We start from the raw sequence: 54630 nt of genomic DNA, 5'->3' as shown, positions 1-54630 counted from the left end.
AGAGGGGATCCTCAAGGACAGGTTTCGAACGGATACGACTTGGGAGCAGGTCATATCGAACCTGAATTCATGTCTTCCGGGATCAGGCGCTTTTAAACTGAACTCATCCGCCTATTCCTTTCACAGGGGAAACATCACCCTGGCAAGGTTGGGGGAGATGCTCGGTGGCATTGGGGTTGCGCTCCACCCCAGGAGAGTGGTTAACACTCTGAGCTACTCGGCGTACCTGGAGCAGCTCTTTCCGGAAAGAGATATCAGCGGACTGAGCGATCACGAGCTTGGACCACTAATCGATTCGTTGGATGATTTGGTAGAGCGCAGGAACTCCGTATCTCACGGCGTCTTGCAAGTCGACTCGATTGAGTCGGTTGACCTGCTCAGGGAACGGTGCAAATTCCTTACGGCATTTGGTCAATCTCTTTATGAGATCATGACAGACGAGTTGCTTCGTTACGAAGTGGAGCGCGGAGCCGCTGTGCGACTTGGCCGGCCCATAGCTGTTTTCAGCAGTGGAGCAATGGGCATACGGCTCACCGGTAGCATTTCAATTGGAGATAGGGTGTTTGCGCTCGGGAAGGGGGGCTTTGATGCGCCTGCTTTCGGCAAAATCCTAAGCTTGCAGATCCAGGGGAATCCCCTCGAGCATGTCGACGCGGACACCCCAATCGATGTGGGAGTTATGACTGATTTCAAGCCCTTTCGAGGAAGGGTTTACTATCGATCGTCCTCTGAGGTGTGGTAGGCAGCAGCACGATTCCTTTGTATGGAGAGCCGTGCTTATGCTTCCTTTCATTTAAAGCCACTGCCACGCCGTCCTCGCGGATCTTGACCCGCAGCGCGTCGAAGAACACCACCGGGTACATCGGCTTCAACGGCCGGGACTGCCACGCCGTCACCTCGGCCATGACCGCATCGGTGACCTTGCTGATGAACTCCGGAGACACCTCGACGGCGTACATGTCCGCCAGATGGTCTTGGATCTCGCGTGCGGTCATGCCGCGGGCGTACATCGACACGATCTCCTCTTCGAAGCCGTTGCAGCGCCGCTCGTGCTTGGGGATCAACTGCGGCTCGAAGGTCCCGGCGCGCTACACCATGCGCCCGACGATCTGGTGCATTGCGCCAAACCCACCAAAACGCTCGCTACGCGGTTCCGTGTCGGGAGCTCTACCCCACAGCTCTCGATACACCGGAGCCGCACCGGCAGCGATTCAGTCAGCCACAGCAACATCTAATATTGCGATCGAAGTCCCTCCCCCTAGATGCGTCATGCACTGGCAGTGATATAAGCCGGAACCCCTGCTATTGCTCCATATCGGGTCGCTACAGGTGCATCACCGAGTCGCCCACACATCGACCTGTACTATACGGTCATCCCCCATGCGTGTGCCGATATGACCAGCCTAGCCAACTTGCTCAAGAGCGAAATCACCCGACTTGCCCGCAAGGAAATCCGCACCCAAGTCGAACCACTGCGCAAAGCCAACGCCAAGCACCGACACGAGATCGCAGCATTGCGTCGTCAGATCACCGAGCAACAGAGTTTGATCGGCACGTTGCGACGCAGCACCGGCAAGGCTCCGGTGCGATCCGACGCCACCGAACCCAGCACTGCACGATTCAGCGCCAAGGGGTTGAAGTCCCTGCGGGCCAAGTTAGGACTGTCTGCTGCGGACTTTGGGCACCTTGCCGGCGTGTCTGGGCAGTCGATCTATCACTGGGAATCCGGCAAGACCGTGCCGCGTGCAGGTCAACTGACGAAGCTAGTCGGGCTGCGTTCGTTGGGCAAGCGTGCTGCCCAAGCCCAACTGGAAGCGATGTCGACGCCCGCCACTAAACGCACCAAGCACAAGTAACTCCATATTGCGCTTTGCTGGGCTGCGGACCCGCGTTTCACATGCGGTTGGCATGCGGTTTGGGCATCAGCCCGCACAGGTCGTCATACCGGTGGCGCACTGCGACCCGCGTGTCCGGCACAGACTACATGCCACACATGCGGTTTCGCCAGGCATCGGCCCCGACCCCGTGTGTCACCAGACCCAGCCAAACGCGCCCTGGGCGCATCCTGCGACGCGCAGCTACCCGTGTAACCCGCACTGCTGCGCGACGACCACGATGCGATTGGTGACGTTTGGCTGGGTGTTGCAGTGCGAGACGACGGGGTTTGCTGCCCACATTGCGGAATGACCGGACGCGCCGAGGGCGCAATGGGTCGGAACCACAGGCTGGGGGTATCCGGAACGCTTCACGGGTCCGTGACGTTGGAAGCCGACGATTGTCAGCCCGGGACAGGGTGTCACGTTTTCCTTTCTTTAAAAGCTATAACCCTTATAGCTCTACTCTCTATGTAGTAATTAAAGAAAGGAAAACGTGACACCTTATCCACGGGCTCACAAGCCCCGCTTCACCCTTGTGGTTGCGGCTCAAGTTCCGGTTGCGATTCCGATTTCGTCCCACCATGTTCCGGCGCCGGAACTTCCTGTTTTTTAGCCTTCTTCCCATCCCGGCGCTCTTTCGCCTTCAATCGCTTCTGCTTGAGCTTCGGATTCCCCAGCTCGCGCAATACCCGCCTCTCTTCCTGCAACGTCATCGTCATCCCGGCACGCTTGCGATCCCGTTCGCGCTGCTTGCGCTTGCGGTCGCCCTCGCGGTTGCGCAGCCCCCGGATGTCCAGGGTGCCGTAGCGTTCCAACAACACTCGATCTACTACGGCGCTACGTTCGATGCAGGCGGTGACGACCGGACAGCTACCACACATTGTGTTAGGCGTGGAACGGTAATACCCAAAGCACCCAGGTCGTGTTGCCACACCTTCGTCCAGCGGTTGATCCGGTCGTACCGGGTTGGACAAGCGCTCACCCAGTGCTGCATCAACCAAGTCATCGCCCAACCTGCAACGGGCCTCGTCTTCGCTGATCAGACGTGATTCGCGCATGTATCGCGCCAACCTCGCCGCTTGGTTAACCTTACCGGTCTTGCGGATATCCGCTTCGATGGCGTCCAATGCGCCCCGCTGCACGGGATCACCCGTGTAGTTCTCGGAAAAGAACCGGGGGTTACAGTCCCTAGGCAACAGCGGGATCGTGCCGGATTTGAACAACCCGGCAAGTTGCTTGCTGACGTGGGCCACGACATCGTCACTGTAGAGCTGGTTAGGTGCTGGCAACTCACTCGTGCCGTCGTCGCTTGCCTTGTTCATGGCCGCGATGATGTAACGGCCATATGGCACGCCCAGTGCGTCAGCATGCTGTCGGGCGCGCCAGAACATGGTAATCCGCGCATCGGGCCACGCTGACAGGTGCGCTCGCTGCACCCTGCGCCCCACGCGGCCCCGACTGTCGCGCTGCTTGATTGCATACCACTTCTGGTACGCCAGCATAAATGCCTCGGTACGCTCGTAGGGCGTCATGTAGCGATAGTCCAAATACGCGAGCGTGGCGAGGTCGGCTTCCAGGTCGAAGTCTTCCGGCTCGAGAATTTCCCGAGCGAAGCACATTTCCTCAATTCGCCCTTGTTCCGGATCGGCACGCTTGACGGCCAGCAGGCGCATGGTTCGCATATGGCGATAGGTGCTGCTTGTAGTCATGGCATGTAGTCCTGTGATGTGTGTCGTGCATGCATAGCCCGGGCTACGCTGGCTTCATGCAAAGGCGTACCCGAGCCAGTGGCGTGCACTGGCTTGATAGGATTGGGTGGGTTTGTGCATCTGCTGATGAACGCGAGGGCTATGTCGTCGGGGGCGATAGGCGCCTTATCGCCCCTGAGTCCTACCTCGCCTTAGTCTTGCTTGCGCCCCAGTCAATTGATGCGCACGGAACGCACGGCGCTCAACTGGTTGTTCTGATGAGCGTATGCCGCGACGGCCAAAGCGGTCTTGCCGTGCAGCTCACGCGGCAAGGACGGACGGTTCCAGCCACGAGCCAACTGACCCGTCAGCACTGCATGGATATAGCTGTCGTACTCGAGGCCCAGCAGGTCGGCATGCTGCCGTGCATGCCAGACATCCCGGATCGTCGCCAAAGGGGCGTTGACAAAGCCGTTCTCCAAGCCGGTGCGCATACGTTCTCCCCACCTGTAGGGGCCGTCTTCGACCAGGAGGAGGTAACGCTCCGCGAACAGATTGGTAGCCTCAAGCGGGTCGAGGTGCTGGTAGTCCGCGTTCCGCATCTCCACGGCCGCCTTTTCGAAACCAATGATCTTGTCCGTGAGGTACGACTGCATCACGTGGATGGTCAGCATTTCCCCGCGACGCGGGTCAACTTCCGACAGGGCCCTGCGCAAGTCATTGCAGCGCTTGATATGAGAACGAACAGCATTAGAGCCGGAATTCGGCTGGTTCTGGGTAGTCATCTTCTGTTTCCTCGGTGAATGAACGCGAGCCGTTCTGCTCGCCCGGGGAACATAGGAATTCCGAACATGGGGCGATCCTCGGTACCATGTATCGGCCCGATAACTTTCCAAGACCCATGTTCCGACCCCATCAAGACGCCATTGACGGCGTGTTCGAACTGCACCGCCGACTTCGGCAACGCATGGATCGTCAGCTCAGAGCCGAGGCTGGCCTGACCTACTCCAAGTACGTTCTGCTCAAGTGCATTCAGACGCAGCAGCCTCGATGTACCCGCGCCACATTGGCTGCGGCTTCTGGGTTCGTATCGGCCTCCCTAACCGACGCAGTGCGCGGACTGCTCAAGAACGGGCTGATCGTTGAGGTGCGGGAAGTGTGGGACGAACGCAGAGTGTGGCTGCGAGTATCCGAGGCAGGTCAGAGTGCTATCCATGCCGCGTCAGAGGTGTGGGACGACGAACTGATAAGGCTGTTGGATGTTCCTCCGGCGGATGAGGCAAGAGGCTTCATGAAGGCGTTAGAAATGATGATTGAGTCGTCAGGTGATTAGGGTGTTGCCTGTATGGAGTGGCCTGGCAGCGCACTCCACTTCGGCAGCGTCGGATCATGCGTTCCACGTACCACCTAGGACTTCCACCCGTCCGATGGCATTCCGCGGGACCTCGTCATGCAGCGCGCGCTGCACACCCAATGGGACGCAACCAGCGCACCCCTGGCTGGCTCGGCGTCGATCAGATAGGGGTGTAGCTCACGGCGCCCCGGACGCAGGCAGGGAGCGATTGCCTTGGTCTGGTACGCATCCGGAAACGCGAGCGTCGCTGTTCGATCAAGCAGCGAGTTTCGCCACGGCTGCGGCAAGCGTTCCGGGGCAAAGGTGGGCGTAGCGAAGCGTCATGGCGATGTCTGCATGCCCCAACAGTTCGCGCACCGTATTGAGGTCCACCCCCGCCCGCACCAGCTTGCTCGCGAAGTGATGACGTAGGTCGTGGAAGCGGAAGCCGTCAATGCGGGCGCTGGTTAGTATCCCGGTCCACGCCTTCTTGACGCTGGCAACATCAAACACGCGCCCCGTTGCGTGCGTCTGGCTGGCCCACTGCGCCAGCACGGCATGGGCTTCGGCATTGAGTGGTACGTGACGCTGGCGCCCGCTTTTGGCGTTTTCGGCGCGGACAGTGAGCATGCGGGCATCCAAATCGACATCCGCCCACGTCAGGGACAGCAATTCGCCCCGACGTAGCCCAGTGTTCATCGCCAGCAACACGACCGGGGTCAGATGGTCGCCGTAGCTGCCCGCAGGAATCTCGGGCTTGAGCGCGATATTTCGATCCGCCCGCCAGCGATTGCCCGACACGCGGGCGGTCGCATGCTGTTGGTCGCGGGTGGTCAGGGCGGTGCGCAATCGGGTTTCCTCGTCCGGGGACAGGAACCGGACGATCTTGCGGGGTTCGACAGACTTCTGGCGAAGTCCCAGCAACGGGTTGCGTTCCAGGAGCTTCCATTCGACTGCCTTGGAGATGGCAGAGCGCAGGCAGGCCAAGTCCCGGGCTGCGGTCGCCTTGGCTACAGGACGCTCCCCAGCGACGCGATTACGCCACCAGCGATCAATTGCCGCCTCGTCGATTTCCGAAAGCTGACGGTTCAGCAGGCTGGGGAAGTGGGTCTGGATGCGCTCGACGTAATGCTGCCCGCCCCGGAGCTCGATCTTCGCCCACGGCGCGTAATGATCGTCAAGGAACGCAGCCAGCGTGCACCTGGGCCGCTCCGGCCTTGCGATGCTGGGCAACCCCTGCTGGATGACCTCGGCCATCGCCTGGGACGCATAGGCGCGCGCTTGATCGAGCGTTAGAAGGGTGGCTGACCCAAGCGTCCGTCGCTTCCCGTGCGCCCACGTAACGATCCACGCTTTGTGTCCCGAGGGCTGCACCCGCAGCAGTAGGCCGCGCGCCTGCGTGTCCCTGAGCTCGTATGGACGCTCCCGGGGCTGCGAGGTAGCCACGATTCGTTTGGTGAGGGCGATCCTCATCGGAGCTCTATCCGTAAGTGTCTGGTAGGCCAGACGCTATCGGAGCCCGTGTTGCAGTGTTTGGATGAGGACCATCCACATTGGGGGCATTCGCCCTCCGAGCCTGAACGCGGTCTTTATGGTTCAATGGCGCTCGGGGATAGCAGGGAAGGGGACTCCTGGGTGCAACAACAGCGCTCTGGCCGTGTATACGCCGTGCTCGGCGTTGTTCAGAACGTCAGTCTTTGGCTTAGCGGCTTTGTTGCTGTGATGCTGAAGGCAAAGCCTGAAGAATTTGCTGACAAGTTTCCTTCAGTTTCCAACGCCGTCCTGTTTGTCCAGACTTGGGCTTGGCTGCTCGTGCCCGCCCTTCTCGTTCTTTCAGGATTTCTGAAATGGCTGCGAAAGTACCTCGGCGACCCCGCGGTCTGGCAGGAGCTTCACGCCCTCATAACGCGCTATCGCGATGAAGTGTTCTCGGACGCAGGCGCCGGCCTTCAGCAGCATCGGCGCGTGACGCTGTTTAAGCACCATTCCTGGTGCATGTGCTTCAGGCGTTGGCCCTGGGACGCATGGCTGACGCCGGTTGTACGCTCGGGGCATACAAGTCAAATCAGCGATACAGCTTTTCGTATCCCAAGAGGAGAAGATTCAGGCGCACAGGGAGTGGCTGGCAAGGCGTGGATCAGTGAAGGTAGCGTCTATGTTGAGAATCTTCCTGACGTGCAACACGCGAGTCGTTCAGACGAAGACTGCTCAACTTACGCCATAGCAACAGGTATTGATGTAAAGCGGGTCAAGGAAAAGAAGCCTCAAGGGCGCTCGTTCTATGCGTTCCGAGTAGAGGTTAAAGGCAAGCCATGGGGCGTAATGGTGATCGATTCCAGGGACACGACCATTCGCAAAAAGCGAGCAAAGGATAAGTTCGACCGAGCCACCGAAAGTTTTCTCTCGCTCCTCCTTCAACGGATATAGCCATGAACCCTGAAGCCGAGTGGATCGAAGTCGACGAGGATCGATACGACAAAGACTATGAGGAGCGTCGGGACGTTCGCAGCGTTGTCATTCATGTGAGCGCTTCACCCTACGACATCCCGCATCAAGTTAAGGGCGAGTTTGCGCCCGATTCGCATCGGCTTGTGATTACTTTCCGTTACTTGGCCGACGAGCCCACTCATCAAGTACATCTTGCGAAACATGCGATCGCTGCCGTCGGCAAGAAGAGCGGACGCGTGTATTCAATTGAGATTGACGTCGACTCTCTGAATGTCGAAGAGGTCAAGCTGAAGCTACAGATCGATGATGCGATCAGCAATTTAGCTGAGATCAAGCACAAGCGAGAGCGCAACTATGACTTGGCGCGGAAGGTTGTCGGAGACTACTGGTCCTCTATCTCGCAAATGCTGGCCAAGGATCAGCCGAAGCTCCACGCTGCAATCTAGTTCGCGTTACGACTGCCCTTAGCAGGCGAACCAAGCGCGCACCCCCTGTGCTCGACTAGGAGTAGCTGCGCACCCATTGGGCGCCTCCCCATGGGGCAATAGGCGCGGGCATCTTTCCGTAAGTGGCTGGTAAGCCAGCTGGAAGGCGTGTCCATGATCTCTGGATGAGGATCACCCGCGTCGGGCCACGTTCCCCACGGAAGTCCTTGAATGCAAAAGGCCCCGCTTTTCAGCAGGGCCTCTTATCTCTCGCGGTGGTGGCTATGGGTGGACTCGAACCACCGACCCCAGCATTATGAGTGCTGTGCTCTAACCGGCTGAGCTACATAGCCCCGCGGAGAACCGCGAATTATTCATGCCGAAGGGGTTGTCGTCAATCGCCTCGCGCCGGGTTGTCGTTGCGGGCGAGGGCGTGGCAGAGTCGGGGGCAGTGAATTCAGGAGTCCGCATCGTGATCGATCCGGACGGCTACCGACCCAATGTCGGCATCGTCCTGATGCACCCGGACGGACGCGTGTTCTGGGCGCGCCGCGTGCATCGGGATGGCTGGCAGTTCCCGCAGGGCGGGATGAACAGCGACGAGACGCCGCTGGAGGCCATGTATCGCGAGCTTCGCGAGGAAACCGGCCTGCTGCCCGAGCATGTCGAGGTCCTCGGCGCGACCCCGGGCTGGCTGCGATACCGCCTGCCGCAGCGGGCGATCCGCCGGAATGACCGGCTGGTGTGCATCGGGCAGAAGCAGGTCTGGTTCTTGTTGCGCCTGACCGGCCAGGAGTCCGACCTGCGCCTGGACCTCACCGACAAACCTGAATTCGACCACTGGCGGTGGGTGGACTTCTGGTACCCGGTGGAACACGTCGTGATCTTCAAACGGGGCGTCTACGATCGGGCGCTGCGCCATCTGGCGCCGGCCGCGCGGCAGGTGGCGGGGGTGCAGGCGGTGCCGACGCCCGGTCCGGAGTTCCGCGGCCAGGACCGTTCAGGCCGCATCCGGCGGCCGCGCTGGCGCGATGCCAAGCCGGTGCGCGGTCAGGATCCGGTTAATTGACAATCATTCTCATTCATGGCGAAATGGCCCTGCAGCCGATCCGGCTGCTTTGTCCGATACCGCCGCCGTGTACGTCTGCATCTGCAATGGGGTCACCGATCACGACATCCGCGCCGCCGCCGACGCGGGCTGCCGCAGCGTGACCGAACTGACCATGCGCACCGGCGCTGGCGCCAATTGCGGCAGCTGCCTCGACATGGCCTCCTCGCTGCTCGACGCCCATCACGCCGTGCGCGAGCTGCCCTTCGCGGTGCTGCAGGAAGCCGCCTGAGCTTCTTTCCCAATCGAGACTGATTCTCGGACGCGAGCGCACCCGATTCGCGTTCCGTCATCGTCCGCCTGAACGGGCTAGAGTGCCGCCATCCCACGTTTACGGAGGCCGGCCATGAAGGGCGACGCCAAGGTCATCGAATTCCTCAACAAGGCGCTCTACAACGAGCTGACCGCCATCAACCAGTACTTCCTGCACGCCAAGATGCTGAAGAACTGGGGCCTGAAGGAACTCGCCGAGCACGAGTACAAGGAATCCATCGACGAGATGAAGCACGCCGACAAGCTGTCGGAGCGCATCCTCTTCCTCGAAGGCCTTCCGAACTTCCAGGCGCTGGGCAAGCTGCGCATCGGCGAGAATCCGCGCGAGCTGCTCGCCTGCGATCTCGCTCTGGAGCTTGAAGGCCTGCCGGTGCTGCGCGAGGCCATCAAGTACTGCGAATCGGTGAACGACTACGTCAGTCGCAAGCTGTTCGCCGACATCCTCGATTCCGAGGAAGAACACATCGACTGGATCGAGACCCAGCTGTCGCTGATCGAGCGCCTGGGCGAGCAGAACTACCTGCTGACCAAGATCGAGGAGTAAGCACGCCCGCGGCTTCATTCCCGCGCGTGCGATGAAGTAATAAAACGCCGCCGTTTCCGGCGGCGTTCTCGTGTCGGTGCAATGCTCGTTTCAGACCGGTCCGGGCCGTGGCGCGCGCCGGAACAGCATCCGCCAGACCCACCACAGCAGCAGCGCCAGTGTCACGCTGATCAGCACGACGATGGACAGCGCGATCCACGGATGCGCGAACACCAGCGCCAACCCGCCGACGGTGGCGACGTCCTCGGTGATGGATGCCGTCCAGTTGCTCACCGGCTCGGGCGAGGTGTTGAGCAACGCCCGCGAGCCGGACTTGAGCACATGGCTGGTCAGCGCTACGCCCGCGCCGGCCGCCAATGCGCCGGCGCCGAGGTGCCCGTCAGGCGACAACGTGGCCGCGGCCAGGAAGGCGCCGGCCGGAATGCGAAGCAGCGTGTGCAGCAGGTCCCAGCCGGAGTCCACGCCCGGGATCTTGTCGGCGAAAAATTCGCCGGCGGCGAGGACGCCCGAAACACCCAAGACCCACGGCGACGCCGTAACCTGCAGCGCCTGCGGCAGGTCCAGCCAGCCGAAGTAGCCCGCCAGGCCCACGCCGAACACGGTCAGGTACACCCGGATGCCCGCCAACCAGGCCAGGACTACCCCAATTGCGAACAGGTGCGCATCCGACATGTCGCTCCCTCGCTAGACTGTCCATCGAAGTATAGGGGCTGGGGAAACCGGCGACCGCATCGCCGGAAACAAGCGTATGAACAAGCCGCCGCGCAGGGCGCCGCCACCGCGCTTCACGATCGTCCAGCAGCGTCCGGACCGCCGGCCGCTGATCATCGCCGTGCTCGCGGTGGTCTGGATCGCCTCGCTGGTGGGCGTGTGGATCGGCGCCGAGCGCCATGCCGCGCCCAGGCTTCCGGCGGTCACCGCCGAGCTCGACGCGGCCAACGACGAACTCCACCGCTGGCGCGCCCAGGCCGAACAGCTGGCACAGCGCGAGGCCACGCTCGCCCGCTCCGACCAGATCAGCCGCGCCGCCAACAAGGAAGTGCAGGGCGAACTGGCGGAAAGGGAGGAGGAGATCTCCGACCTGCGCGCCAACCTCGCCTTCTACGAGCGCCTGGTCGGCGCGACCGGACAGCCCAAGGGGCTGAGCGTGCACTCGGCACGTTTCGACGCCGAAACCGGCGGCACCTGGCGGTACCAGATCGTGCTGACCCAGAGCCTCAACAAGGGCGCCATCAGCCGCGGCCGCCTGCGCTTCACCGTGGAAGGCGTGCGCAACGGCAAGCTCGCCATCGTGAGCTGGGACGAGCTGCACCAGCGCGCAGGCGTCCCGGCACAGGATTATTCCTTCCGCTACTTCCAGCAGCTGGGCGGCAGCGTCATGCTGCCGGCCGGCTTCACTCCGCAGCGCGTCCGCGTCTCGCTGGACGGCGGCGACGTCGCCATCGAGCAGACGCTGGGCTGGCAGAGCGGTACCGCCACTTAATCGTTGAAATCCCATCCGCCGGAACGCCCGGCGGCGCAACCGGAAGTACCCCGATGTTCAAGAGCAAACCCGCCCAGATCGACGGCCAGGTCGACACCCTCATCGGCGCGCAGGTTGTCATCCACGGCGACCTGGTCTTCAGCGGCGGCCTGTACGTGGAAGGACGCATCGTCGGCAAGGTCATCGCCGAGGAAGGGCAGCGCGCGACCCTCACCCTGGCCGAGCAGGGCAGCATCGAAGGCGAGGTGCGCGCGCCGGTGGTCATCCTCAACGGACGCCTCGACGGCAATGTCTACGCCAGCGAGCGCGTGGAATTGGCCGCCAAGGCCCGGGTGCAGGGCAACGTGCATTACCAGGTGGTCGAGATGCTGGCCGGTTCGGTCCTCACGGGCCGCCTGATCCACGCCGGCGCCCACGAGGCCCACTCCCTGTCTGAAGCGCATCTGGACGCGGCCGCCGCTCTGCGCTGACCGTTCCCCCCGCACGCGGTAGGCTGGGCGCCGGCTTCCCACGGCGACCGGCATGACCCCGAGCGACCCCGAGCAGTCCGCGCCCATCCCGGCGTCCATGGGAGAGGCCCCCGGCCACCCGGTCGAGGCCGTCGCCGCACCGTCGTCGGTGCGCGACGGGCTGATCGGACGGCGTGGGCCGCTGATGCTCGCTCTGGTCGCGGTGTCGATGCTGTTCGGCCTGTGGGGCGCGTGGCGCGTGTTCGCGCCGGCCCCGGACAGCCCCGCTGCGAAGCTGGAAGACAGCCAGCGCGAAAGCCGCGGCCAGCAGCGCCAGATCGAACAGCTGCAGCAGCGCGTGGCAACGCTCAGTCGCTCCGACCAGATCAGCCGCGACGCCAACCGCGACCTGCAAAGCACCTTGGCCGAACGCGACGAGGAAGTCGCCGGCCTGCGCGCCGACGTCGCCTTTTACGAACGCCTGGTCGGCAGCACCGCGCAGCGCCGCGGCCTGGCCGTGCACTCGCTGCGCCTGCAGCCGCAGAACGACACCGCCTGGCACTTCACCGGCACGCTGACCCAGAACCTCAACCGCGGCGCCGTCAGCTCCGGCCAGCTCACGCTGTCGATCGAAGGCACCCGCGCCGGCAAGCTGGAAAAGCTCTCCTGGCCGCTCCTGCGCCAGCAGCCCAACGCCCCGGGCGTCGCGTACTCGTTCAAGTATTTCCAGCAGGTCGAAGGCGACGTCTTCCTGCCGCCGGACTTCTCCCCGGTGCGCGTGGCCGTGCGGCTGGTGCCGCGCTCGGGCGCGGCGATCGAGCAATCCTTCACCTGGGCCGACGCCACGCGCGACGTCGCGCCCGCCACCGCGTCCCCCTGAGCAGCCCCTCGCGGCGTCCGCAGGACGCAGCAACCCGTCGCGCGGCTTGAACAACGCGCCCGCGCGCCCCATCCTTTTTGGCATGGAACTGCCCACTATCGACGCCGCGCCGGACTACCAGTCCCTCGACCGCCCCCTGCAGTTCTCCGTCGCCGCCGCCCACAAGGTGCGCGAGCTGATCGCGGAGGAGGGCAACGACGCCCTCAAGTTGCGGGTCTACATCCAGGGCGGCGGCTGCTCCGGCTTCCAGTACGGCTTCGAGTTCGACGAACAGCAGGGCGAGGACGACCTGTCCATCCAGACCGACGGCGTCACCCTGCTGGTCGACCCGCTGAGCCTGCAGTACCTGATGGGCGCGGAAGTCGACTACACCGAAAGCCTGCACGGCGCGCAGTTCGTGATCCGCAATCCGAACGCGAAGACCACCTGCGGCTGCGGCTCGTCCTTCGCGGTGTGAGCGACACCCCGGCACCCTTCGCCTTCGTCGAGGCCGGCGCGGACGCCGCTTGCCGCGGTGCACTCGACCGTGCCGATCGCCTGCGCGACGACCCGGACGCGATCAAGGCGCTGTGGCCCCGCGCCCGCGTCGTCCTTCTCGACGAGAAGGGCAACGCCTACGCCGACGACGACGGCAACCTGCGCGCGCCGTTGGGCGATGAAATCAGTGAGGGCCCGGGCGGCGTGGGCGCTGCGGTGTTCCTCGGCCTGGATGCGCAAGGCGGCGGCTGGTTCGCGCTCGAAGGCGCGCTGACGGCGTTCGATGCGCCGAACCGTGTCGACCTGCGTCGCGCCGCCGCACTGTGGCCCGCGTTCGACGCCAGCGTGTTCGCACAGGCGCGCGCGCTGCAGCATTGGCGCAGCCGCCATCGCTTCTGCGGCGTGTGCGGCGGCGAAGTCGCGCTGTCGCGTGCGGGCTGGCAGGGCAAGTGCACCAAGTGCGGCACCGAACATTACCCGCGCACCGATCCGGCCGTAATCGTCGCCGTCAGCGACGGCACCCGCCTGCTGCTGGGCCGCCAGGCCACGTGGCCGGCGCGTCGCTATTCGGTGATCGCCGGCTTCGTGGAACCGGGCGAATCGCTGGAGCAGACCGTTGCGCGCGAAGTGCTCGAGGAAGCCGGCGTGCGCGTGCGTCGATGCCGTTACCAGGCCTCGCAGCCGTGGCCGTTCCCCGGTTCGCTGATGATCGGCTTCGCTGCAGAAGCCGACGCCGATGACCCGCAAGTCGGCGACGAACTGGAAGACGCGCGCTGGTTCACTGCCGAGGAAGTGCGTCGTGCGCGCACGCGTGGAGAGTGGGGCAGCACGCAGGATGACGGCGAAGGCCCGGTGCTGTCGCCGAGCATTTCGATCTCGCGCTGGCTGATCGAACAGTGGCTGGCGGAGCAGACGTCGGAGCGGCCGGGCGGCTAAGCGCGGCCGCGCGATGACGTGCGCATCGAGGTGTGCATCGAGGTGTGCATCGAGGTGTGCATCGAGGTGTGCATCGAGGTGCGCGGACGCACGCCACCCCATCCGTCCTCCCGGCAAAGGCCGGGGCCCGTCCCCGCAACGTACGCACGGGGCCCCGCAACGCACGGGCACTCCTCTCCGGCAAGCCATCCCACCGTCATTCCCGCCTTCGCGGGAATGACGGTGAAGTGGCTCACCCTGGACAGAGTGCCCGAACGCAGCGGACCCGGTCCCGACCTTCCCCATGATGAGGTGGGTCGAGCCGCCGCTGTTGCCCTATCACCCGCCGCATGACGCCGCCATCGCCGCGTTTCACGCACGGCACGCCCGCACCGACCCGCCGCACCCGCGCAGCACCGCCACGTGACCCCGTGCCGCCGCCAGCGAGACCCACCCGACACAACCTCCCACCAACGCCTTCACGCCGTCACCGCCAAGCTAGAATCGGCCCAGCCCCTCGCGAGCCGGAGCCGACCGCGCAATGTCCGCCACTCTGATCGCCGTCGTTGTCGCGCTGGTGCTGGGGCACATGGCCCCGACGCTGGCGTCGTCGGTGCGCCACTTCGGCTGGTACCGCGACTGGCTGCGCTGGCTGGATTCGCGCTTTCCCGAAGGCAGCTTCTGGCGCGGCCGCTGGGGCCTCGCCATCGCGCTCGTGCCGCCGCTGCTGCTGGTCTCGCTGTTCCAGCTGGCCCTGCACGATGCGCTGTTCGGACTGGCGAGCCTGATCTTCGGCGTGGCCGTGCTTTTCTACGCATGGGGCCCGCGCGATCTGGACCTCGACGTGGAGGCCGTCGCCAACGCACCCGATCCCGTCGCCCGCCGCGCCGTCGCGCAACGCCTGTGGCCCGAAGGCGGCATGCCGGCCGTGCTCGACGGCGGCAGCCTGGTGGAAGCCGTCTTCCGCAACGCACAGCATCGCTGGTTCGGTGTGCTGTTCTGGTTCCTCCTGCTCGGCCCCGCGGGCGCGCTGCTGTACCGCCTCGTCGCGCAGTCGGCGGAAGGCGAAGCATCCACGGCATTGCCGGGCGAGACGAACGAAGGCGCACGCTACTTCTTCGCCATCCTCGATTGGCCCGTCGCCCAGCTGATGACGCTGGCGCTCGCGCTGGTGGGCAACTTCGACACCGTGCTGGGTGCATGGCGCGATGCCGGCGGCGCGTCGTTCGATGTGCGCCGTCCGTTCCTCGGCGCCGTGGCGCGCGCCAGCGTGACCTGCGAACTGGCCGACGAGGCCGCCGACTACGCCGACGACAACCTCGGCGCCGATGCCGGCGAAGCCGGCCTGGCGCCGCCGCCGATTCCCGCGCCCGTGCTGACCGGCGAAGTACCGGAACTGCGCGACGCCATGAGCCTGGTCTGGCGCAGCCTGCTGGTGTGGCTGGCGGTGCTGGCGTTGTTCGTCATCGCCGGCTGGGTGGCCTGACGGCGGAACGCCGCCCTGCGTAGCCCGGGTAAGCGAAGCGCACCCGGGGAACCGATCGCTACTGCCACCCGGGTGCACTTCGCTTACCCGGGCTACGCGAATGTCAGCCCGGCGCCATCCACGCGAACGGCGCATAAGGCAGATTGCGCAGCACGCCGAACACCACCAGCGTCGCGATCCACCACCGCCCGTCATGCGCGCGCCGGCTCAACCACGCCGGCATCAGCGGCCGCGAAACCCACCACTGCGCCAGCATCATCGCCAGCAACGGCAGCGCGATCATCGCCAGCGGATTCATCGCCCATGCGCGCGCGATGTCGCCATGCACCAACGCATGCAACGCACGCGTGAGCCCGCAGCCGGGGCAGTGCAGCCCCGTGATGGCATGGAACGCGCACGGCCACAAACCGCCCGCGTTCGGATCCAGCGCCCGCAGCACCGCCACACCGCCCAACGCCGACACCGCCGTGGCCGCGGCCACGACGGTGCGCGGGGTCAGCAAGCGCGATGCGAAGGCGGGCGCGACGCTCACGACTGCACGCGCTGCGCCTGTTCCAGTTCCTGCAGCATCTGCTGGTACTGCGACATGCCGCCGGACGTGAAGAAGTAGATCGTCCAGCACAGGCCGAGGATGGTCAGGCCCGTGGTGATCCAGCACCACAGCTTGGCGCGGCCCGAGGCCACCCATGCGCCGGCCTCATCGCCCGCGGCCAGCTTGCTGTTGACCTGCGCCGCGAACACGATCGCGACGATGCCCGGAATGGTGCCGATGATGCAGCAGAACAGAACGGAGGCGATCGTGATGAGGATCGCCCAGATCAGGTAGTTCGGAACACGCGGCGCCAACGAAGGCGACGGCGGGACGGGTGGCGGCACGTTCATGGCGGTCCTTCGGAGTGTGCCGCCGGAACAGCGGCACGGTCGATCCTAGCAGCGCGCCATGCAGGCCGTCATCGCAGGATCAGGGGGCGTCCCCGCGCAATTGCCTCACCCGGGTTTCCAGCATCGCAGCGTCCACACCCGCGCCATCGACGGGCGCATCGGCCACCACCTCCACCGGCGCGCGGAAGCGACGCGGCACGCGCATGCGGCCCATGCGGTCGTCGCGCCGGCTCCACATGCTCGTCCACATGTTGCGCAACGCCATCGGCACCACCGGCACCGGATGGCCGTTCGCTCTCGCGCGCTGCAGAACGTGCTCCACGCCCGACTTGAACGGCGCGATCTCCCCGTCCTTCGTCAACGCACCTTCCGGGAAGATGCCGACCAGCTCGCCCTCGGCCAGCGCCGCGTCGATCTGCTCGAATGCACGACGCATCAGCTCCGGATCCTCCTTCGCCCCCGCGATGGGAATCGCACCCGCGGTGCGGAAGATCCAGCTCATCACCGGGATGTTGAAGATCTTGTAGTACATGACGAAGCGCACCGGCCGCGGAATGCTCGCCGCCAGGATCAACGCGTCCATGTAGCTCACGTGGTTGCACACGATCAGCGCCGCGCCCTCATCGGGCACGTGCTTCTCGATGCCGTGCAGGCGCAGCCGGTACAGCGTGCGCACCAGCACCCAGCTCAGGAACCGCATCATGAACTCGGGCACCAGCGTGAAGATGTAGATCGCCACGATCACGTTGGCGATGGCCAGCGCCAGGAACACCTGCGGAATCGACCACCCCAGAAAGCGCTGCACCACGATGCCCAGCACCGCCGCCAGCACGATGAAGCCGGCGTTCTGGATGTTCATCCCCGCGATCACGCGCGAGATCTCGTTGCGCGGCGTGCGGCTCTGGATCAGCGCGAACAGCGGCACCACGAAAAAGCCCGCGAACAGGCCGATGCCGGTGAGGTCCAGCGCGATGCGCCAGCAGCCCGGCTGCTGCAGGAACGTCGCCACCGACAGGTTCGTCGCCGTCGCCGCACCGCTGCGCGCGAAGTACAGGTCGATCATGAAGGCGCTCATGCCGAACGCACCCAGCGGCACCAGGCCGATCTCCACCGTGCGCGCCGAGAGCTTCTCGCACAGCATCGAGCCCACGCCGGTGCCGATGGAGAACAGCGCCAGCGCGAAGATGTACAGCGTGTTGCTGCCGCCCAGGTTCACCTGCGCGTAGGTGGGCAGCTGCGAGGTCAGCACCGTGCCGATGAACCAGAACCACGACACGCCCAGCACCGAATTGCGCACCGCCACCTGCCGCTTCGCCAGGCGCAACACGGCGAGCGATTCGGGAATCGGATTCCAGTTGATCTTCAGCTCCGGCGCGCCCGCATCGGCGCGCGGAATGAAGCGGCTGATGAGGTTGCCCGTCACCGCCAGCGCGATGATCGCCGTGGCCGCCACCACCGGCCCGTGCGCGCCGGCGACCACGAAGATGAGCCCGCCGAAGATCATGCCCACCAGGATCGAGATGGACGTGCCCATCTCCACCAGCCCGTTGCCGCCGGTTAGTTCCTCCGGCTTTAGCACCGAGGGCAGGATCGAATACTTCACCGGCCCGAACAGCGTGGACTGCACCCCCGTGCAGAACAGCGCGACCAGCAGCACCACCATGCTCTGCGTGACGAAGCCGATCGCCGCCAGCGACATGATCACGATTTCCATCGTGGTGGTGATGCGGATGAGCTTGGACTTCTCCAGCTTCTCCGCGATCTGCCCCGCCGTGGCCGAGAACAGGAAGTACGGCAGGATGAACAACGCCGGCGCGAGGTTGGTGTAGAGCGTGCGCTCCTCCGCGGTGACGCCCAGCCAGAACAGCAGGCCGATGATCGCCTGCCGATACACGTTGTCGTTGAACGCCCCCAGGCACTGGGTCACGAAGAACGGCAGAAAGCGGCGCTGCTTGAGCAGGTCGAACTGACTGTGTGCCATGCACTCACGGGGGTCTGACTGACTCGCGGGAGACTAGCAAATGCCGGTGGCGTTGAATCCCTCCCGTCATCCCGACCTTCCACCGTCGTCCTCACCTTCCACCGCCATCCCGGCGAAGGCCGGGACCCAGGCCCGCAGCCTCCGGGCACTTCCGCACGGGAAGGGCAGCCCCACCGTCACCGCGGCCTCCTCAATCCAGCGAAAGCTGGCGGATCCGGAGAGCGTGGTATAGGACACGCCCGGTGCCCTTCTTTGCGATCCTAGGTGCCGACAATCTTCCCCATAAACATCCTCGTACAGATTCGACAGCTCTCCATCTAGCGCCCGTTGCGCATCCCGTTGTGTCATGCCAACGCGGATGTCTCCGTACGCGGCGATTGTGACGCGTGTAGAAAGTGTTGGGGGCTTTGCGAACGAGAGTCAGGAGATGCAAGCGGCTACGATCGCGGCCAAGCATGCTGGCAATGCGGCGCGGCGCCTGTCAGTCATTAGCCAACGGATGGCGGTGGTTGGATGGCGTATATGGACTAGTAGCTTTCTTTCGCCATTGTTGATGTTTCTCAGCGTGCCGAACCAATGCGGATTGAAATCAAGCGTCGGCCCGCTATGGAACACTGGCCTGTGGAAATATCTCAACGACATTGCAATGTTCTTTAGTAAGCGCGGTTGCCTTGCCTGGCCTTAAGGGCTTCCCTGTTCTCTCGTCGTAGAGGAATGCGGTCTTCTCCCGCTCGCAAACTTTTGCTGCTCTTCCTTGAAGTTGCGCGCGCTTGATTCGAGCATATTCTTCGTAGCCCATATCCTGCGACAGAATCTTGGATTTGACGGGGTTCCCCGCCTTCGCGGGGACGACGTTAGGAGGGCGGCGGTCTTTGTGCGGTTGCGCACATCACGGCGACAGCACGATCCGCGCAGGCTTGCCGATCCGGGCGGCGAAGGTCACTAGCATGTCCAGGCTGAAGTTCTCGGCCTTTCCGCGAACCAGATCGGACACACGCGACTGGCTCACGCCCAGAATCTTTGCAGCGGCGGTTTGCGTCAGCCCTTGGGCCTTGAGCTGCTTCTCCAGCTCGATCATCAGATCGGCGCGCATGGCGAGCACCTGCGCTTCGGCGCTGTCGAAACCCAGATCGGCGAAGACGTTTCCGCTGGAGGCGACGATGTGGGGACCCTTCTTGGGATGCTTGGTGGCCATGGTTGCCTCCTTCATTCGATGAGTTGATATCGGGCCTTGCCCTTGTCGATGTCCTTCTGTTCCGTCTTCTGTGACTTCTTCTGGAAGGCGTGCAGAACATAGACCGCGTCGAGTCGCTCGATGACGTAGAACACCCGAAAAGCGCCCGAGGAATCTGCGATCCGGATTTCGCGGACGCCGGCGCCTACGGTCTTCATCGGTTTCCAGTTGCGCGGATCGAGCCCCGATTGGATGCGTCGCAGGTCATACCGGCTTCGCGGCGGGCGTCCTCGGGGAAGCGTTTCAGATCGTCGAGAGTGCTGCCTAGCCAGTACAGGGTCTTCACGGGCGGACCATATAGGTATTTAGATAAATATGCAAATACTTAGATGGTTGTGCCGGGGCTGTAGGCTCGCAGCGCCGTGCGGGTAGGTAGGGCGGCCTTGTCGCTTCGTTGGCCCTCACCCCAACCCCTCTCCCGCGAGCGGGAGAGGAGCTTTAAGGCGATCTGCGCGGAGTGGTGATCAGGACGCGGTGGCCTTCGCCGCTTCGTCGATCAACGCCGCCACTGCGTCCGCTTGCGAGGCCAGCGATGCGTGACTCGCGTCCAGCGTGATCACCTTCTTGGCATTCATGCGGGCCGACATGCGCTTCTGGTTGTCGGGGTGGATCATGTGGTCCTGCGTGGAGATCTGGTACCAGCAGGGTTTGTCCTTCCATGCGGGCGCGGTGATGGTGTCGCCGAATGTGCCGCCCACCGGCGCCTTCTGCGTCACCGCCATCACCAATGCTTCGTCGGCGCTGAGGTCCTGGCAGAAGCCTTCGTGGAACTTGGACGGGACGATCCACAGGTAGCCGTCACTGTCGGGGGCGATGTTGGCCACCGCGGCGGGCGGTTGCTGTTGCGTGATGCCGCCGGGGCTTTCGCCGGCGTCGGGGGCGAAGGCGGCGATGTAGACCAGTGCTTTGATGTTGGGTTGGTGGCCCATCTGCGTGATCACCGCGCCGCCGTAGGAATGACCGACGAGGACGACGGGGCCGGTCACCTGCGCGACCATCTTGCGCGTGCGTTCGGCATCGTCGGCGAGCGAGGTCAGCGGGTTTTCGACGGCGCGGATGTCGGTGTAGCCCAAGCGCGACAAGGCGACGATCACCTTCGACCAGTGCGCGGCGCCGCCCCAGAATCCGTGGACCAGCACGACGGTGGGCTTGCTCATGGCGTCATCTCCGAGGAAGGGGGGCATGCAGTCCAACGCAAGCGCGGCGACGAATCGGGCAGCCAGTAGCCCGGGTAAGCGGAGCGCACCCGGGGTTCAACGTGGAGGGCGTCCCGGGTGCGCTTCGCTTACCCGGGCTACGTCGTGTGCGCACGTTTCTTTCACGCCGTCTCCACGCAAACGCCGCGATTTCACCTGCGAGCCAGCTTCGGCTTCGTAGGCTGCCGGTACACGTCCGGAAGGAGGTCGCCATGACGGCCGATACCAAGTCGCCGCTGGAGCATGTCAACGACACGGTGTTGCAGCTCAAGGAAATGCGGCATTACTCGAAGAACAACGTGGAGCTGCTGACGACGCAGTGGCTGATGTTCGACGGTGAGTTGTCGAAGTTGAAGAAGGCGTCGGTGATCGAGGATCTGATGACCAAGCAGTCGCAGTTCTACGATGCGGTCGAAACCGCAATCGCGGATCTGGAGGCGGTGGCGGTGGAATTGACGCCGGCGCCGGAGGAGGGGACGGCGTAAGGCGCGTCGTAGTAGCCCGGGTAAGCGAAGCGCACCCGGGGGTGTCACCGTTCGATCCCGGGTGCGCTTCGCTTACCCGGGCTACAAAGACACGAGTGCTGTTCGGATGAGGGGGGGCGCCGGATTGGCTTCGTTGAGCCCTCACCCCAACCCCTCTCCCGCGGGCGGGAGAGGGGCTCAAAACACAGGGACTTGAAACTCGCGCTTATGCGGGCTCTTCAGTCCGCTCGCGCTCGATCGCGCGCCAGCCGATGTCGTGGCGGTGGAACTCGCCGTGCCAGCTGATGCCGGCGACGGCTTCGTACGCCTTGTGCTGCGCGTCGGCGACGCTGTCGCCCAGGGCGCACACGCACAGCACGCGGCCGCCGGAGGTGACGACGTGTTCGCCTTCCACCTTCGTGCCGGCGTGGAAGACCTTCACGTCGTCCACTTCGGGCGCGTCCCAGCTGTTGATGACGTCACCGGCGCGCGGCGTGCCGGGGTAACCCTCGGCGGCCATCACCACGCCCAGCGACGGGCGCGAATCCCACTGCGCGCTCACCTTGTCCAGGCGCTCGTCGATGGCCGCTTCCACCAGTTCCAGCAGGTCCGAACGCAGGCGCAGCATCACCGGCTGCGTTTCCGGGTCGCCGAAGCGCACGTTGTATTCGATGACCTTCGGCGCGCCGCTCTTGTCGATCATCAAACCGGCGTAGAGGAAACCGGTGAAGGGAATGCCGTCGGCGATCATGCCGCGCACGGTGGGTTCGACCACTTCGCGCATGATGCGCGCGTGCACGTCCGGCGTGACCACCGGCGCGGGCGAATACGCGCCCATGCCGCCGGTGTTGGGGCCGGTGTCGCGGTCGCCCACGCGCTTGTGGTCCTGGCTGGTCGCCATCGGCAATGCGGTCCTGCCGTCCACCATGGAGATGAAGCTGGCTTCCTCGCCTTCCAGGAACTCTTCGATCACCACGCGCGCGCCGGCGGCGCCGAAGGCGTAGTCGGCGAGCATGTCGGTGATGGCCGCTTCGGCTTCGGCCAGCGTCATCGCGACGATCACGCCCTTGCCCGCGGCCAGGCCGTCGGCCTTGATGACGATGGGGGCGCCCTTTTCCTGCACGTAGTCGATGGCGGCATCGACTTCGGTGAACACGGCGTAGTGCGCGGTGGGAATGCCGTGGCGCGCGAGGAAGTTCTTCGCGTAGGCCTTGCTGCCTTCCAACTGCGCGGCGGCCTGGGTGGGGCCGAAGATGCGGTGCTGCTTCTCGCGGAAGCGGTCGACGACGCCGTTGACCAGCGGGACTTCCGGGCCGACGACGGTGACGCTGACGCCTTCGCGTTCCACCAGCGCGATCAGGCCGTCGATGTCGGAGGCGGACACGTCCACGTTGCGGCAACCGGCTTCGGTCGCGGTGCCGGCGTTGCCCGGCGCGACCAGCACCTCGCTCACGCGCGGTGATTGCGCCAGTTTCCAGGCCAGGGCGTGCTCGCGACCGCCGGAACCGATGACGAGGACTTTCATGTGCGCTCCTGCGTGTCGCGACGTGGGACCGCGGATTTTACGGAAGCAGCCGCGATGCCGCGACTTTCGCGTCCGGGCGCGTCGTCTTTCATGGGGTTGAACGCGTCCGCGCGGCGGTATCGGCCTCGCGCGCGTTCATCCGTGTCGCTCAGGCGTCGGAGAACGAGCGGTGGTAGCGCACGGCGCCCTTCGCCGTCGCGTCGCCGAAGGCGAGGGACTGGAAGTACTGCGGCGGGGCGTCGGCGTAGTGCAGTTCGCCGTCGTTGAGGAAGCCGAAGCGGGCGTAGTACGCGGGTTCGCCCAGCACGACGCAGCCGGCGGCGCCCTGTTCGGCCAGTTCGGCCAGGCCGGCGCGGATCAGCGCGGTGCCGACGCCGTGGCCCTGGTCGCGCGGCGCGACGGCGACGGGGCCCAGGCCGTACCAGGACTTCGCGCCTTCGATCGCCACCGGCGAGAACACCGCGACGCCGGCGAGGCGACCGTCGATGTCGGCCACCAGGCACAGGCTCAGTTCGCCGTCCTCGCGCAGGGTGTCGACGATGCGCTGCTCGACGCGGCCGTTGCCGGGGACTTCGGCGAAGGCGGTGCCCAGGAGGTCGCGGATGGCGGCGTGGTCGTCCTGGGTTTCGGTGCGGATCCACATAAGGCCTCCGGGCGTGTGGGCGGAGTTTGCGCGGGGGGCGGTTATGGCGGTGTCGGCGGGGGCGTCGAGGCCCTCATGAGCGCGGGCTATGCTCATGCCGTCATTCCCGCGTAGGCGGGAATCCAAGGACGTAACGCATCACGCGCTCCGGAGGACGTGAGGGTGTGGACAGTTGGATCCCCGCCTTCGCGGGGATGACGGCATGGGGCTGCGAGGCTGTCGGCCTGGGTCCCGGCCTTCGCCGGGATGACGGCTTCGGAAACGCTTTCCCGATTCCCGATTCCCGATTCCCGGCGGATCAGTGGCGGAAGTGACGCACGCCCGTGAACACCATCGCCAGGCCGTGTTCGTCTGCGGCGGCGATGACTTCGCTGTCGCGCATCGAGCCGCCCGGCTGGATCACGGCCTTGATGCCCGCTTCGGCCGCGGCGTCGATGCCGTCGCGGAACGGGAAGAAGGCGTCGGACGCCATCACCGAGCCCGGCACCACCAAGCCCGCGTCGGTCGCCTTGATGCCGGCGATGCGCGCCGAGTACACACGGCTCATCTGGCCCGCGCCGACGCCGATGGTGCGATGGTCCTTCGCGTAGACGATCGCGTTGGACTTCACGAACTTCGCCACGCGCCAGGCGAACAGCAGATCGTCCATCTGCTCCTTCGTCGGCGCGATCTTCGTCACGACCTTGAGTTCCTCGCGCGTGACTTCGCGGATGTCGCTGGTCTGCATCAGCAGGCCCGAGCCGACGCGCTTGATGTCCACGTTGTTGCGGCCTTCACCATGCGGAATGCGCAGCACGCGCACGTTGGCTTTCTTCTTCGCGTAGTCGAGCGCGCCTTCCTCGTAGTCCGGTGCGATCAGCACTTCGACGAACTGGCGGTCGAGGATGGCCTTGGCGGTGGCGGCGTCCAGCGTCTTGTTGAACGCGATGATGCCGCCGAAGGCGGAGGTGGGGTCGGTGGCGTAGGCCAGCTCATACGCATCGCCGCAGGCCACGCCTTCGGCCACGCCGCAGGGATTGGCGTGCTTGACGATCACGCAGGCCGGGCGCTCGAACTGGCGCACGCATTCCCACGCGGCGTCGGCGTCGGCGAGGTTGTTGAAGCTCAGTTCCTTGCCCTGCAACTGCGTGAACGTAGCCAGCGTGCCCGGCACCGGCCACAGGTCGCGGTAGAACGCACCCTGCTGGTGCGGGTTCTCGCCGTAGCGCAGGTCCATCACCTTCACGAAGTTGCTGTTCTGCTGCGCGGGGAAGCGCGCGCGCTGGCCGTCGTCGACGTTGATCGAGGACAGGTAGTCGCTGATGCACGCGTCGTACTGCGCGACGCGGTTGAACGCGGCCACCGACAGTGCGAAACGCGTCGTGCCCGACAGCGCACCGTGGTTGTGCTTGAGTTCGTCCAGGATGCTTTCGTACTGCGCCGGATCGGTGGCCACGGCCACGCGCGCGAAGTTCTTCGCCGCCGAACGCAGCATCGCCGGACCGCCGATGTCGATGTTCTCGACGATGTCGTCCAGCGAGCTGTCGGGGTTGGCCGAAACCTTCTCGAACGGATACAGGTTCAGCACCAGCAGGTCGATCGCGCCGATGCCGTGCTGCGCCATCACCGCGTCATCCAGCCCGGCGCGGCCGAGCAGGCCGCCGTGCACGAGCGGGTGCAGCGTCTTGACGCGGCCGTCCATCATCTCGGGGAAGCCGGTGACGTCGCTGACGTCCTTCACCGGCAGGCCGGCGTCGCGGATGGCCTTGGCGGTGCCGCCGGTGGAGAGCAGTTCGACGTTGTGCGCGTGCAGCGCCTGGGCGAGCGCGATCAGGCCGGTCTTGTCGGATACGGACAGCAGGGCGCGGCGGACGACGACCGGCGGGCCGGACAGGAGTTCGGAGGTCATGGGTGTGCGGGGACGGCGGCGGGGAGCTGGGAATTATACGGCCCCGCGCGTTGCGGGCCTTCCGTCGCACGGAGTTTCAGCCGTCATTCCCGCGAAGGCGGGAATCCAACTGTCCGGTTCGATTCCGGCCTTCGAAAGGCGTGACGCACGCAAGCCTGGATCCCCGCCTTCGCGGGGATGACAGCAGGAAAAATCAGTCCAGCCCGTACTCGCGCAGCTTCTTGCGCAGCGTCGCGCGGTGGATGCCGAGCATCGACGCGGCGCGGCTCTGGTTGCCGTCGCAGTGCTGCAGCACTTCCACGAACAGCGGGATCTCCAGCTCGCGCAGCGCGATCTCGTAGAGGTTCTCGGTGTCGCTGCCGTCCAGGTCGCCCAGGTAGCGGCGGATCGACGTGGCGACATGGTCGCGCAGCGGCACGCGTGGAGCGGGGCGTGCGGTGTCGGTTCGGTCGGTGGCAGCGTTCAACGTGATCCCCAGTCCTTCGCGCGACCTCACCCCGGTGCGGGGTCGGCGGGAGGGCGAGTCTATCGTGGGCCTGTCGCAGGCGCCAATGAATCGCGAGGGCTCAGCGGAAATCGAAGGTGAACGCCACGATGCGTGGCGCCGGTTCCACGACATCCATTGTCACGGTCGCGCTCTGCCCGGGCAGGAGGCGGTCCGCGGCGCTGTGCGTCCGGCGGTACTCGTTGGGGGTGAACGCACGCACGCCGACCGGCCGGCCGTCCACGTCGGACAGACTCAGCAGCAACGTCGGCCAGGGCTGCGGCCATTGCGCGTCGTTGCGGAAGCTGGCCTCGACGGCAAGCACGCCTGCCGCGCCCGCCTTGGGTCGCACGCTGCGCTGGAGCATGGTGAACGCGGCCGGTTCGTGCCACGCCGGCACTTCGCAGCGCAGCACGCTGCATGCGCCGGCGACCAGCGGTCGCCAGCGCGGATCGGCGGCGAGTTCGAAACGCTGCGCCAGCAGCAACTGCAATGCGAGCAGCAGCGTCAGTCCGGCGATGCCGGCATACCAGCCCCAATGCACGCGTGCCGGTGCGGTCGGTGCGGAGTGGCGGGCGAAACTCGGCGCGCCTTTGCGACGCGGACGTGCGGCGCGTTTGCTCCGACGCGCGGGCGTGCCCACCGTCACCGCGGCGATGGCGTCCTCGTAACTGGGAAGCGCGTCCGATGTCGGTTCGCTGTCGGTGGCGTCGTCCGTCGCCTCGGCGGTGGTTGCGACTTCGTCGGTCGCACTCGTTTCAGGCGTAACGGTCGGCGACGCTTCGGGCGATGCGTCCGCCGTTTCGTGCACGGGTTCGTCGGCCGGTGCGTCGACGGGTTCTTCCACGGGCGTCGTGTCCGTGCCGATGGGTTCCACGAGTTGCTCGCAACGCGGGCAACGCTGCGGCGCACCGTCCGGGCGGACGATGAGCGCAACCAGGAAACCGCAGTGCGGGCACGGGACGAACATGGCGGCTATTCAAACATGCCGGCCCGCGGCGTTGTCATCGGCGGCGCACGCCTGTGACGCGCATCCAGTCTTCCTGGCGTTGCGCATGCAGCTGTTCGAAGCCGGCGGCGTAGCGCTCGATGACCTCGTCTTCCTGGCCGGCGAGGATGCCCGACATCGCGATGCGCCCGCCCGGCGCGACGCGCGCGGTGAGCGTGTCGGCCAGCGCCACCAGCGCCGAGGCCAGGATGTTGGCGACCACGACCGGGTACGTCTGCGCGGGTTCGTCGTCCGGCGCGTAGGCCAGCAGGCGATCGTCCACGCCGTTGCGCTGTGCGTTGTCGGCGGTGGCGATCAACGCCTGCGGGTCGTTGTCCACGCCGATCGCCTGCGCGGCGCCGAGCTTCAGCGCGGCCAGCGCAAGGATGCCCGAGCCGCAGCCGAAATCGAGCACGCGCTGACCGTGCAGCGCGCCTTCGTCGGCCAGCGTGTCGAGCCATTCCAGGCACAGCGCCGTGGTGGGATGCGTGCCGGAGCCGAAGGCCAGGCCGGGGTCGAGGCGAACCACGGCCGCGTCGGCCGCGTCGGCGCCTTCGGGCAGGTCGTGGTTCCACGGCACGATCCAGGTGCGACGGCCGAACTTGAGCGGCTCGTACTGATCCATCCAGGCCCGTTCCCAGTCCTGGTCCTCGACCTCGCGGAAGGCCGCGCGCGACCAGTCCAGGCCTTCGTCGGCCGCGCTCAGTGCGTACAGCAGCAGGTCCTGCGAGGTGCCGCCTTCGAACAGCGCGGTCAGCACCAGCTCGTTCCACAGCGGCTGTTCGCCGACGCCGGGCTCGAAGATCGCCTGTTCGTCGGGCGCGTCGGCATGCGCATCGGCGAGCGTGACGGCCAGCGCGCCGACGCTTTCCAGCGCGCGCTCGTAGCGCGGCTGCTGGACTTCGGTGCAGGGCAGGGTGAGTTCGAGGAACGGCATGGCGGTCGGAAGGCGACGACGGGCGGCCATGGTGGGCCGTGCGGCAGACGGCGTAAAGCGGGTCCACGGTCACAGGGCAGGGCCACTTGCCCGCATTCAGCCCGAAACCTTGCCGGTTGCGGCGGCGGCTTGGCCTTAGAATGGCCCGACGCCGTCTCCCCCCGCCATGGCCAACACCCTTCAAACCGGGCTGAAAGCACGATCGCCTTCGTGGCCGAGCACGCGCATGCTCGCCGGGGCGACGCTGGTGGTGCTCGGCATCGCGTCGGTGGCGGCGTGGGTGCAGAGCGGTGACCGGAGCAGTGTCGAACGCGTCGCCATCGCCACGGCGGTAAACGCCGAGCTGCCCGATCGGGAGAGCGCGTCGGTCGACCATCCGCGACCGGACACCATCGGCCGCACGGTGCAGGTGCCCGCACGCTCGGCCCTGCGCGAGCAGTTCGACACGGCGAGCGATCTGTACGCGTACGCGCAGTCGCTGGAACCGGCCGCGCGCGAACGCGACGCCGATGCGATCTGGATGATCAGCCGCGTGTACGACTACTGCTCCGGCTTCGCCGCGGCACCGGCGGCGTTCGAGCGCGACACGCGCGTGATCGGCGAGATGGAGATGCGCGGTTCGGCGGCGATGGTCGCCGCACGCGAGCGCATCCGCCAGCGGTGCGCGCGCTTCGTGCCGCAGGACGAGCTGACGCCGCGCATGATCGTGCTCAAGCGCGTGGAAGCGGCGGAAGCCGGGAGCGTCGCGGCGGAGGCTTCGCTGCTCGCTTCGGGCGAACCGCTCAAGGACACGCCCGAATACAAGCGCGATCTGGTCGAGCGCGTGAAGGAATCGGGCGACCCGGAAGCGTATTCGGCGCTGTCGCCGGCGATGGGCGTCGCCGCCAGCGGCAAGATCGAGCTGGCCGATCAGGTCGCCGGCACTCAGTTCTCGGAACTGGCCTGGCAACTGGCCGCGTGCCGGCAGGGCCTGGACTGCTCGTCCGACAGCGCACTGATGACGTCGTACTGCGCCAACGGCGGCATCTGTTCACGCGTGCCCGGGCAGGATTTCGAACGCTTCGTATTCGACGCCGCCATCCCCCGCCAGGGTGTGGACGTCATCAACGACATGGTTGTCTCGCTCATGGGCGGGAAGAGGGAATCAAAATGAAGAAGCTTCCATTGCCAACCAAGGCCGGCAGGTATTTCTGGGTGCTGTTGTTCGCCACGTATTCGGTGGCCGCCGCGGGCGTGATGATCGACGTGTTGGGTGACGAGTATCGCCATCTGTCGCAAATCGCCGTGACCTCCGTGCGTTCGTCGGAGGACGTGCGCACCACCGGGGCGGCGCAGGTCGCCGCGGTGTATCGGGCGAGCAGCGGCGCGCCGTTCTCGACGCTGCCGCCGGGCAGCACCTTCAAGGTCGTGTGGCCCGACGGTTCCAGCGAGTACGTCATGGTCGTCAGCCCGTCGTCGAGCTCGGGCGTGCATCCCATCGCCGGGACGCAGCAGCGCAGCGGTGCCGCGGTCGCCAAGGATGCCGCCGCCGATGCCTCGGCGCAGGAAGCGACGCGCTGATCTGAAGGCAGGCGGCCTCAGCGCACCGCCCGATCGACCCGTCCGGTGGCGGCGCCGTCCATCTGCGGCGGCACGAAGTCCACCGGCACACGCACCAGCGCGCCCTCCGGTTGGCGTTCGGACTGGATGCGCCAGCCCCAGGCGACATTGATCGCCGACTGGTCCAGCAGCGGATAGCCCGAGGATTCGCTCAGGCGCACCGCGCGCACTTCACCGCAGGGATTGACCAGCAGGCGCAGTTCCACGCGACCGCCTTCGCCGTGCCGCGCCAGCGAGGCCGGATAGCGCGGCGGCGCCATGTCCTTCGGCGCGGGCGTGCAGGCCTCGTGTTCGATGAGCTTGCGCCAGGCGAGATAGCCGGGGCTTTCGGTGTCGGTGGACGGCTCCGGCGGGGACATCGCGGCGGTTTGCGCCTGCAAGGCCTTGCAGGCGGCGTTGGCGGCCGGGCAATGGACGCGCGCGATGATGCGGTAGCGGTCCGTTTCGGAACGGTCGATCACCTGCACCGCGCTGTCGGGCCACCGGCCCTGCTGTGGTGCGACGAAGGTCCATTGGCCCGTGGCGTCGCCGCGGTCGATCGCGAAGCTGGTCAGGTCCGGGCGGAAGGCGAAATAGCCGGCGTCCGGCAGCGCCTCCAGTTCCTTCGGGTCCATCGTTCCGCTGGTGCGGTACCAGGAGAGCAGCTGCTCGCGGTACAGGTGCGACACGGTGTCGTGGGTGTCGATGACGGTCTCGACCTGCAGCCAGTCGCTGCCGGAGCGGGGTGCGCAGATGGCCTGCGAGGACGCCAAGGCGATCGCGAGGGTCATCAACAGTCGAGCGGTCATGCGGGCTCCGAACCGGTGCGGGGACGCAGGCATTCTTGCAGGAAGTCCTGCCGCAGAAAAAGAAACCGCGGCCTGGGCCGCGGTTGTCAGGTCACACGATCGAGAGCGCCTTTTCCTTCTGTTCCTTCAGGCGTTTCTCGAGGTAGTGGATGTTCATGCCGCCCTGCTGGAAGCCGGCGTCGGACATGATCCGCTGCTGCAGCGGGATGTTGGTCTTGATGCCGTCCACGACCATCTCGGAGAGCGCCACGCGCATGCGTGCGATCGCGGTTTCGCGATCGGGGCCGTGCACGATCAGCTTGCCGATCATCGAGTCGTAGTTCGGCGGCACGCGATAGCCTTCGTAGATGTGGCTGTCCACGCGCACGCCCGGGCCGCCCGGTGCGTGGAAATGCTGGATCAGGCCGGGGAACGGCATGAACGTGTCCGGGTCTTCGGCATTGATGCGGCACTCGATCGCATGGCCTTCCAGCACGATGTCGCTCTGCTTGATCGACAGCTTGTGGCCGGCGGCGATGTTGAGCTGCTCGCGCACCAGGTCGATGCCGGTGACCATCTCGGTGACCGGATGCTCCACCTGGATGCGGGTGTTCATTTCGATGAAGTAGAAGCGGCCGTTCTCGTACAGGAACTCGAACGTGCCCGCGCCGCGGTAGCCGATGCGCAGGCAGGCTTCCACGCAGACCTTGCCGATTTCCGCGCGCTGCTCGGGCGTGATGCCCGGTGCCGGCGCTTCCTCGACGACCTTCTGGTGGCGGCGCTGCATCGAGCAGTCGCGCTCGCCCAGGTGGATCGCGTTGCCCTGGCCGTCGGCGAGGACCTGGATTTCCACGTGGCGCGGGTTCTCCAGGAACTTCTCCATGTAGACCATGTCGTTGCCGAACGCGGCCTTGGCTTCGGACTTGGTGGTCTGGATCGCGGTGACCAGGTGCGCCTCGGTGTGCACCACGCGCATGCCGCGACCGCCGCCACCGCCGGCGGCCTTGACGATGATCGGGTAGCCGATCTCGCGCGCGATCTTGACGTTGGTGGCCGCGTCGTCGCCGAGCGGACCGCCGCTGCCGGGCACGCAGGGCACGCCGGCGGACTTCATCGCGCGGATGGCTTCGACCTTGTCGCCCATCAGGCGGATCGTGTCGGCCTTGGGCCCGATGAAGATGAAGCCGGACTGCTCCACGCGCTCGGCGAAGTCGGCGTTCTCCGACAGGAAGCCGTAGCCCGGGTGGATCGCCTGGGCGTCGGTGACCTCGGCGGCGGCGATGATCTGCGCCATGTTGAGGTAGCTGTCGGTGGACGGCGCCGGGCCGATGCAGACCGACTCGTCGGCCATCGCGACGTGTTTGAGATTGCGGTCGACGGTGGAGTGCACCGCGACCGTACGGATGCCCAGCGCGTGGCACGCGCGCAGGATGCGCAGCGCGATCTCACCGCGGTTGGCGATTACAACTTTGTCGAGCATGTGGCTGTTCTCGAAAGCAGGGACGAAGAAAGCGGGAGCGCGGCGGCAGCACCGGCCGCGCCCGGCGCGCTTACCCGATGACGAACAGCGGCTGGTCGAACTCGATCGGCTGGCCGTTCTCGACCATCATCTTGAGCACGGTGCCGGCGACGTCGGCTTCGATGGGGTTGAACATCTTCATCGCTTCGATGATCCCCAGCGTGTCGCCGGCCTTGACCGCCTGGCCGATGCTGACGAACGCCGGCTTGTCCGGCGACGGCGAGGCGTAGAAGGTGCCGACCATCGGCGCGCGCACGATGTGCCCGGCGGGCAGGTCGGCGGCGGGCTTGGGCGTGCCGCCGCTGGCGGCTTCGGTGGGGCCGTGCATCGGCATCACCGGCTGCGGCGCGACCGGCGCGGCGTGCATCACCGGCGCAGCCGCGACGGCGACGCCCTTCGGCGTGCGGGCCAGGCGGACCGACTCCTCGCCTTCCTTGATCTCGATCTCGGCAAGGTTGGATTCTTCGAGCAGGTCGATCAGCTTCTTGATTTTGCGCAGGTCCATGGTGGGCCTCGGTTGTGCGGGATTGGGGATTCGAGATTCGGGATTGGATGAGATCGGGGAGCCGCTTTCGCGAATCCCTAATCCCCAATCCCCAATCCCGGCCGTAGATGCGCCAGGGCGGCATCGAGGGCGTAGCGGTAGCTGTCCGCGCCGAAACCGCAGACCACGCCCACCGCCAGATCGCTGAAGTAGCTGGTGTGGCGGAAGGCTTCGCGGCGGTGCGGGTTGGACAGGTGGACTTCGATGAAAGGCAGGGCCACCGCCGCCAGCGCGTCGCGGATGGCGACGCTGGTGTGGGTGAAGGCAGCGGGGTTGATCAGGATGAAGGCGGTGCCGTCGCTGCGGGCGGCCTGGACGCGGTCCACCAGCACATGCTCGGCGTTGGCCTGCAGGGTTTCGACGGCGTGGCCGGCGGCCTCGGCGCGGGCGCGCAGGTCGGCGTCGATGTCCGCCAGCGTCGTGCGGCCGTAGACCTCCGGCTCGCGGGTGCCGAGCAGGTTGAGGTTGGGGCCGTGCAGAACCAGCAGTTTCGCCATCGGGACCGGATTTTTCGCGTTGAACAGAGCCGAAGGGCGGCAGTGTGCGCCATGCCTTTCAGGGTGTCCAGACGTTCGCCGCCGTATCGACGAAGTTCCCGGAAGTTAATCAGTTGTTTGAGTGGTCGCTCTAATCTGCGACCCAGTTGTCGATTTCGCCGTGCTGGAACGGGCCGATTTTCTGCCTGATCAGGCGTCCGTCGGCCGAAATCAGCGCGGTATAGGGCAGCACGCCCTTGGGGTTGCCCAGCTGCACCCCGGCATCGCGCGGGCCGGCCTCGTCGAGCAGGATCGGGTAGCGCACCGGGATCCGCTGCAGGAAGGCCTGCACGGCCGCCTTGTCATCCAGCGCGATGCCGACCACTTGCGTGCCGTTCGCGCCCTGGGCTGCGGCGAAGCGGTCCAGCTCCGGCATTTCCTCGATGCACGGGCCGCACCAGCTGGCCCACAGGTTGATCAGCACCGGTTTGCCGGCGTACGCGGCGGGAAGCTCGACATTCGCGCCATCCAGCGCGGGCAGGAGGATGGAGGGGATGACCTCACCGCGGCGCGCGACCGGAAGGTCCGCCGGCGGTTTGGGCGCGCTGGCTTCCATCGCCGATTGCAGCGCGCGCTGGCCCACTTCGGTGCGCAGCAGCGGGCCCGGGCCGTTCACCACCAGTCCGGCCACGACGCCGAGCGCACCGGCGATGACGGCGACGAGCAGGACCTTGCCCGTCGACCCCATCAGCGCTTCACCCGGCCCGCGCGTTCGACGAAGTTCTCCGCATCCTCGAAGCCGAACAGGCGCAGCTCGCGGTGCTCGACGCCGTCGGCGTAATAGAGCGTGGCCGGCGGGCCGATGATGCCCAGGTGCTTCATCAGCGCCTGGTCGGTGTCGTCGTTGGCGGTCACGTCGGCCTTGAGCAGGACGAAGCCGTCGAGCGCCTTGTGCACGGCCGGTTCGGGGAAGGTGTACTTCTCCATTTCCTTGCAGGCCACGCACCAGTCGGCATAGAAGTCGAGCATCACCGGCTTGCCGGCGGCCTTGGCGGCGGCGACTTCGCGATCGAGATCGGCCAGCGACTTGATCTTGCGGAACGGCAGCTCGGCTTCCTGCACGCCACCGCTGCGCAGGCCGGCCAGCGGCTGCAGCGGATCGCGGCTGCCGGCCATCGCGCCCACCAGCTGCGCCGCGCCGAACAGGCCCAGGATCAGCACCGAGGTCCAGCCCAGGATGCGCGCGCCGTCGTGGCGCAGCGCACGCAGGCCGATCGCCACCGCCGCGGCGGCAGCGAGCAGCAGCACGCCCCACAACGCCAGCGTCGCCGGCCCCGGCAGGATGCGCGAGACCATCCACACCGCCAGCCCCAGGAAGATGAAGCCGAACACGCGCTGCACCGTGACCATCCACGGCCCGCTGGTCGGCAGCCCCTTGCCGGCGGCCACGCCGAAGGCGAGCAGCGGCACGCCCATGCCCATGCCGAGCAGGAACAGCGCCGCGCCGCCGAAGGTCGGGTCCTGGGTCTGGCCGATGTAGAGCACGGCGGCCGCCAGCGGCGGCGCCACGCAGGGGCCGACGATCAGCGCCGACAGTGCGCCCATCGCCGCCACGCCCAGCATCGAACCGCCGCGCTGGCGGTCGCTCATCGCGCCGAGCCGGCTGCGCAGGCTGGCCGGCAGTTGCAGCTCGAACAGGCCGAAGCTCGACAGCGCCAGCACGACGAACAGCGCGGCGAAGGCGACGATCACCCACGGCGTCTGGAAGGCCACCTGCAGGTTCGCGCCCACCAGCCCGGCGACGATGCCCGCCGCGGTGAACACCAGTGCATTGGCCAGCACGTAGACGAAGGACAGCGAGAACGCGCGGCGCGCACCGAGGTTCGGGCCCTGACCGGCGATCAGCCCGGACAGGATCGGAATCATCGGCAGCACGCAGGGCGTGAACGACAGGCCCAGGCCCAGTGCGAAGAAGGTCAGCAGCGCGACCCAGCGCCCCTTGCCCGACAGCGCGGCGGCCAGGCGGGTGTCTTCGGCCTGGCCGGCGGTGTCGGTCGTCGTCGCGACCGGAGCCGACGAAGCGGCGGGCGCTGCGTCCGTGCTCGCATTCGCCGGGCCGGTCGTGGCCGGGGCTTCGCCGGCGGACGGCGCGGCCGCAATCGGCTGCGATGCGGCGGCGGGTTTGGCGTCGATCGCCATCACTTTGCCGGTCGGCAGCGCAACTTCGACCGTGCGCGTCATCGGCGGATAGCAGATGCCGTCGGTCTGGCAGCCCTGGAAACCGGCGGTGAGCCGCAGCGTCGTCGCCTCGGTCTTCGTGCGCGCGACCGCCACCGGCACGTCGATCTGGTCGAAGAACACCGTGACGTCGCCGAAATGCTCGTCGCGATGCGCCACGCCCTTCGGCCAGCGCGGCGCGCCGAGGGCGAAGCCGGCCTGCGTCGCGGCAGCGTCGAGCGTCAGCGTGGTCTTGTCGCGATAGAGGTAATAGCCCTTGGCCGGCGTGAAGCGCAGCAGCAGCGTGTTGCCGTCGCCGGCGATCGCTTCGAAGCCGAACGCCTGTTCCGGCGGCAGCGGCAGGGCGTCGGTGCCGGTGGCGTTGCGGCCCAGCAGGCCGCCGCCGAGCGGCGCGGCGCCGCCTGCGCCGAAGTTCACCGTAGGACGCGCGCTGTCCTGCGCGGCGGCGTTCGAGGCGGGCAGGGCGACCGTCACGCTGCGCACCTGCGGCGGGTAGCAGATGCCCGCGTCGGCGCAGCCCTGGTACTTGATCTTCAGCGTGACCTGGCCGGCGTTCGCCTGGCCCGGCAGCACGGCGGTGAGCGCCTGCCGGTAGGTCTCGACCTTGCCGAAGAACTCGTCCTCGTGCGCATCGCCCTTGGGCAGCTGCAGCGGCTGCGCGGCGAAGGCCGCGTCGGCCTGCACGGCGATGCGGTGCTTGTAGAGGTAGTAGCCGTCGGCGATGCGCCAGCGGATCTCGATCCGGTCCGGCGTCGGCGCTTCGGCGCGCAGGGCGAAGGCGTCGTCGACCGGGAGCAGGTCGTCCGGGCCGATCGCGGCCTGCGCGGCGGGGGCGCCGATCGCCAGTGCGAGGGGAAGCAGGAAGGAGAGCAGTCGCGCGGCGCGCGTTCGGATCGGATCAGTCATCGTCACGGGTCTGTTCGGCCACCCAGTCCAGGTAGGCGGTGAGGCCGCCGACGGCTTCGACCGCCAACGCCTCGGGCAGTTCATAGGGATGCAGCGCGTTGAGTCGTTCCACCAGCGCCGCCTCGCGGTCGGCGGTGGTCTTGATCAGCAGCAGCACTTCTTCGCCGCGCTCCACGGCGCCCTGCCAGCGGTACGTCGAACGCACGCCGGGGAGCACGTTCACGCAGGCGGCCAGGCGCGCCTCGACCAGCGCCGTGGCGAGGGCATCAGCGGTCTGCGCATCGGGGCAGGTGCTGAGCACCAGCCGCACGGGCGGGGCGGAAGGCGTGGTCATGAGGGGCGCCAGTGTAGGGCCTGCCCCGTGCCGATGCCCGTGCCCAGGCAGCCCACAGTGTTGCGATACCCCCGCCCGGCGGACTTGCGCGAGGGGGCCGGCTTTGGCGTAGGCTGCCCGCGCCGGTGCCCCACGCCGGTCGAGGAGGTCCGATGTCCCACCGCTTCAAGCCTGTGCTGGCGAGGTTCGTGTTCGCCGGGCTGCCGCTGGCGCTGGCCAGCCTGGCCGCCATTGCGCAGACAGGCGATGCCCACGGCATACGCGTGCGGGCGGCGTGCCTGCAGGCGGCGCCGGCGCCGCGCCTGCTCCTGGACCTGAGCTGCGAGAGCGCAATGGATTGCTGGAGCGACCCGGCCGACATCGGCGTGATCGATGTCGACACCGGGCAACGTCTGGTCGCATCGGGGCCCAACCTGATCTACGTCGACGCATCCGGCGCCCCGCAGGCCGAGCCGCCGATGCAGGGCACGATCCGCGCCGTGTGGACGCTCGTGCTGCCCGCTCCGGTGGCGGCCAAGCGGCTCCAGCTGGTGCAGGGGGATGAGACCGCCACGGCGGCTTTCGCCCCCGCGGCCGACTGCGCCGCGCTGCCGGCCGCGGCCGTCAAACGCCTCGCCGGCGGCTGAGGCTCAACCGCGTACCGCTTTGGCGGACGATCGCGCGCGCCCCGTGCGCAGTTCCGCCAGTTGCTCCACGACCTCCACCAGCGGCGCCTTCGAACGCGTAGGTGCGGTGCGGAAGGCCGTCAGCAGGCGCAGCTCCAGTGGATCCTCCACCAGCACCGCATCGGCGGCGGCGACGGAGTCCAGCGCCGTGTCGGCCGACAGTCCCATGGAGCCGCGGCCCGTCGCCAGCCACTCGAACTGGACGCCGGTGACCAGCGCGATCTCGCGCAGATGCGCCACCGAGGGGAATTTCCCCCGCGCGGCCTCCCAGTGCCCCACGGCGCTGCGTTGCACGCCCACCGCGGCCCCCAGGGCGGCCTGGGACAGTCCGGCGTGGCGGCGGGCGAGTCGGATCCGTTGCTGCGGCGTCACCTTGGATACCTCCATTCACAGAGTGAACAAAATTCACCTGAACCTGTGTCCTGGAGGTAGCCATGCTTCCTGCAGGCGTGAACCGAAAGCTATTTCTGCGGGAGATTCTGGCAAATTCACGCGCCGTCCGGCTACCGCCTGTCAGCAGCGCCACCGCCCCGTCCCTCTGGCTGGAATGCCACGAACTGCACAACATTCGCGTGCGCCATGACACGGCGCGGGGTTCGGGGGCGTGCGCAGGGACAGCGCCAGGCCCAGGACGGCAACTCCGACACCAAAGAGCGCGTTCCACGGGACGCGCTCTTTTTTTTACGCACCGCGCCGTTGCCGCCGGCCGCCCCGTGTTGCGTTTGAAGCCTCTGGGCCGCCTCCGGGCGCGTTTTTCGCCGCGACGCCCTTGAAAGCCCTGCCGTGCGCCCCATCTCCCTCGCATCCCGGCTCGCCGGGTTTTGTTTGCCGCCGGCGTTGGCACTCGTCGCCTGCGGCTGCTAAAATTCCGCCACTTTTACCATTGTTTCAATCACTTACGTATTCCTCGGAGGTTCGCGTCGCCATGAATATCAAGCCGCTCTACGACCGCGTGGTCATCAAGCGCATGGAAGAAGAAAAGATGTCCGCCGGCGGCATCGTGATTCCGGACTCGGCTACCGAGAAGCCGATCAAGGGCGAAGTCGTCGCCGTGGGCGAGGGCAAGGTGCTCGACAACGGCAGCGTGCGCGCGCCGAAGGTCAAGGCCGGCGACAAGGTGCTGTTCGGCAAGTACAGCGGCACCGAAGTGAAGCTCGACGGCAACGAGTTCCTGGTGGTGAAGGAAGACGACATCTTCGCGATCCTTGGCTGATGCCGTAAGGCGGGGATTCGGGATGGGAGATTCGGGATTCGTAAGAGCGCCATGCGCCGACGCATCCCGACCTTCCCGAACTCCTGCCGCACCCTCGCTTCTACGAATCACGAATCTCGAATAACGAATCCCGGAGTTACAACCATGGCTGCCAAAGAAATCCGTTTCGGTGAGGACGCGCGCGTCAAGATGGTGCGCGGCGTCAACATCCTCGCCAACGCCGTGAAGGCGACCCTCGGCCCGAAGGGCCGCAACGTCGTGCTCGAGAAGAGCTTCGGCGCGCCGACCATCACCAAGGACGGCGTGTCCGTCGCCAAGGAAATCGAGCTTGCCGACAAGTTCGAGAACATGGGCGCGCAGATGGTCAAGGAAGTCGCTTCCAAGACCTCCGACAACGCCGGCGACGGCACCACCACCGCCACCGTGCTGGCGCAGGCGCTGATCCGTGAAGGCATGAAGGCGGTCGCCGCCGGCATGAACCCGATGGACCTCAAGCGCGGCATCGACAAGGCCGTGACCGAGGCCGTCGTCGAGCTGAAGAAGATCTCCAAGCCGTCCTCGACGTCGAAGGAAATCGCCCAGGTCGGCGCGATCTCGGCCAACAGCGACACCAACATCGGTGACCTCATCGCCCAGGCGATGGACAAGGTCGGCAAGGAAGGCGTGATCACCGTCGAAGACGGCTCGGGCCTGGAGAACGAACTCGACGTCGTCGAGGGCATGCAGTTCGACCGCGGCTACCTGTCGCCGTACTTCATCAACAACCAGCAGTCGATGCAGGCCGAACTGGACGATCCGTTCATCCTGCTGCACGACAAGAAGATCTCCAACGTGCGTGACCTGCTGCCGGTGCTGGAAGGCGTCGCGAAGGCCGGCAAGCCGCTGCTGATCATCGCCGAGGAAGTCGAAGGCGAAGCGCTGGCGACCCTGGTGGTCAACACCATCCGCGGCATCGTGAAGGTCTGCGCCGTGAAGGCCCCGGGTTTCGGCGACCGTCGCAAGGCGATGCTGGAAGACATGGCCATCCTGACCGGCGGCACCGTGATCTCCGAAGAGGTCGGCCTGCAGCTCGACAAGGCCACCATCAAGGATCTGGGCCGCGCCAAGAAGGTGCAGGTCTCGAAGGAAAACACCACGATCATCGACGGCGCGGGCGAGAGCTCGGGCATCGAAGGCCGCATCAAGCAGATCAAGGCGCAGATCGAGGAGACCTCCTCCGACTACGACCGCGAGAAGCTGCAGGAGCGCGTGGCCAAGCTGGCCGGCGGCGTGGCGGTGATCAAGGTCGGTGCTTCGACCGAAATCGAAATGAAGGAAAAGAAGGCACGCGTTGAAGACGCGCTGCACGCCACCCGCGCTGCCGTGGAAGAAGGCATCGTCCCGGGCGGCGGCGTCGCGCTGCTGCGTGCCAAGGCGGCGATCGCCGGCCTGAAGGGTGCCAACGAAGACCAGAATCACGGCATCCAGATCGCCCTGCGCGCGATGGAAGCGCCGCTGCGCGAGATCGTCACCAACGCCGGTGAAGAGCCCTCCGTCATCCTCAACAAGGTGATCGAAGGCAAGGGCGCGTTTGGCTACAACGCCGCCAACGGCGAGTACGTCGACATGCTCGAAGCCGGCATCCTGGACCCGACCAAGGTCACCCGCACCGCGCTGCAGAACGCCGCGTCGATCGCCGGTCTGATGATCACGACCGAAGCGATGGTCGCCGAGCTGCCGAAGAAGGACGAGCCGGCGATGCCGGGCGGCGGCATGGGCGGCATGGGCGGCATGGACTTCTAAGTCCGGCTTTCCGCGGCACCTTGCAACACGAAGAACCCCGCAGCGATGCGGGGTTCTTTTTTGGCCGGCGTGCGGCCGGCGTGCGCGCCCGCTAAGCTCGCGCGCATGCCGACCTCCCTGATCATCGTCGACGACTTCCTCAGCCACCGCGATGCGTTGCAGTTGCGCGACGTGGGCCTGCAACTGACGTATCCCGATCAGCAGGGCGCATTCCCGGGGCGCAACTCGCTGGAACGCATCGAGATCGACGGCCTGGACCGGCGCGTCTCCGAACTCGTCGGCGAGAACGTGCGGCCGATCTCGCCGTTGCAATCGCACGCGAAGTTCCGCATGACGCTGGCGGCCGACGTGGGGCGCGCGAAGGTGCACATCGACCAGGCGTACTGGTCGGGGATTCTCTTCCTCAGCCGTCCGGAAGACTGCCGTGGCGGCACCGAGTTCTTCCGTCACCGCGCCACGAACTCCGACCGCGCCCCGCTCGACGATGCCGAGATGCGCGCGATGGGCTACGACTCGCTGGAGCAGATGCACCGCGAGATCATCGAGCGCGACAGCGTGGACGATTCCAAGTGGGAGCCGACCATGCAGGCGCCGATGCGCTTCAACCGCCTGGTGTTGCTGCGCCCGTGGCTGTGGCACACCGCGGGGCCGGCGTTCGGTGACCGCATGGAGAACGGCCGGCTGGTCTACCTGATGTTTTTCGAGGCGGTCTGACGGCGCCGATCCGTCCTTCCCGGGCTCATCGCGTCCGGGCCCAGGCCTCTTCCATACCTGAACAGGGATGATTGTAAAGGTCTGATTGGCATGCATTTTGAACCGCAGAGTTCTATTTTGCAGTGCAGCGTGCAAACCCCCTAACGCTTCCTTCACGATCGCCCTGCATCCCGACGTGGGGGAGGGAGCAGGCCCGCAACCGGTTCGACCGGGGCGGGCTTTTTATTTGCCCGTTCGCTGGAATCCCGCGGCGCGCAGCGAAAAGGTCTCGTCGTCGCGCGCTGGCACGGTGTCTGCCGCAAGCGCGGGCTGGCACGGGCCGCATGACAGAATCGGCGCGATGATCCTCACCGCAACGTCTCCCTCGCATTCCGTCCAGTTCGAGCCATTGCTGGCACGCGCGCTCGCGCGCTTGCGCGCGGCGCTGCCCGGGCAGGACGGACGGTTGTCCGATCCGCACGCGATCGCACGCATCGAGCGCGTCGCCATCGCCAGCGACTTCGCCATCGACACCCTCGCGCGCCAGCCGGCCCTGCTCGAACGCCTGCTGCACGACGACGGCGCGCAGCCGCTCGAGGAGCCGGTGCTCGACGCCATCAACCGCGCCGACTGGCCGGCATTGCTGCGCCGCTATCGCGCCGCCGGCTCCACGCGCCTGATCTGGCGCGACGTGCTGGGCCTGGACGATGTCGACGGCACGCTCGCCGGCAGCACGCATCTGGCCGAACGCTGCCTGCAGATCGCGCTCGCCGCGATCGAGCAGGAGTTCGCACAACGCCACGGCCTCGTGCGTGATCGCGATGGCGTACCGCAGCGCCTGGTCGTGTTCGGGCTGGGCAAGTTGGGCGGTGGCGAACTCAACTTCAGTTCCGACGTCGACCTGGTCTACACCTACGAGCACGACGGCGAGTCCGACGGCGCGCGCCCGCTCGATGCCGAGCACTACTTCGCGCGTCTGGGCCAGCAACTGGCGAAGCTGCTCGACGAGCTGACCGTCGACGGCTTCTGCCACCGCGTCGATCTGCGCTTGCGTCCCTACGGCAACGCGGGCCGGGTGGCGTGGTCGTTCACCGCGATGGAGCAGTACTTTCAGCGCGAAGGCCGCGACTGGGAGCGCTACGCGTGGCAGAAGGCGCGGCCCGTCGCCGGTGACGCCGCCGCGGGCGAACGCTTCCTTGAGAGCCTGCGACCGTTCGTCTATCGCCGCTACCTGGATTTCGGCGCGCTCGACGGCCTGCGCGGCATGAAGGCGGCGATCAGCGCGGAAGTCGCGCGCAAGGAGCTGGCCGATGACATCAAGCGCGGGCCCGGCGGCATTCGCGAGATCGAATTCCTGGTGCAGGCCTTGCAGCTCATCTACGGCGGTCGCGAACCCAGCCTGCGCGATCGCCGGCTGCTGCCCTCGCTCGCCGCGCTGATGGAGGCGCGACAGATGAGCGTCGAGGCGGGCGACATGCTCGCCACCGCTTACCGCTTCCTGCGCGGCCTGGAGAATCGCCTGCAGATGCTCCGCGATGCGCAGACGCATGCGCTGCCCGAACGCGAGGAAGATCGCGACCGCATCGCCGCGTCGCTGGGCTACGCCGATTGGAGCGGGCTGCGCGAAGCACTGGATGCGCAGCGTGCGCGCGTCACCGCCGAGTTCGAGGCGCTGCTCACGCCGCGCCGTCGCCGCAACGCGCCCGACGCGCTGACCCGCTACTGGCACGCACTGCCCGACGGCAGCGACAGCGAAGCGCTGGCCGATGCCGGTTTCATCGAAGCCGGAAACGCCGACGCGGCGCTGCGCGACTTCGCGCGAAGCCCCGGCGTGCGCGGCCTGTCGGACAACGCACGCGCGCGCCTGGATCGCGTGCTGCCGTCGCTCTTGCAGGCCGCGGCCGCGTCGAGCGAGCCGATGCTCGCGCTGCGGCGCCTGCTGGCGCTGCTGCACAACGTGCTGCGACGCAGCGCGTACCTCGCCCTGCTGGACGAACAGCCCGTTGCGCTTGCACGCCTCGTGGAAGTGGTGACGCACAGCGCGCTGCTGGCCGAACGCCTCGCCTCGTATCCGTTACTGCTCGACGAACTGCTCGACGCGCGCGTCGCCGGACCGCTGCCGGGACGCGACGAACTGCACGCCGCCTGCGCGGACGTCGCACGCGATGACGACGACGATGCCGAGGCGGTCCTGCAGGCGCTAAACGAAGTCCGCCAGGCGCTGAGCTTCCGCATCGCCATGGCGGTGCGCGACGGACGCCTGTCGGCCGCGGACGGCGCGCGCCAGCTCGCGTGGCTGGCAGACGGCGTGGTGATGCGCGTGCTGCGCCTGGCCGAGCACGAAGTCGCCGGCGCGCACGGTCGCGTGCCCGGCGCGCGCTTCGCGGTGATCGGCTACGGCAGTCTCGGCGGCGAGGAACTGGGTTTCGGTTCGGACCTGGACCTGGTCTTCATCTACGATTCGCCCGGCGGTGAGCACGCGCATTCCGATGGTGCGCGCCCACTCGAAGCCACGCGCTGGTTCGCGCGCGTGGCGCAGAAGGTCGTCGCGTTGCTGGGCGCGGTGACCGGCGCCGGTCGCCTGTACGACGTCGACGTCCGCCTGCGTCCGGACGGCGCGAAAGGACTGCTCGTGTCGAGCCTGGCGAGCTATCGCGACTACCAGCGCGAGCGCGCATGGACGTGGGAGCATCAGGCGCTGGTGCGCGCACGGTTCGTGGCAGGCGACGAATCGCTCGGCGCCGACGTGGAGGACGTGCGTCGGCAGACGCTCTCGCGCGAACGCGACGTGCAACGCGTGTGCGAGGACGTGGTCTCGATGCGCCGCCGCATGCGCGCCGAGCTCGACCGCAGCGACGCGGCAGCGTTCGATCTCAAGCAGGGCGAGGGCGGTCTGGTTGATCTGGAGTTCCTGCTGCAATACGCCGTGCTCGCGCATTCGGCACGGCACGCGCAGTGGCTTTCGTCGCGCAATACGCGCGAACTCATCCACGCGCTGGGCGAAAGCGGGTGGTTGAGCGAAGAGGAAGTCGCCGGATTGACGCAAGCGCACGCCGTGTTTGTCGATGCGGGACTGGCGTGCACGCTCGACCGCCGTCCGCGCCGGCTGCCGATCAACGACGCCATCGCGCAGGCGCGCGCGGCGATCATCGCCGCCTCGCATGCGCATGGGCTGGTGTTCGACGCCTGAGTTCGCCCGCGTTATGCGTCGATGCGTTGCCGCACCTCGGCGGCTACGCGCGCGGTCTCGCGCAGCGGCGTGATGTCGGACGCAGCGGCCCCATCGCCCAGCACGCGGATGCGGTCCATGCGCAGCAGCGCATCGACGAAACGGCGCGGGCGGCCTTCGACGCGCTCGTGTCCGGCGACGAACACCGGGGCCCAGGTGGCCGCAGCTTCGGAAAGCATGTTGACCGAATCGGCCGTGCAGACGATGCGGTCGGCCCAGGCGAGCAGGCCGGCATAGGGATTCTGGCCGTCGGCGCTGTCGGTCCAGACGATGCCGGGGATGCCGCGCAGTCGTTCGCGCACTTCAGCGCTCACGCCCGACGGCGTGCGGCGCGAGGTGGTGGCCATGACGCTGCCGCCTTCGTCGCGCGCCACGCGCTCCACGTGGTGCAGCAGTGATTCGTACACGCCCGCGTCGAAGCGCGCGTGCGCGCTGTCGCCGCCGACGAGCAGCGCGGTGCGCGGGCCGGGCAGGGTGCCCAGGTCGGGAAAGGCGTGTCGTCCCGTCGCGAGCCAGAGGTCGTCCACCGGATGCAGACTGCCGAGCACGGTGATGACGTTGTCGCCGCGCAGCCCGTCGTGCTCGGGCGCGATGACGAGGTCCCAATGGCGCGTGCTCATGCGGGGATCGAGGATCTGCACCGCCCGCGCGCCGCGCTTGCGCAGCAGGCGCGTGGCGAGGGCCGCCTGACGGCCGCAACCGATCGCCAGCGACGGCGGCATCCGCATCGCCTGTTCGAAAGTGGGGCCGAACGCGCCGTCCGCTCCCGGCCACGCACGCGGCGCGAACCATCGCCAGGGCCTGTGCGGGGCCAGCGTCCACGCGCGGAACGGTTCGCCCAGCACCGCCGCCAGCGCCTGCGCCTGGCGCACGTTGCCGGCGTGGCCGTCGGTCAGCGTCCAGGTGTCGGGGGCGTAATCGGGGCTTGTTCGTTGCACGTTTGTGATTAATCCGTTCTGGATCAGTCGGCTGTTGCGAACGTGCCAGACTCTACACTCTCGAACCTTGGCCGCGGCGATGTCGCGGTCTCCCATGGAGCACACGATGTCGCACACCCTGCACCCGCTGCCCGAGTCCGCGCTGGACCAGCTCTTCCGCACCGCCCGCACGCACAACGAGCTCAAGGGCGACGTCAGCGACGAGACCCTGCGCCAGCTCTACGACCTGGCCAAGTGGGGGCCGACCAGCGCCAACATGTCGCCGCTGCGGCTGGTGTTCGTGAAGTCGAAGGAGGCCAAGGCCAAGCTCGGCCCGGCGCTGGACGAAGGCAATTACGCCAAGACCATGGCCGCGCCGGTCACCGCCATCGTCGCCTACGACCTGGGCTTCTACGAGAAGCTGCCGTACCTGTTCCCGCACACCGATGCGCGCGGCTGGTTCGACACCAAGCCCGAGGACGCGCTGACCACCATCGCACTGCGCAACGGCAGCCTGCAGGGCGCCTACGTGCTGATGGCCGCGCGCGCGCTGGGCCTGGACACCGGTCCGATGTCGGGTTTCAACAACGCGCTCGTCGACCAGACGTTCTTCGCCGGCACGAAGATCAAGTCCAACTTCCTCATCAACCTTGGCCATGGCGACACGGCCAAGCTGTTTCCCCGTTCGCCGCGCCTGTCTTTCGACGAAGCGGCGCGGATCGAGTAACCACGCAGTTCGCCCGACCACCCTCACCGGAGAACCACCCATGTTCAAGCGCATCGCCCTGGCCGCGACCCTCGCGACCCTCAGCACCGCCGCCTTCGCCGCGCCGGTCACGTACAAGATCGATCCGAACCACACCTCCGTGGTCGCCAGCTGGAGCCACTTCGGCTTCTCCAACCCGATCGCCAACTTCGGCGACGTCGACGGCTCCATCACCTACGATCCGACCAACGTCGGCACCTCGAAGGTGGAAGTGACGCTGCCGCTGTCGGGCCTGGACTCGCACGTCGCCAAGTTCGACGAACACCTGCGCAGCGCCGATTTCTTCGACGCCGAGAAGCACCCGAACATCACCTTCAAGAGCACCAAGGTCGAGGCCGTCGGCGACAAGAAGCTGCGCGTATTCGGTGACCTGACCATCAAGGGCATCACCAAGCCGGTCGTGCTCGACACCACCATCAACAAGATCGGCGAGCAGCCGATGGCCAAGCGCGCCGCGGCGGGCTTCGACGCCACCACCACCATCAAGCGCAGCGACTTCGGTGTGGACAAGTACGCGCCGAACGTGAGCGACAACGTCACCCTGCGCATCACCACCGAAGCCGTGGTGCCGGCCGCGAAGTAAGCGGCAGGGCGGACATCCGGGGCGGGAACAGGGACAATCGCGTCCGGTTCCCGCCCTTTGTGTTTTCGATGATCCTCCAGCGTCCCTCCAGCGAACGCGGCCACGCCGCCGCCGGCCGGCCCGAGAGCCGCTACGGCTTCTCCTTCGGCGGGTACTACGACCCGGCGTGGATGGGCTTCGGCCCGCTGCGCGTGCTGAACGAGGATCGCCTCGCGCCCGGGGCCGGTTTTCCCGCGACTCGGGGCGCGAACATGGAATTGCTGGCGTTCGTCGTTTCCGGCGAACTCGCGCACGAGGACGCGATCGGCGGCCACGGCACGGTCCGTGCCGGCGAGTTGCAGTGGCTCAGCGCCGGCCACGGTGTCGAGCACACCGAGCGCAACGCCTCGGCCAGCGAACCGTTGCACCTGTTGCAGATGTGGATCCAGCCGTCGCGGCTGAACCACGAACCGGCCTACGCCCGCCGTGAGGCCGTCCCCGTGGATGCCCGCGGCTGGACGCTGCTCGCCTCCGGCGACGGTCGCGAGGGCAGCCTGGCGATCCGGCAGGACGCCCGCGTGCTGCAAATCCGGCTGGATCGCGGCGAGACGGCCGCGCTCGAACTCGATGCCTCGCGCCTGTACTGGGCGCAGGTGGTGCTGGGGCAGGTCACCGCCAACGAGGAGCGCCCGCTCGATGCCGGCGATGCCCTGGGCCTGCGCGAGGAGTCCGGCACGCTGCGCCTGCAGGGCCGCGGCGACGAGCGCGCGCTGGTCCTGCTGTTCGATCTGCCCGGATAAGCACGGCCCGCCGCGACGCGGCGAGCCGGTCTTCGCGCCGGGACTGGTAAACTTGCGGCCCCGCGTCGCCACAGCCTTCGTCCCATGACCGCAGCCAACGCCCACCCGACCCAGGCCAACGCCGAGCAGCGCTACGTCGTGCACCGCGCCGACCTTCCGCTGAGCTGCCCGCTGCCGTCGATGGCGCTGTGGAACTCGCATCCGCGCGTGTACCTGCCGATCGAGGCCGATGGCGGGGAAGTGCAGTGCCCGTACTGCGGCTCGCACTTCGTCCTGCAAGACTGATCCCGCGCCTGCCGACGCAACTCGCGACGACGCATGCGCCGGCTGACCGTTGTCCAGCTGCTGCCGGCCCTGCACTCGGGCGGCGTCGAACGTTCGACGCTTGAGATCGCCCAGGCGCTGGTCGAGGCCGGCCATCGCGCGATCGTCGTCTCCAGGGCCGGAAGGCTGGTGCCGCGCCTGGTCGACCTGGGCGCGGAGCACGTGGCCCTCGATCTGGGACGCAAATCTCCGCTGACCTTCCGCCATGCGCTCGCGCTGCGCGCATTGTTCGTGCGCGAAGGCGTGGACATCGTGCATGCGCGCTCGCGCCTGCCGGCGTGGGTCGGTGAGTTGGCGCTGCGCAGCCTGCCCAAGGCGACGCGGCCGCGCTGGGTCACGACGGTGCATGGGCTCAACTCGCCGTCGCGCTACAGCGCGGTGATGACCCACGGCGAGCGCGTGATCTGCGTGTCGCAGACCGTGCGTGAGTACGTGCTGCGCCAGTACCCTGCGACCGATCCTTCGATCTTGCGCGTGATCCCGCGCGGCATCGATCCGCGCACCTTTCCGCGCGCGCCGATGCCCGATCGCGATGCGCGCGCCTGGGCCGCGGGCCTGCATCCCGCGCTGGGCGGCGACGGACCGCTGCTGCTCCTGCCCGGCCGCGGCACGCGCCTGAAGGGGCACGCCGATGCACTCGTGCTGCTGGCGCGGCTGCGCGCGGACGGGCTCGATGCGCGGCTGTGGCTGCCCGGTGCGCGCGAGCCGGGACGCGAGGCCTACATCGCCGAGCTCGAGCGCGAGGCCGACACCTTCCACGTCGCCGACGCGGTGGCCTTCACCGCACCGACCGACGCCATCGCACGCGCCTACGCCGCCAGCGACCTGGTGTTGCAGCTCTCGCGCAAGCCCGAGGCGTTCGGCCGTACGGTGCTGGAGGCGTGGTCGGTCGGTCGTCCGGTGCTGGGCTGGGCGCATGGCGGTGTGGGCGAACTGCTCGCGCAATGGCAACCGGCAGGCGCGGTGGCGCCGTTCGACATCGACGCGCTGCACCGTGGCGGCTACGAACTTCTTACGCATCCCGTCGCCACGCCGGCTACGATTCCGCATTCCTTGCGCGACATGCAGGAGGCCACGCTTGCCGTCTACGCCGAGCTCGTCGATGAACCCCGCCGCTGACGCCACGCCGCCGGCCGGTCGGCGCGTGCGCGGCTGGCGCTGGGCGCCGGCGTGGATCCTGGCCTACGTCGCGCTGTGGCCGGCGCCGGGCTATGCCGAAGGTGTGCTCGTGCTCGGCGCGCTGGCGGCGATCGTGCACCTGGCGCTGTCGCGTTTCCGCGGCGGCGCGCAGTTGCTGAGCAATCCGGCCTGGGCGCTGACCAGCGTGCTGTTCTTCGCGTACTGGACGCCGGAACTGGTCTCCGCCATCGACGCCATCGATCCGGCACGCGCGCTGCGCGAAGCGCTGGTCGATCTGCGCTACCTGCCCTTCCTGTGGCTGGTCGCCTCGGCGGTGGCCGATCCGCGCGGCCGGCGCATCACCTTCGGCGGCCTGGCGATCATCGTCGGCATCTGGACGCTCGATGCGCTGGCACAGGCGGTGAGCGGATCGAGCCCGCTGTTCTCCGGGATCGACGCCATCAAGCGCGCCATCAGCGGCCACGGCATGTGCACGCCGCAGGAAGTCGCCGGCGCCGACCGCCTCAGCGGTGTGCTGGGGCCGTGCAACCTGAAGCTCGGGCAGGTGCTGGCCAGCCTGTCGCCCTTCCTCTTGTTCGCCGGCGGACGGCGTCTGGGCACGGTCGGTTGGCTGCTGGCCGCGGCGGCGGTGGGCGTGGTGCTGGTGCTGGCCGGTTCGCGCGCTTCATGGATCACCTATGCCGTCGCGCTGGTGCTGTCGGGCTGGCGCCTGGTGGGGTGGAAGAAGCTGATCGGCGTGTTCGCCATCGGTGCGATCGCGGTGGGCACGCTGAGCATCAGCGTGCCGCAGGTGCGCGATCGCTTCACGCGCACCGCGCACGCGCTCACCGCGGACGTGGAGGGCGTGGACAGCGCGCTGTCGGGACGCGCGCGCATCTGGAGCGCCGCCGGCTGCATGGTGCGCGAGCACCCGTTCAACGGCGTCGGCGCGCGCGGCTTCCGCGAGGCCTTCCCGGCCTGCGATCCGGAGCCGGGCGAGCGCGCCATCTGGGGCGTGGGCCCGGCGCTGCATGCGCACCAGATCGTGCTGGAAATCCTCAGCGAGACGGGCGCGTTCGGCATGCTGATGTGGCTGGCCGGCGTTGCGCTGGCCTGGCGTGCATGGCGTTTCGCCGACGAAACGGCGCGCGAGCGCGCGCGGCCGGCGATGTGGGCACTGGTGGTCACCATCTTCCCGTTCAACACGCACCTGGCGTTCTATTCGACGTTCTGGGGCGGGCTGACGCTGCTGCTTGCGGCGCTGTACGCGGGCAGCCTGCTCGCGCGGGAATGAGGGCTTCCTGACGCCTCAGGGCTTGGCGTAGGGCGAGCTCATTCCCGGCGGCCGGCGCTTGAAGCGGCGGTGGATCCACAGGTACTGCGTCGGCGCTTCGCGCACCATCGCCTCGATCGCCGCGTTGACGCGCGCGCTGTCCACGGCCGCGTCGCTGGACGGGAACTCCGCCAGCGGGGCGCCCACGCGCAGCACGTAGTGCGCACCTTCGCGGCGATGGAAGAACGGCACCACGGCGCAGCCGCTCAGGCGCGAGAACTGGTGCGTGGCGGTGATCGTCGCCGCCGGCACGCCGAAGAACGGCGCGAACACCGTGTCCTTGCCGCGCATGTCCTGGTCCGGCGCATACCACAGGAAGCCGCCTTGCTTGAGGTGGCGGATGGCCGGGCGGATCTCGTCGTTGGTGAACATCGCCTTGGCATAGCGCAGGCGGCCGCGCTTGACCGCCCATTCCATCACCGGGCTGCGGTGGCGGCGGTACATGCCGGTGAGCGGCAGGTGGTCGCACATCAGGCGGCCGCAGATCTCCAGCGTCATGAAGTGGCCCGAGACCATCAGCACGCCGCGGCCCTCCGCGCGGATCGCATCGAGTTGCTCCAGGCCCTCGATGCGCACCGTGCGCCGCATCGGCTCGACCGAACCCCACCATGCGCGGGCGAATTCGAAGAAGCCGATGCCCAGGTCGCGGAAGCTTTCGCGCAGGAGCCGTTCGCGTTCGCCCGGTGTCATTTCGGGAAAGCACAGCGCCAGGTTGATCTGCGCCGCGCGACGTCGAGCACCGGCCACGCGCAACGCGACCGCGCCGATCATCCGGCCAAGCCCGCGTTGCACCGGCCAGGGGAGGCTTGCGCCCACGCACATCACGCCCAGCGCGAACCACATCGGCCAGTGGCGCGGGCCGAACGGTGGCGAAGGTGGCGTGGTGGGGGACTCGACTGCCTTGGGCATGACGCGATTCTACGGGCCGACGCCCGCGCGCAGTAGACGCAAGGCCGGCATCGGTCGTGCGCATCGCGCGATCTCTTCGCCCGCTCGTCACGGGCTTCGCTATCCTAGTGCCGATGCCGACGGACACCATCGAGCGCCTGCTGCGCGGCCTGTATTCGGTCGCCCTCTATCTGTTGGCACCCATCACGGTCTATCACCTGATCTGGCGTGGCCTTCGCCAACCGGCGTATTTCCTGCGCTGGCAGGAGCGCTATGCCTTCTACGGCGACACGCCGGCGATGCGCACGCTGTGGGTGCACGCGGTGTCGGTGGGCGAGGTCAACGCCGCCGTGCCGCTGGTCAACGCGTTGCGCCGTGCGCGGCCGGAGCTGCGCCTGCTCGTCACCACCATCACCCCCACCGGCTCCGAACGCGTGCAGGCGCTGTGGGGCGATGCGGTCGAACACGTCTACCTGCCGTACGACCTGCCCGGCGCGGTCGGACGCTTCCTCGCGCACTACCGCCCCCACGCCGCGCTGATCATGGAAACCGAACTGTGGCCGAGCCTGTTGTTCGGCTGCCGTGATGCGGGCATTCCCGCGGTGATCCTCAATGCGCGGTTGTCGGAGCGCTCGCTGCGCGGCTACCGCGTGCTCGCGCCGCTGGTGGCGCGCGCGCTACGCACCGTGCGCACCGTCGCCGCGCAGTCGCGCGCGGACGGCGAGCGCTTCGTGCGCCTGGGCGCGCGGCCGGAGCAGGTGCTCGAGGTCGGCAACCTCAAGTTCGACGTCGCCGTGCCCGAAGACCTGGCCGGTTTCGCCGCGCGATGCCGCACGCACTGCGGTTCGCGCCCGGTGTGGATCGCGGCGAGCACGCACGAGGACGAAGAGCCGGCGGTCATCGCCATCCACCGTCAGTTGCGCGCGAAGTTTCCCGACCTGCTGATGCTGTGGGCGCCACGCCATCCGGAACGTTTCCGCACCGTCGCCGACGCCGCGCGTGCATCGGGCTGGTCGGTGTCCACGCGCTCGCGCCAGCAGTGGCCGCAAGCGGACGACGCGGTGTTCGTCATCGACACGCTGGGCGAACTGATGAGTTTCTACGCCTGCGCCGACGTGGCGTTCGTCGGCGGCAGTCTGCAGGCGATCGGCGGACATAACCTGCTCGAACCGGCGGCGACCGGCACCGCGATCGTCACCGGCCCGCACCTGCATAACTTCGTCGAGATCGCCCAGCGTCTGGAAGACGCGGGCGCATTACGCGTGGTGCCCGACGCGGAGCGTGTCGAACAGGCGCTGGCGGAGTTGCTCGGCGATCCGCAGTTGCGTGAGCGCATGACCACCGCCGGCCGCGCGCTGGTGGAAACCGGACGGGGCGCGCTGGCGCGCACGCTTCAACTGTTGCAGCCGCTGCTGCCGCCGCCGCCGGCCTGATCCCCTGAAACAGAAAACCGCCGGTGGGCCGGCGGTTTTCTGTGTTTCGTCGCGGCGTCGGTGCCGTGTTGGCCCGGCGAGATCAGCCCGGCACGTCGCCCGGGCGCAGCTGCGCTTCGGTGTCGACGGTGAGCAGGCGATTCACGTCCTGCACGTCGGCGATGTCGAGCGTGCCGGCGGCCTGCTCCAGCAGCAGGCGGCTCTGCAGGTGGTTGTAGCGCGCGCGGGCGAAATTGAGCTGCGCGGCGAAGAGGTTGTTCTGGTTCTGCAGGACGTCCAGCACGGTGCGCGTACCGACTTCCAGGCCGACCTGCGAGGCGTCGTACGCGGCCTGTGCGGACACCAGCGCGAGGCGTCGAGCCTCGACTTCGCTGATGCTCGCCACCAGCGTCTGGTAGGCGTTGCGCGTGTTGCGGACCAGGGCGCGCTTCTGCTGCTCCAGCTCGTCCTGTGCGACATCGCGGCGGGCCAGCGCCTGGCGCACGCCGGACTGCACGGCGCCACCGGAGAAGATCGGCACCGACAGGGTCAGGCCGACCGACGGACCGAAGTTGCGGCCGTCGATATCGCGCGTGGTGTCGAGCACGGTGCGCTCGCCCCAGGTCTCGCTGTCGCCATACGAACCGTTGAGGTACAGGCGCGGCCAATGGCCGGCGCGGGCGGTTTCGACGTCGGCCTCGGTGGACTGCACCTGCAGGTCCTTGGCACGCAGCGCGGGATTGTTCTCGATCGCGGTCGTCACCCAGTTCTCGACGCCGGTCGCTTCCGGCATCGCGGGCTGGTAGTCCTTCGGCAGACCCTTGATGTTGCGGATCTCTTGGCCGGTGATTTCGGCCAGCGCCTGGTAGGAGTCCTCGACGGCGTTGCGGGCCAGGATCGTGTTGGCGCGCGCGCTGTCGTACTGGGCGCGGGCTTCGTGCACGTCGGTGATCGGCGCCAGGCCGACTTCCAGTCGCTTGGAGGCGTAGTCGAACTGCTTCTTCAGCGCGGTTTCCGCGGCTTCGGCGGCGGCCAGCGATTCCAGCGCGATCAGCACGTTGAAGTACGCGGCCGAGGTGCGGGTGGTCAGGTCGTTGCCCGAGGCGGCGAGCTGGAAGTCCGCGGCCTGGCTCAGCGCCTTGGCACTCTTGTGGCGGGTGAAGTTGCCGCGGTCGTAGACCATCTGGCTCAGGTTCACGCCGGTGCTGCGCGTGGTGCTTTCCGTGTCGCTGTCGCCGGTGTTGATCGAGCCGTCTGCATTGATCGAAGTATTGCCCCGGCTGTAGCTGCGACCCTTGGTGATCTGGGCGTTGCCATCGAGCTGCGGCAGCATCGCCGCACGCGTCTGCACCGCGCCTTCCTTGACCGCCAGGCGGTTGGATTCGGCGGCCGCGAGTTGCGGGTCAGCCTGGCGTGCCAGCTCATAGGTCTGCAGGAGGTCTTCGGCGGAGGCCGTGGCCGGCAACAGGGCCGACAGGCTCACGGCTGCAGCGAGGGCGATGACGAGCGGGCGGCGGATCATGCGAGGTCCTTATCCGTTTTGGCGTTCTTATGGAGCCGCCCGCGTACGTCAGGCAGGCGTATGGGGGTATCGCGTCAGAACTTGAACGTCGGGGCGGGGGCCGCACCGGCGAGGTAGGGAAGATCGGTTTCGAACAACGATTGGATGCGCGGAGCGTTGACATCGTTGCGCACCAGCACCGCTTCCATCGCCGGCGAACGGCCGCGCACCGCGAACAGGCGGCCGTCGGGCTGGAGCCAGTCGATGAAACGCTGCGGGATCGTGTCGACGGCACCGGCGACCAGGATCGCGCTGAAGCGGCGATCGGTGGTCCAGGTCAGCGCGTCGGCGACGATCACCTGGGCATTGTCCACGCCCTGCTCCGACAGCGAGGCGACGGTGGCCTTGGCCAGATCGGCATGGCGCTCCAGCGCGACGACTTCGCGCGCCAGGCGGCCGGCGCAGGCGGTGAGGTAGCCGCTGCCATCGCCGATGACCAGCACTTCGTCCGAGGGATCCAGCGCCAGCGCCTGCAGCGCACGGCCCTGGACCACCGGCTTGATGGCGAACTCGCCGTGGCCCACCGGCAACGCCAGGTCGGCGTAGGCCAGGTTGCGGTGCTCCTGCGGGAGGAAGGCCTCGCGCGGCAACGTCGCCATCACGTCGAGCACGCGCGGATCGAGCACGTCCCAGGGACGTACCTGCTGCTCGACCATCAACTCGCGTGCCTTGTTGTAATCCATGGGGTTCATCGGGTGTTTCTCGCGCGGAAGACCGCGAATTGTACCGGGAATGCCACTACCGGCCGTCACGGGCGCGGCGCACAGGATGGCGTTGCGCCCCATGCAGACTGAGTGCCAGAAGTAACCGAGACGGATGTCATCGCCGCGACCGGCTCGCCGGCGCCGCGTGTTCGGGCGCGCGATCACGGACCTGATAGGCGCGCAGGAACAGGTCCACTGCCGAGGCCAGGTGCGCCCGGATTTCCTCCTCGCCGGGCCCGGGGCCGCCGAACACCAGACAGGCATGCGGTTCGCCCTTGAGCAGGCTGAAGAATTGGCCGGCCGCACGCGGCACGTCCTGGATGTCGAGCTCCCCGGCCGCGATGCGTCGCTCTAGCAGCGCAGCGAAATCTCCCTGCACGCGCAGCGGACCGGCTTCCCAGAACAGCTTGGGCAGGCCGGAATTGGCCATCTGCGGCGAGCACAGCATGCGGTGCCCGGCGACGGCTTCCGGCGCGGTCACCATGGAATAGAACGCCTGGGCGATCTCCATCAACCGTTCGCGCAGGGGCATGTCGGGCGAGGGTTCAAACAGCGAGGACGGCAGGGACAGGTCGCAGTGCGACTCCACCGCGGCGAGGAACAACGCGTCCTTGTCGCCGAAGTGGCTGTAGACGGTCAGCTTGGAAACGCCGGCTTCGGCGGCGATCTGG

General features: G+C 67.2%; 56 protein-coding genes, 1 tRNA gene and 3 pseudogenes (2 of these 60 running past the window's edge). 29 read left to right on the top strand and 31 right to left on the bottom strand.

What is annotated here, in order from left to right; genetic code table 11:
• Window positions 1–742, top strand: partial view of an MAE_28990/MAE_18760 family HEPN-like nuclease gene (locus AAFF32_RS00535; RefSeq protein WP_342316129.1) — the 3' portion only. It extends 341 nt beyond the left edge of the window; only the last 742 of its 1083 coding nucleotides appear in the window; its start codon lies beyond the left edge, outside the window; the stop codon is at window positions 740–742.
• 64 nt (window positions 743–806) lie between these two features.
• On the opposite strand, the pseudogene AAFF32_RS00530 reads toward AAFF32_RS00535, so the two are convergent.
• Window positions 807–1088, bottom strand: a pseudogene (locus AAFF32_RS00530) (transposase); the annotation flags it as partial.
• Window positions 1089–1394: 306 nt separating this feature from the next.
• Here AAFF32_RS00530 and AAFF32_RS00525 point away from each other — a divergent pair.
• Complete coding sequence (locus tag AAFF32_RS00525; protein ID WP_342316128.1) at window positions 1395–1856, top strand: helix-turn-helix domain-containing protein; 462 nt, start codon at window positions 1395–1397, stop codon at window positions 1854–1856.
• Window positions 1857–2404: 548 nt separating this feature from the next.
• On the opposite strand, the gene AAFF32_RS00520 is transcribed toward AAFF32_RS00525, so the two are convergent.
• Window positions 2405–3550 carry a hypothetical protein gene (locus AAFF32_RS00520; protein WP_342316127.1) on the bottom strand — a complete coding sequence of 382 codons (1146 nt, stop codon included), beginning with the start codon at window positions 3548–3550 and terminating at the stop codon, window positions 2405–2407.
• Window positions 3551–3798: 248 nt separating this feature from the next.
• On the bottom strand, window positions 3799–4350 hold the full coding sequence (locus tag AAFF32_RS00515; protein ID WP_342316126.1) for a hypothetical protein: 552 nt from the start codon (window positions 4348–4350) through the stop codon (window positions 3799–3801).
• A gap of 149 nt (window positions 4351–4499) precedes the next feature.
• Here AAFF32_RS00515 and AAFF32_RS00510 point away from each other — a divergent pair, with 149 nt between their 5' ends.
• Window positions 4500–4898, top strand: a complete 399-nt coding sequence (locus AAFF32_RS00510) for a MarR family winged helix-turn-helix transcriptional regulator (protein ID WP_342316125.1) — start codon at window positions 4500–4502, stop codon at window positions 4896–4898.
• Window positions 4899–5174: 276 nt separating this feature from the next.
• Here AAFF32_RS00510 and AAFF32_RS00505 read toward each other — a convergent pair whose 3' ends face one another.
• Window positions 5175–6371 carry a site-specific integrase gene (locus tag AAFF32_RS00505; protein ID WP_342316124.1) on the bottom strand — a complete coding sequence of 399 codons (1197 nt, stop codon included), beginning with the start codon at window positions 6369–6371 and terminating at the stop codon, window positions 5175–5177.
• Window positions 6372–6533: 162 nt separating this feature from the next.
• Here AAFF32_RS00505 and AAFF32_RS00500 point away from each other — a divergent pair, with 162 nt between their 5' ends.
• Window positions 6534–7325, top strand: coding sequence for a hypothetical protein (locus AAFF32_RS00500; RefSeq protein WP_342316123.1), 792 nt, complete (start codon window positions 6534–6536; stop codon window positions 7323–7325).
• A 2-nt stretch (window positions 7326–7327) separates the two neighbouring features.
• Window positions 7328–7792, top strand: coding sequence for a hypothetical protein (locus AAFF32_RS00495; protein ID WP_342316122.1), 465 nt, complete (start codon window positions 7328–7330; stop codon window positions 7790–7792).
• Window positions 7793–8047: 255 nt separating this feature from the next.
• Here AAFF32_RS00495 and AAFF32_RS00490 read toward each other — a convergent pair.
• Window positions 8048–8124 (bottom strand) — tRNA-Met (locus AAFF32_RS00490).
• Between the two features lie 119 nt (window positions 8125–8243).
• Here AAFF32_RS00490 and AAFF32_RS00485 point away from each other — a divergent pair.
• The 3 genes and pseudogenes from AAFF32_RS00485 to bfr form a co-directional block, all read left to right on the top strand.
• Window positions 8244–8738 (top strand): annotated as a pseudogene (locus AAFF32_RS00485) (RNA pyrophosphohydrolase); the annotation flags it as partial.
• Between the two features lie 169 nt (window positions 8739–8907).
• Complete coding sequence (locus AAFF32_RS00480) at window positions 8908–9111, top strand: (2Fe-2S)-binding protein (protein WP_216966146.1); 204 nt, start codon at window positions 8908–8910, stop codon at window positions 9109–9111.
• Between the two features lie 114 nt (window positions 9112–9225).
• Window positions 9226–9696, top strand: coding sequence for a bacterioferritin (gene bfr, locus AAFF32_RS00475; RefSeq protein ID WP_216965936.1), 471 nt, complete (start codon window positions 9226–9228; stop codon window positions 9694–9696).
• Window positions 9697–9786: 90 nt separating this feature from the next.
• On the opposite strand, the gene AAFF32_RS00470 is transcribed toward bfr, so the two are convergent.
• Window positions 9787–10368, bottom strand: a complete 582-nt coding sequence (locus AAFF32_RS00470) for a DUF4126 domain-containing protein (RefSeq protein ID WP_216965938.1) — start codon at window positions 10366–10368, stop codon at window positions 9787–9789.
• A gap of 76 nt (window positions 10369–10444) precedes the next feature.
• On the opposite strand from AAFF32_RS00470, the gene AAFF32_RS00465 reads away from it, so the two are divergent.
• The 6 genes from AAFF32_RS00465 to AAFF32_RS00440 all read left to right on the top strand — a co-directional run bounded on the left by AAFF32_RS00465 (window position 10445) and on the right by AAFF32_RS00440 (window position 15386).
• Window positions 10445–11179 (top strand): DUF6776 family protein, encoded by a 735-nt coding sequence (locus tag AAFF32_RS00465; RefSeq protein WP_254200947.1) that lies wholly within the window; start codon window positions 10445–10447, stop codon window positions 11177–11179.
• 53 nt (window positions 11180–11232) lie between these two features.
• Window positions 11233–11649 carry a polymer-forming cytoskeletal protein gene (locus AAFF32_RS00460; RefSeq protein WP_216965941.1) on the top strand — a complete coding sequence of 139 codons (417 nt, stop codon included), beginning with the start codon at window positions 11233–11235 and terminating at the stop codon, window positions 11647–11649.
• A gap of 52 nt (window positions 11650–11701) precedes the next feature.
• Window positions 11702–12508, top strand: coding sequence for a DUF6776 family protein (locus tag AAFF32_RS00455; protein WP_254200950.1), 807 nt, complete (start codon window positions 11702–11704; stop codon window positions 12506–12508).
• Between the two features lie 82 nt (window positions 12509–12590).
• On the top strand, window positions 12591–12965 hold the full coding sequence (gene erpA, locus AAFF32_RS00450) for an iron-sulfur cluster insertion protein ErpA (RefSeq protein WP_216965943.1): 375 nt from the start codon (window positions 12591–12593) through the stop codon (window positions 12963–12965).
• On the top strand, window positions 12962–13921 hold the full coding sequence (nudC, locus tag AAFF32_RS00445) for an NAD(+) diphosphatase (protein WP_342316121.1): 960 nt from the start codon (window positions 12962–12964) through the stop codon (window positions 13919–13921). The genes erpA and nudC overlap by 4 nt, the downstream gene beginning before the upstream one ends.
• Before the next feature lie 520 nt (window positions 13922–14441).
• On the top strand, window positions 14442–15386 hold the full coding sequence (locus AAFF32_RS00440; RefSeq protein WP_342316120.1) for a hypothetical protein: 945 nt from the start codon (window positions 14442–14444) through the stop codon (window positions 15384–15386).
• A gap of 103 nt (window positions 15387–15489) precedes the next feature.
• Here the strand turns inward: AAFF32_RS00440 and AAFF32_RS00435 are convergent, their stop codons facing one another.
• From AAFF32_RS00435 to AAFF32_RS00410, 6 genes and pseudogenes are all read right to left on the bottom strand, one after another.
• Window positions 15490–15918, bottom strand: a complete 429-nt coding sequence (locus AAFF32_RS00435; protein ID WP_342316118.1) for a DUF2752 domain-containing protein — start codon at window positions 15916–15918, stop codon at window positions 15490–15492.
• Window positions 15915–16268, bottom strand: coding sequence for a CD225/dispanin family protein (locus tag AAFF32_RS00430; RefSeq protein ID WP_216965951.1), 354 nt, complete (start codon window positions 16266–16268; stop codon window positions 15915–15917). Before AAFF32_RS00430 ends, AAFF32_RS00435 begins: the two co-directional genes overlap by 4 nt.
• Before the next feature lie 79 nt (window positions 16269–16347).
• Entirely contained in the window at window positions 16348–18249 is a 1902-nt protein-coding gene (locus tag AAFF32_RS00425; protein ID WP_216965953.1) for an MFS transporter, read from the bottom strand.
• An 889-nt stretch (window positions 18250–19138) separates the two neighbouring features.
• Window positions 19139–19444: a helix-turn-helix transcriptional regulator gene (locus AAFF32_RS00420; RefSeq protein ID WP_216965959.1), complete on the bottom strand. Its 306-nt coding sequence runs from the start codon at window positions 19442–19444 to the stop codon at window positions 19139–19141.
• 11 nt (window positions 19445–19455) lie between these two features.
• Window positions 19456–19769: pseudogene (locus AAFF32_RS00415) on the bottom strand (type II toxin-antitoxin system RelE/ParE family toxin).
• 178 nt (window positions 19770–19947) lie between these two features.
• Window positions 19948–20640, bottom strand: a complete 693-nt coding sequence (locus tag AAFF32_RS00410) for an alpha/beta hydrolase (protein WP_342316117.1) — start codon at window positions 20638–20640, stop codon at window positions 19948–19950.
• A 251-nt stretch (window positions 20641–20891) separates the two neighbouring features.
• Here AAFF32_RS00410 and AAFF32_RS00405 point away from each other — a divergent pair, with 251 nt between their 5' ends.
• Window positions 20892–21164, top strand: a complete 273-nt coding sequence (locus AAFF32_RS00405; RefSeq protein WP_216965963.1) for a hypothetical protein — start codon at window positions 20892–20894, stop codon at window positions 21162–21164.
• A 205-nt stretch (window positions 21165–21369) separates the two neighbouring features.
• On the opposite strand, the gene purD is transcribed toward AAFF32_RS00405, so the two are convergent.
• The 6 genes from purD to prmA all read right to left on the bottom strand — a co-directional run bounded on the left by purD (window position 21370) and on the right by prmA (window position 27608).
• Entirely contained in the window at window positions 21370–22668 is a 1299-nt protein-coding gene (gene purD, locus AAFF32_RS00400) for a phosphoribosylamine--glycine ligase (RefSeq protein WP_216965965.1), read from the bottom strand.
• A 148-nt stretch (window positions 22669–22816) separates the two neighbouring features.
• Window positions 22817–23311 carry an N-acetyltransferase gene (locus AAFF32_RS00395; protein ID WP_216965976.1) on the bottom strand — a complete coding sequence of 165 codons (495 nt, stop codon included), beginning with the start codon at window positions 23309–23311 and terminating at the stop codon, window positions 22817–22819.
• A 298-nt stretch (window positions 23312–23609) separates the two neighbouring features.
• On the bottom strand, window positions 23610–25199 hold the full coding sequence (purH, locus tag AAFF32_RS00390) for a bifunctional phosphoribosylaminoimidazolecarboxamide formyltransferase/IMP cyclohydrolase (RefSeq protein ID WP_342316116.1): 1590 nt from the start codon (window positions 25197–25199) through the stop codon (window positions 23610–23612).
• A gap of 193 nt (window positions 25200–25392) precedes the next feature.
• Window positions 25393–25665, bottom strand: coding sequence for a DNA-binding transcriptional regulator Fis (gene fis, locus AAFF32_RS00385; protein WP_216965981.1), 273 nt, complete (start codon window positions 25663–25665; stop codon window positions 25393–25395).
• A 100-nt stretch (window positions 25666–25765) separates the two neighbouring features.
• Entirely contained in the window at window positions 25766–26653 is an 888-nt protein-coding gene (locus tag AAFF32_RS00380; RefSeq protein WP_216965982.1) for a DUF3426 domain-containing protein, read from the bottom strand.
• 34 nt (window positions 26654–26687) lie between these two features.
• Complete coding sequence (prmA, locus tag AAFF32_RS00375; protein ID WP_342317188.1) at window positions 26688–27608, bottom strand: 50S ribosomal protein L11 methyltransferase; 921 nt, start codon at window positions 27606–27608, stop codon at window positions 26688–26690.
• Window positions 27609–27774: 166 nt separating this feature from the next.
• On the opposite strand from prmA, the gene AAFF32_RS00370 reads away from it, so the two are divergent.
• Both AAFF32_RS00370 and AAFF32_RS00365 read left to right on the top strand, forming a co-directional pair.
• Window positions 27775–28761: a hypothetical protein gene (locus AAFF32_RS00370; protein WP_254200952.1), complete on the top strand. Its 987-nt coding sequence runs from the start codon at window positions 27775–27777 to the stop codon at window positions 28759–28761.
• A complete protein-coding gene (locus AAFF32_RS00365) occupies window positions 28758–29168 on the top strand; it encodes a hypothetical protein (protein WP_342316115.1) in 411 nt (136 codons plus the stop codon). The genes AAFF32_RS00370 and AAFF32_RS00365 overlap by 4 nt, the downstream gene beginning before the upstream one ends.
• Before the next feature lie 17 nt (window positions 29169–29185).
• Here AAFF32_RS00365 and AAFF32_RS00360 read toward each other — a convergent pair whose 3' ends face one another.
• The 7 genes from AAFF32_RS00360 to cutA all read right to left on the bottom strand — a co-directional run bounded on the left by AAFF32_RS00360 (window position 29186) and on the right by cutA (window position 35991).
• Complete coding sequence (locus AAFF32_RS00360) at window positions 29186–29995, bottom strand: energy transducer TonB (RefSeq protein ID WP_342316114.1); 810 nt, start codon at window positions 29993–29995, stop codon at window positions 29186–29188.
• Between the two features lie 91 nt (window positions 29996–30086).
• Window positions 30087–31454 carry an acetyl-CoA carboxylase biotin carboxylase subunit gene (gene accC / locus AAFF32_RS00355; protein ID WP_216965986.1) on the bottom strand — a complete coding sequence of 456 codons (1368 nt, stop codon included), beginning with the start codon at window positions 31452–31454 and terminating at the stop codon, window positions 30087–30089.
• A 70-nt stretch (window positions 31455–31524) separates the two neighbouring features.
• Window positions 31525–31998 (bottom strand): acetyl-CoA carboxylase biotin carboxyl carrier protein, encoded by a 474-nt coding sequence (accB, locus tag AAFF32_RS00350; RefSeq protein WP_216965988.1) that lies wholly within the window; start codon window positions 31996–31998, stop codon window positions 31525–31527.
• Window positions 31999–32075: 77 nt separating this feature from the next.
• A complete protein-coding gene (gene aroQ, locus AAFF32_RS00345; RefSeq protein ID WP_342316113.1) occupies window positions 32076–32534 on the bottom strand; it encodes a type II 3-dehydroquinate dehydratase in 459 nt (152 codons plus the stop codon).
• Between the two features lie 130 nt (window positions 32535–32664).
• Window positions 32665–33261, bottom strand: coding sequence for a TlpA disulfide reductase family protein (locus tag AAFF32_RS00340; protein ID WP_342316112.1), 597 nt, complete (start codon window positions 33259–33261; stop codon window positions 32665–32667).
• The gene (gene dsbD, locus AAFF32_RS00335; RefSeq protein WP_342316111.1) at window positions 33261–35657 is read right to left on the bottom strand and encodes a protein-disulfide reductase DsbD; all 2397 of its coding nucleotides are present in this window, start codon (window positions 35655–35657) and stop codon (window positions 33261–33263) included. Before dsbD ends, AAFF32_RS00340 begins: the two co-directional genes overlap by 1 nt.
• Window positions 35650–35991 (bottom strand): divalent-cation tolerance protein CutA, encoded by a 342-nt coding sequence (gene cutA, locus AAFF32_RS00330; protein ID WP_216965996.1) that lies wholly within the window; start codon window positions 35989–35991, stop codon window positions 35650–35652. The genes dsbD and cutA overlap by 8 nt, the downstream gene beginning before the upstream one ends.
• A 152-nt stretch (window positions 35992–36143) precedes the next feature.
• Here cutA and AAFF32_RS00325 point away from each other — a divergent pair, with 152 nt between their 5' ends.
• Window positions 36144–36617 carry a hypothetical protein gene (locus AAFF32_RS00325; protein ID WP_342316110.1) on the top strand — a complete coding sequence of 158 codons (474 nt, stop codon included), beginning with the start codon at window positions 36144–36146 and terminating at the stop codon, window positions 36615–36617.
• Between the two features lie 3 nt (window positions 36618–36620).
• Here AAFF32_RS00325 and AAFF32_RS00320 read toward each other — a convergent pair whose 3' ends face one another.
• Complete coding sequence (locus AAFF32_RS00320; protein ID WP_216966000.1) at window positions 36621–37043, bottom strand: helix-turn-helix domain-containing protein; 423 nt, start codon at window positions 37041–37043, stop codon at window positions 36621–36623.
• 538 nt (window positions 37044–37581) lie between these two features.
• Here AAFF32_RS00320 and groES point away from each other — a divergent pair.
• From groES to glnE, 4 genes are all read left to right on the top strand, one after another.
• Window positions 37582–37869, top strand: coding sequence for a co-chaperone GroES (groES, locus tag AAFF32_RS00315; protein WP_216966001.1), 288 nt, complete (start codon window positions 37582–37584; stop codon window positions 37867–37869).
• 144 nt (window positions 37870–38013) lie between these two features.
• On the top strand, window positions 38014–39651 hold the full coding sequence (gene groL / locus AAFF32_RS00310) for a chaperonin GroEL (protein ID WP_342316109.1): 1638 nt from the start codon (window positions 38014–38016) through the stop codon (window positions 39649–39651).
• A gap of 105 nt (window positions 39652–39756) precedes the next feature.
• A complete protein-coding gene (locus AAFF32_RS00305; protein ID WP_342316108.1) occupies window positions 39757–40365 on the top strand; it encodes a DUF6445 family protein in 609 nt (202 codons plus the stop codon).
• A 340-nt stretch (window positions 40366–40705) separates the two neighbouring features.
• Window positions 40706–43534 (top strand): bifunctional [glutamate--ammonia ligase]-adenylyl-L-tyrosine phosphorylase/[glutamate--ammonia-ligase] adenylyltransferase, encoded by a 2829-nt coding sequence (gene glnE / locus AAFF32_RS00300; RefSeq protein ID WP_342316107.1) that lies wholly within the window; start codon window positions 40706–40708, stop codon window positions 43532–43534.
• A gap of 11 nt (window positions 43535–43545) precedes the next feature.
• Here the strand turns inward: glnE and AAFF32_RS00295 are convergent, their stop codons facing one another.
• Window positions 43546–44511, bottom strand: coding sequence for a mitochondrial fission ELM1 family protein (locus tag AAFF32_RS00295; RefSeq protein ID WP_342316106.1), 966 nt, complete (start codon window positions 44509–44511; stop codon window positions 43546–43548).
• 106 nt (window positions 44512–44617) lie between these two features.
• Here AAFF32_RS00295 and AAFF32_RS00290 point away from each other — a divergent pair, with 106 nt between their 5' ends.
• The 6 genes from AAFF32_RS00290 to AAFF32_RS00265 all read left to right on the top strand — a co-directional run bounded on the left by AAFF32_RS00290 (window position 44618) and on the right by AAFF32_RS00265 (window position 49355).
• Window positions 44618–45217: a malonic semialdehyde reductase gene (locus AAFF32_RS00290; RefSeq protein ID WP_216966010.1), complete on the top strand. Its 600-nt coding sequence runs from the start codon at window positions 44618–44620 to the stop codon at window positions 45215–45217.
• Between the two features lie 40 nt (window positions 45218–45257).
• Window positions 45258–45839 carry a YceI family protein gene (locus AAFF32_RS00285; RefSeq protein WP_342316104.1) on the top strand — a complete coding sequence of 194 codons (582 nt, stop codon included), beginning with the start codon at window positions 45258–45260 and terminating at the stop codon, window positions 45837–45839.
• A gap of 68 nt (window positions 45840–45907) precedes the next feature.
• Window positions 45908–46618 (top strand): pirin family protein, encoded by a 711-nt coding sequence (locus AAFF32_RS00280; RefSeq protein ID WP_216966014.1) that lies wholly within the window; start codon window positions 45908–45910, stop codon window positions 46616–46618.
• Between the two features lie 84 nt (window positions 46619–46702).
• A complete protein-coding gene (locus tag AAFF32_RS00275; RefSeq protein WP_216966016.1) occupies window positions 46703–46903 on the top strand; it encodes a zinc-finger domain-containing protein in 201 nt (66 codons plus the stop codon).
• A 33-nt stretch (window positions 46904–46936) separates the two neighbouring features.
• Entirely contained in the window at window positions 46937–48061 is a 1125-nt protein-coding gene (locus tag AAFF32_RS00270; RefSeq protein WP_216966018.1) for a glycosyltransferase, read from the top strand.
• On the top strand, window positions 48045–49355 hold the full coding sequence (locus AAFF32_RS00265; RefSeq protein WP_216966020.1) for an O-antigen ligase: 1311 nt from the start codon (window positions 48045–48047) through the stop codon (window positions 49353–49355). Before AAFF32_RS00270 ends, AAFF32_RS00265 begins: the two co-directional genes overlap by 17 nt.
• Window positions 49356–49370: 15 nt before the next feature.
• Here the strand turns inward: AAFF32_RS00265 and lpxL are convergent, their stop codons facing one another.
• Entirely contained in the window at window positions 49371–50303 is a 933-nt protein-coding gene (lpxL, locus tag AAFF32_RS00260) for an LpxL/LpxP family Kdo(2)-lipid IV(A) lauroyl/palmitoleoyl acyltransferase (RefSeq protein WP_254200962.1), read from the bottom strand.
• Window positions 50304–50416: 113 nt separating this feature from the next.
• Between lpxL and waaA the strand changes: the two genes are divergently transcribed.
• On the top strand, window positions 50417–51715 hold the full coding sequence (waaA, locus tag AAFF32_RS00255) for a lipid IV(A) 3-deoxy-D-manno-octulosonic acid transferase (RefSeq protein ID WP_342316103.1): 1299 nt from the start codon (window positions 50417–50419) through the stop codon (window positions 51713–51715).
• Between the two features lie 82 nt (window positions 51716–51797).
• Here the strand turns inward: waaA and AAFF32_RS00250 are convergent, their stop codons facing one another.
• From AAFF32_RS00250 to AAFF32_RS00240, 3 genes are all read right to left on the bottom strand, one after another.
• The gene (locus AAFF32_RS00250; protein ID WP_216966024.1) at window positions 51798–53216 is read right to left on the bottom strand and encodes a TolC family outer membrane protein; all 1419 of its coding nucleotides are present in this window, start codon (window positions 53214–53216) and stop codon (window positions 51798–51800) included.
• A 74-nt stretch (window positions 53217–53290) separates the two neighbouring features.
• Window positions 53291–53947: a protein-L-isoaspartate O-methyltransferase gene (locus tag AAFF32_RS00245; RefSeq protein WP_342316102.1), complete on the bottom strand. Its 657-nt coding sequence runs from the start codon at window positions 53945–53947 to the stop codon at window positions 53291–53293.
• A 127-nt stretch (window positions 53948–54074) separates the two neighbouring features.
• On the bottom strand, window positions 54075–54630 hold the 3' portion of the coding sequence (locus tag AAFF32_RS00240) for a TetR/AcrR family transcriptional regulator (protein WP_342317187.1). Its footprint extends 77 nt past the window's final position; 556 of the gene's 633 nt are visible here — the last part of the coding sequence; the start codon falls outside the window, past its right edge — the gene reads right to left on this strand; its stop codon occupies window positions 54075–54077.

Source organism: Lysobacter sp. FW306-1B-D06B, assembly GCF_038446665.1.
Taxonomy (GTDB): domain Bacteria; phylum Pseudomonadota; class Gammaproteobacteria; order Xanthomonadales; family Xanthomonadaceae; genus Lysobacter_J.
The sequence above is the reverse complement of the archived record's forward strand: the minus strand, read 5'-3'. Positions and strand labels throughout refer to the sequence as shown.

Bases quoted from the DNA above. Each gene is read 5' to 3' on its own strand.
- AAFF32_RS00525 (WP_342316128.1), top strand. From the start codon at position 1,395: ATGACCAGCCTAGCCAACTTGCTCAAGAGCGAAATCACCCGACTTGCC.
- AAFF32_RS00520 (WP_342316127.1), bottom strand. From the start codon at position 3,550: ATGCGCCTGCTGGCCGTCAAGCGTGCCGATCCGGAACAAGGGCGAATT.
- AAFF32_RS00515 (WP_342316126.1), bottom strand. From the start codon at position 4,350: ATGACTACCCAGAACCAGCCGAATTCCGGCTCTAATGCTGTTCGTTCT.
- AAFF32_RS00505 (WP_342316124.1), bottom strand. From the start codon at position 6,371: ATGAGGATCGCCCTCACCAAACGAATCGTGGCTACCTCGCAGCCCCGG.
- AAFF32_RS00495 (WP_342316122.1), top strand. From the start codon at position 7,328: ATGAACCCTGAAGCCGAGTGGATCGAAGTCGACGAGGATCGATACGAC.
- bfr (WP_216965936.1), top strand. From the start codon at position 9,226: ATGAAGGGCGACGCCAAGGTCATCGAATTCCTCAACAAGGCGCTCTAC.
- AAFF32_RS00470 (WP_216965938.1), bottom strand. From the start codon at position 10,368: ATGTCGGATGCGCACCTGTTCGCAATTGGGGTAGTCCTGGCCTGGTTG.
- AAFF32_RS00465 (WP_254200947.1), top strand. From the start codon at position 10,445: ATGAACAAGCCGCCGCGCAGGGCGCCGCCACCGCGCTTCACGATCGTC.
- AAFF32_RS00460 (WP_216965941.1), top strand. From the start codon at position 11,233: ATGTTCAAGAGCAAACCCGCCCAGATCGACGGCCAGGTCGACACCCTC.
- AAFF32_RS00455 (WP_254200950.1), top strand. From the start codon at position 11,702: ATGACCCCGAGCGACCCCGAGCAGTCCGCGCCCATCCCGGCGTCCATG.
- erpA (WP_216965943.1), top strand. From the start codon at position 12,591: ATGGAACTGCCCACTATCGACGCCGCGCCGGACTACCAGTCCCTCGAC.
- AAFF32_RS00440 (WP_342316120.1), top strand. From the start codon at position 14,442: ATGTCCGCCACTCTGATCGCCGTCGTTGTCGCGCTGGTGCTGGGGCAC.
- AAFF32_RS00430 (WP_216965951.1), bottom strand. From the start codon at position 16,268: ATGAACGTGCCGCCACCCGTCCCGCCGTCGCCTTCGTTGGCGCCGCGT.
- AAFF32_RS00425 (WP_216965953.1), bottom strand. From the start codon at position 18,249: ATGGCACACAGTCAGTTCGACCTGCTCAAGCAGCGCCGCTTTCTGCCG.
- AAFF32_RS00420 (WP_216965959.1), bottom strand. From the start codon at position 19,444: ATGGCCACCAAGCATCCCAAGAAGGGTCCCCACATCGTCGCCTCCAGC.
- AAFF32_RS00410 (WP_342316117.1), bottom strand. From the start codon at position 20,640: ATGAGCAAGCCCACCGTCGTGCTGGTCCACGGATTCTGGGGCGGCGCC.
- AAFF32_RS00405 (WP_216965963.1), top strand. From the start codon at position 20,892: ATGACGGCCGATACCAAGTCGCCGCTGGAGCATGTCAACGACACGGTG.
- purD (WP_216965965.1), bottom strand. From the start codon at position 22,668: ATGAAAGTCCTCGTCATCGGTTCCGGCGGTCGCGAGCACGCCCTGGCC.
- AAFF32_RS00395 (WP_216965976.1), bottom strand. From the start codon at position 23,311: ATGTGGATCCGCACCGAAACCCAGGACGACCACGCCGCCATCCGCGAC.
- purH (WP_342316116.1), bottom strand. From the start codon at position 25,199: ATGACCTCCGAACTCCTGTCCGGCCCGCCGGTCGTCGTCCGCCGCGCC.
- AAFF32_RS00380 (WP_216965982.1), bottom strand. From the start codon at position 26,653: ATGTTCGTCCCGTGCCCGCACTGCGGTTTCCTGGTTGCGCTCATCGTC.
- prmA (WP_342317188.1), bottom strand. From the start codon at position 27,608: ATGCCGTTCCTCGAACTCACCCTGCCCTGCACCGAAGTCCAGCAGCCG.
- AAFF32_RS00370 (WP_254200952.1), top strand. From the start codon at position 27,775: ATGGCCAACACCCTTCAAACCGGGCTGAAAGCACGATCGCCTTCGTGG.
- AAFF32_RS00365 (WP_342316115.1), top strand. From the start codon at position 28,758: ATGAAGAAGCTTCCATTGCCAACCAAGGCCGGCAGGTATTTCTGGGTG.
- AAFF32_RS00360 (WP_342316114.1), bottom strand. From the start codon at position 29,995: ATGACCGCTCGACTGTTGATGACCCTCGCGATCGCCTTGGCGTCCTCG.
- accC (WP_216965986.1), bottom strand. From the start codon at position 31,454: ATGCTCGACAAAGTTGTAATCGCCAACCGCGGTGAGATCGCGCTGCGC.
- accB (WP_216965988.1), bottom strand. From the start codon at position 31,998: ATGGACCTGCGCAAAATCAAGAAGCTGATCGACCTGCTCGAAGAATCC.
- aroQ (WP_342316113.1), bottom strand. From the start codon at position 32,534: ATGGCGAAACTGCTGGTTCTGCACGGCCCCAACCTCAACCTGCTCGGC.
- AAFF32_RS00340 (WP_342316112.1), bottom strand. From the start codon at position 33,261: ATGGGGTCGACGGGCAAGGTCCTGCTCGTCGCCGTCATCGCCGGTGCG.
- dsbD (WP_342316111.1), bottom strand. From the start codon at position 35,657: ATGACTGATCCGATCCGAACGCGCGCCGCGCGACTGCTCTCCTTCCTG.
- cutA (WP_216965996.1), bottom strand. From the start codon at position 35,991: ATGACCACGCCTTCCGCCCCGCCCGTGCGGCTGGTGCTCAGCACCTGC.
- AAFF32_RS00325 (WP_342316110.1), top strand. From the start codon at position 36,144: ATGTCCCACCGCTTCAAGCCTGTGCTGGCGAGGTTCGTGTTCGCCGGG.
- AAFF32_RS00320 (WP_216966000.1), bottom strand. From the start codon at position 37,043: ATGGAGGTATCCAAGGTGACGCCGCAGCAACGGATCCGACTCGCCCGC.
- groES (WP_216966001.1), top strand. From the start codon at position 37,582: ATGAATATCAAGCCGCTCTACGACCGCGTGGTCATCAAGCGCATGGAA.
- groL (WP_342316109.1), top strand. From the start codon at position 38,014: ATGGCTGCCAAAGAAATCCGTTTCGGTGAGGACGCGCGCGTCAAGATG.
- AAFF32_RS00305 (WP_342316108.1), top strand. From the start codon at position 39,757: ATGCCGACCTCCCTGATCATCGTCGACGACTTCCTCAGCCACCGCGAT.
- glnE (WP_342316107.1), top strand. From the start codon at position 40,706: ATGATCCTCACCGCAACGTCTCCCTCGCATTCCGTCCAGTTCGAGCCA.
- AAFF32_RS00290 (WP_216966010.1), top strand. From the start codon at position 44,618: ATGTCGCACACCCTGCACCCGCTGCCCGAGTCCGCGCTGGACCAGCTC.
- AAFF32_RS00285 (WP_342316104.1), top strand. From the start codon at position 45,258: ATGTTCAAGCGCATCGCCCTGGCCGCGACCCTCGCGACCCTCAGCACC.
- AAFF32_RS00280 (WP_216966014.1), top strand. From the start codon at position 45,908: ATGATCCTCCAGCGTCCCTCCAGCGAACGCGGCCACGCCGCCGCCGGC.
- AAFF32_RS00275 (WP_216966016.1), top strand. From the start codon at position 46,703: ATGACCGCAGCCAACGCCCACCCGACCCAGGCCAACGCCGAGCAGCGC.
- AAFF32_RS00270 (WP_216966018.1), top strand. From the start codon at position 46,937: ATGCGCCGGCTGACCGTTGTCCAGCTGCTGCCGGCCCTGCACTCGGGC.
- AAFF32_RS00265 (WP_216966020.1), top strand. From the start codon at position 48,045: ATGAACCCCGCCGCTGACGCCACGCCGCCGGCCGGTCGGCGCGTGCGC.
- lpxL (WP_254200962.1), bottom strand. From the start codon at position 50,303: ATGCCCAAGGCAGTCGAGTCCCCCACCACGCCACCTTCGCCACCGTTC.
- waaA (WP_342316103.1), top strand. From the start codon at position 50,417: ATGCCGACGGACACCATCGAGCGCCTGCTGCGCGGCCTGTATTCGGTC.
- AAFF32_RS00250 (WP_216966024.1), bottom strand. From the start codon at position 53,216: ATGATCCGCCGCCCGCTCGTCATCGCCCTCGCTGCAGCCGTGAGCCTG.
- AAFF32_RS00245 (WP_342316102.1), bottom strand. From the start codon at position 53,947: ATGAACCCCATGGATTACAACAAGGCACGCGAGTTGATGGTCGAGCAG.